This is a genomic window from Streptomyces sp. NPDC025651, from assembly GCF_055558735.1.
Map to the genome: position 1 here is coordinate 171,574 of NZ_JBVHLZ010000001.1, position 53,643 is coordinate 225,216.

The following is a 53,643-nucleotide window of genomic DNA, read 5'->3' on the forward strand; positions in this document are numbered from 1 at the left end:
GTCGACGGAACATCCACCGGCAGGCCAAGGTCCGCTGTGTTCATACGAAGGATGTTACCCCGCATCTCGTCACTCTGACGATTTCAAGGGCGCCTTGGGGAGGCCATTTGTGCGAGGCCCCCCTCGGGGTGGCAGCATGGGGCAGGTGAGTACGGCTCCCGCAGAGATCACACGCCCGGAATCGGACGAAGAGACGCTCGTCGTCCCCGAGCCGGACGTCCCTTGGATCACGCTCGTGCACAACGACCCGGTCAACCTGATGAGCTACGTGACGTACGTGTTCCAGACGTACTTCGGGTACTCGAAGGAGAAGGCCACGAAGCTGATGATGGACGTGCACCACAAGGGCCGTGCGGTCGTCTCCAGCGGTACCCGCGAGGAGATGGAGCGCGACGTGCAGGCCATGCACGGCTACGGCCTCTGGGCCACCCTTCAGCAGGACCGCAAGTAGCGGCCCGCAAGCAGCGCACGGACCGGAAGCAGCGACGCATCTGATGCCAGGACACTTCGAACCGATCCCCGGGGGCGGCGCCGCCGTCGCGCTCGACGAGGTCGAGATCTCGATCATCCGTTCCCTCGCCGTCCAGCTCCTGGAGCTGATCGGCCCGGGGCCGGGCGGCGAGGCCTCCGACGACCCCCTCGCGGAGCTCTTCGCCGAGGGCCCCAGCGAGCCGCCCGCCGACCCGGTGATGAAGCGCCTGCTCCCCGACGCGTACGGCGGTCCCGGCGCCGAGCGGGGCGACGAGGACGAACTGCGGGCGTATTCGGCGGAGTTCCGCCGGTTCACGGAGAACGACCTGCGGGCCAAGAAGCGCGACGACGCCCTGGTCGTGATCCGCTCGCTGGACTCGACGACGTCCTCGGGCGAGGGCGGAGCTGTCCTGAAACTGTCGGTCGAGGAGTCCCGGCACTGGCTCGGCGCCCTCAACGACCTCCGTCTCGCGATCGGCACGCGCCTCGAAGTCACCGACGAGGAGGACGCGGAGCTGCTCTACCGGCTGCCCGACTCCGACCCCCGCAAGCCGATGGTGATGGCCTACCTGTGGCTCGGCGGACTGCAGGAGACGCTGGTCGGGACGTTGCTCGGCTGAGCGGGGCCGAAAAACGGTGTAAGTGACAGCTTTCGTTCGGCCGGTGGGCCGTTCGCTCAGCGGAGCCTCAAATCCGGATAACGATCGCGTCACTTCATTGCCCGCTTTTGTTGAGTCAAGGGAATTTTGTCCGCTTCTTCCTGTGGTCTGCGCCACAAGTGGCTTGTTCCCTCACTGTTGTCGCCGTGATAAATCTTCACGACCGCTCGGTGACGCCACCCATGTCGCCGAGGGCGCTCGGGCCGGCAGACCGCCGGTAGCACTCCATTCCATATCCGGGGGGATCAGGACCTGATCCGCAGCCACCAACGCAGATGTGCGGGCGCGGATCAGCATGGAGAAAGGCGTCACCATGACCTCAGTGCAGGTCGAAGAGCAGCACGACGGGCACGACGGCAATGGTGCCGTGCAGGCCGCCGCCGGCCCGTCCGGCGAGGGCGAGGGGTACCAGCGAGGACTCGGTGCCCGGCAGATCCAGATGATCGCGATCGGCGGTGCCATCGGCACCGGCCTGTTCCTCGGCGCGGGCAAGGCCATCCACAAGGCCGGACCGAGCCTCATCCTGGCGTACGCCATCGCGGGCCTCGTCATCTTCTTCATCATGCGGGCGCTCGGCGAGCTCCTCATGTACCGCCCCGTGTCCGGCTCCTTCTCGGAGTACGCGCGCGAGTTCATGGGCCCGTTCTTCGGATTCGTGACCGGCTGGACGTACTGGCTCTTCTGGGTCGTCACCGGCATCACCGAAGTCACCGCGGCCGCCCAGTACATGCAGTACTGGACACACGACTCGTTCCCGCAATGGGCCTATGCCCTGGTGTTCACGGTCATCCTGTTCGGCGCGAACCTCATCTCCGTGAAGCTCTTCGGCGAGCTGGAGTTCTGGTTCTCGATGGTCAAGGTCACCGCCATCATCGGCATGATCCTGATCTGCGTCGGCATCCTCACCATCGGCTTCTCCGACGCCGGTGACACCGCGACCGTCGCCCACCTGTGGAACCAGGGCGGGTTCTTCCCGAACGGCATCGGCTCCACGCTGATGACCCTGCAGATCGTGATGTTCGCCTTCCTCGCCGTCGAGCTCGTCGGCGTCACCGCGGGCGAGTCCAAGGACCCGAAGACCGTTCTGCCCAAGGCCATCAACACCGTGCCGTGGCGCATCGCCGTCTTCTACGTCGGCGCGCTGATCATGATCCTGTCGGTCGTCCCGTGGACCTCCTTCAAGCCCGGCGTCTCGCCGTTCGTGAAGGCCTTCGAGGAGATGGGCCTCGGCGTCGGCGCCGCCATCGTGAACTTCGTGGTGCTCACCGCCGCGCTCTCCTCCTGCAACTCCGGCATGTACTCCACCGGCCGCATGCTGCGCGACCTGGCGATGAACGGCCAGGGCCCCAAGTTCTTCACCAAGCTCACGAAGAACGGCCTGCCGCTGGTCGGCACCGCGGTCTCCGCCGGCTTCATGCTGTTCGGCGTCTGGATCAACTACCAGTGGCCGGGCGAGGCGTTCAACTACGTCGTCTCCTTCGCGACCATCTCCGGCATGTGGGCCTGGATCATGATCCTGTGCTGCCAGATCCGCTACCGCCGCAAGGCCGACCGCGGCGAGCTGCCGCAGTCCACCTTCCGTGCCCCGGGCGCCCCGTTCACCAGCTGGTTCGCGCTCGCCTTCATCGGCATGGTCATCGTGATGATGGGCGTCGACAAGGACGCGCGGATCTCGCTGTACGCCGCTCCGGTCTGGGCCGCGATCCTGACGGTCGCCTACCTGATCCTCAAGCGCCGCAACCCGGAGGCCGCGGCCTTCAACAGGCGCAAGGTCGGCGTCTCCGGCGCCGATTCCCTCACCAAGGACTGAGGCTCCCCAAGGTCCCGTCCAGCATTCGGGCCCCCGCGTACCACACTTCGGTACGCGGGGGCCCCTCTGCTTATCCTGACTGCCATGCTGACCATCACCCAGGCCCTCCACGACCAGATCGTCGCGCACGCGCGCCAGGACCACCCCGACGAGGCCTGCGGCGTGGTCGCGGGCCCGGAGGGCACCGGCCGCCCCGAGCGGTTCATCCCGATGCTGAACGCCGCGCGCTCGCCCACGTTCTACGAGTTCGACTCGGGTGACCTGCTCAAGCTCTACCGCGAGATGGACGACCGCGACGAGGAGCCGGTGATCGTCTACCACTCGCACACCGCGACCGAGGCGTACCCCTCGCGCACCGACATCACGTACGCCAACGAGCCGGGCGCGCACTACGTCCTGGTCTCCACCGCGGACACCGACGGCGCGGGCCCCTTCCAGTTCCGCTCGTTCCGCATCGTGGACGGCGAGGTCACCGAGGAAGACGTGCAGGTCGTAGAGGCATACTGAGTCCCGACACACACCATTGAGGCGGCAGGAGCCAGGAAGCCGGTGCGAACCCGGCACGGTCCCGCCACTGTGACCCCGCCTTTCCCCGAGCTCTCGACTCCGCTCGAGCAGGGGAGACCCCACTCCGGGGCGGGGGAGTCAGGAACTGACCTGCCGCCTTGCTCCACGCAACGCAGGGGACGCGGAAATCCCCTGGAGGAGGCAGTCCAGCCATGTCCCGCCGCCACACCGGCATACGCGCGCTCGCCGCGGCCACCCTGCTCGTCCCGCTCGCCGCGTGCTCGTCATCGGGGGCCGGAGGCGACGACAAGCCCGCGGCCAGGACGGCCGGGTTCCCGTACACCGTCACCAACTGCGGCGTGAAGACGACGTACGACGCACCTCCCGAGCGCGCCGTCACCATGAACCAGCACGCCACCGAAGTGATGCTGGAACTCGGCCTCCAGGACCGGATGGCCGGGACCGCCTACCTCGACGACAAGGTCCTGCCGGAGTACGAGAAGGCGTACAAGTCCGTCCCGGTGATCGCCAAGGAGTACCCCTCCTACGAGAAGCTGCTCTCCGTCAACCCCGACTACGTGTACGGCGGTTACGCGAGCGCCTTCCTCGCGGGCGACGGCCGCAGCCGCTCCGCACTCGCCAAGTCCGGCATCGAGAGCCGCCTGAACGTCGAGGGCTGCGCCAAGGACCCCGTCTCCATGGAGGACGTCTACCGCGAGGTCCGCGAGGTCGGCTCCACCTTCGGGGTGCGGGCCCGCGCGGACAAGTGGGTCAAGAGCGCCGAGCGCGAACTGGCCGCCACCGCCGAGAAGTCCAAGGGCAGGAAGCCGCTCTCCGTCTTCGTCTACGACAGCGGCGACAAGTCCGCGTTCACGGCGGGCGGCCGCGGCATCGGCAACGACATCATCAAGCGGGCGGGCGGCCGCAACGTCTTCGCCGACGTGGACAAGTCCTTCAGCGACGCCTCCTGGGAGTCGGTGGTGGAGCGCAGGCCCGACGTCGTCCTGATCCTCGACTACGGCGCGACGTCGGTCGCCCAGAAGAAGAAGCGCCTCCTCGACGACCCGGCCCTCAAGGACGTCCCGGCCGTCAAGAACAAGCGCTTCGCGGTCCTGCCGCTCTCGGACACGGTCACAGGGGTACGAGCGCCGGAGGCGGTGAGGAAGCTGGCGGCGCAGCTGTGAGCCAGTCGATCGAGGCTGCCGGCCGAAAGAACCAGCCCGGCAATATCAAGCCCGTCCGGCGATCGAGGACGAGCCCGAAGGGCGATCGACCGAGCCCGAAGGGGCGCCGCCTCTTCACCCTGACCGTACTGGCCGCGGCCCTCGCCGCGGCGACGATCGCAGGCCTCGCCCTGGGCTCCGTCCACATCCCCCCGGGCCAGGTCATCGAGATCCTCACGGGGCGGGCGGAAGCCTCCCCGTTCAGAACCATCGTCCTGGACGTGAGGCTCCCGAGGATCATCCTCGGGGCGACAGTGGGGGCCGGACTGGCCGTCATCGGCACCGTCCTGCAGGCCCTCGTCCGCAACCCCCTGGCCGACCCGTTCCTGCTCGGCGTCTCCTCGGGCGCCTCCGTCGGCGCGGTCGTCGCGATCGTGCTCGGCGGCGTCTTCGGCCTCGGCGCGAGCCTCGCGACCACCGTCACGATCCCGGCCGCCGCCTTCGTGGGCGCGCTCATCTCGCTGGTCCTCGTCTACGCCCTGGCCAGAGGCGGCGGGGGATTCGCCACCGGCCGCCTGATCCTGTCCGGCGTCGCCGTCTCGTACATCCTGACCGCGCTGACCAGCCTCATCCTCGTCACCGCCGACAGCGCGGACCACCTCAAGGAGGTCATGTACTGGACGCTCGGCGGCCTCGGCAGCGCCCGCTGGGACATGCTCGCCCTGCCCTGCGCCGCCCTGGTCGTCGGCACGGCCCTCCTGGTGGCCCTGGCCCGCCCCCTCGACCTGCTCCTCGCGGGGGAGGAGGGCGCCACCGTCCTCGGCCTTGACACGGCCCGCTTCCGCGCCGGCGTCTTCGTCCTGGCCTCGCTCCTGACCGGCGTCCTGGTCGCCTACAGCGGGGCCATCGGCTTCGTCGGCCTGATGGTGCCGCACGCCGCCCGCATGCTGGTCGGCGCCGCGCACCGCGCGCTGCTCCCCGTGGTGGCGCTGATGGGCGCGGTGTTCCTGGTCGTCGCGGACATCGCGGCGCGCACGGTCGCAGCGCCCCAGGACATCCCGGTCGGCGTGCTCACCGCGCTGACCGGCGGCCCGTTCTTCCTGTGGCTGCTGCGGCGGCGCAACGAAGGAGTACCGGCATGAACAACCCTCCAGGCCCCGCCGGAGAGCTGCGTACGGAAGGCCTCTCGTACGAGATCGACGGCAGGCTCCTCGTGGACGGCGTCGACCTCACCGCCGCCCCCGGCGAGACCGTCGGCGTCGTCGGCCCCAACGGCAGCGGCAAGACGACGCTGCTGCGCTGCGTGTACGGAACGCTGCGCCCCACCGGCGGCCGCGCCCTCCTCGACGGCGACGACCTGCACACGATGACCGCGAAGGCCCGCGCCCGGCGCCTGGCCACCGTGCCGCAGGACGGACAGGCGGCGTTCGAGCTGACCGTCCGGCAGGTGGTCGCGATGGGCCGCTCCCCGCACAAGCGCTTCTGGGAGGCGGACACGACGGCCGACGAGGAGCTCGTCGAGGAGGCGCTCGCCCGGGTCGGCGTCCAGGACCTGGCCGACCGCTCCTTCCCCTCCCTCTCCGGCGGCGAGCGCCAGCGCGCCCTGGTCGCCCGCGCCCTGGTGCAGCAGCCGACCCTCGTCGTCCTCGACGAGCCGACCAACCACCTGGACATCCGCTACCAGCTCGAAATCCTTTCCCTGGTAAGGGACTTGGGCACGACGAACCTCCTGGCCCTGCACGACCTGAACCTGGCGGCGTACTACTGCGACGTCCTGCACGTCCTCGACGGCGGTCGCCTCGTCGCCTCCGGGGCGCCGAAGGAGGTCCTCACACCCGAGCTGCTCGCCACCGTCTACGGTGTGACGGCCGAGGTCAGCACCCATCCGGTCACCGGTGCCCCGACCGTCGTCTATCTGCCGCCGACCGCATCCTGAACGGATTCCGTCCGCCATCTGAGATCACATTCCAGGACCCGGACCGGGAATCGATACGATGACCGCATGGTTCCCCATGACGTGAGCGAAGAGACGCCGAGCGCACCGCCGGTGCTGCTTGTTGCGCGGCTGCACGTCGACCTGTGCCGCCTCGCCAGCGCGATCTGTTCCCGCTGAACCGTTCCGCCGCACGGCCGTGGGCCGCGGCGCCGTACCCGCGTACGACCACGCACCACCACCCGCACGACAGCGCCGCCGCGCGCCCACCACCTGCACTTCTCGACTCCCGACAGGAGCTCTCCGCATGGCCATCGAGGTCCGCATCCCGACCATCCTCCGCACCTACACCGACGGCGCCAAGGCCGTCGAGGGCAGCGGGGACACCCTCGCCGAGCTCTTCACCGACCTCGACTCGCGGCACGCGGGCATCGCCGAGCGCATCGTGGACGACGGCAAGCTGCGCCGTTTCGTGAACGTGTACCTGAACGACGAGGACGTCCGTTTCCTGGACGGCATCTCCACGAAGGTCACCGACGGCGACAGCGTCACGATCCTGCCGGCCGTGGCCGGCGGCATGGTCTAGGCCCGATCCCGGATGCCTCGCTACGACTCCCCGCTCGCCGCGGTCGGCAACACGCCGCTCGTCCGCCTGCCGCGCCTGTCCCCAGCGGACGACGTCCGCATCTGGGCCAAGCTGGAGGACCGCAACCCGACCGGCTCCGTCAAGGACCGGCCGGCCCTCCACATGGTCGAACAGGCCGAGAAGGACGGCCGGTTGACGCCGGGCTGCACGATCCTGGAGCCGACCTCCGGCAACACCGGCATCTCGCTCGCCATGGCGGCCAAGCTCAAGGGCTACCGCATCGTGTGCGTCATGCCGGAGAACACCTCCCAGGAGCGGCGCGACCTGCTCGCCATGTGGGGCGCCGAGATCATCTCCTCCCCGGCGGCGGGCGGTTCCAACACCGCCGTCCGCGTCGCCAAGGAGCTGGCGGCCGAGCACCCGGACTGGGTGATGCTCTACCAGTACGGCAACCCCGACAACGCGGGCGCCCACTACGCCACGACGGGCCCGGAGATCCTCGCCGACCTCCCCTCGGTCACCCACTTCGTGGCGGGCCTCGGCACCACGGGCACGCTCATGGGCGTGGGCCGCTACCTGCGCGAGCAGAAGCCGGACGTCAAGATCGTCGCCGCCGAGCCGCGCTACGACGACCTCGTCTACGGCCTGCGCAACCTCGACGAGGGCTTCGTCCCCGAGCTGTACGACGCCTCCGTCCTGACCACCCGCTTCTCCGTCGGCTCGGCGGACGCGGTGACGCGCACCCGTGAACTCCTCCAGCAGGAGGGCATCTTCGCGGGCGTCTCCACGGGGGCGGCGCTGCACGCGGCGATCGGCGTCGGCAGGAAGGCGGTGGCGGCGGGGGAGCAGGCCGACATCGTCTTCGTCGTGGCGGACGGCGGCTGGAAGTACCTGTCGACGGGCGTCTACACGGCGGAGACGACCGAGGCAGCGATCGAAACGCTGCAGGGTCAGCTCTGGGCGTAGGCATCAAACGCCGGAGGGGCCGGATCTTCCGGCCCCTCCGGCGTGTGTGTCTTCCGGCCCTCCGGCGTTGGTGTCTTCCAGCCCCTCCGGCGGTTCTGTTCTTCAGCCCCTCCGGCGTTTGAGGAGCGGGGTCCGGGGCGGAGCCCCAGTTTCGGGAAGGGGCGGGATCGGGGAAGGAAACCCGCTCTAACCCGCCAGATAACGGACCTGATCCCACAACACCGGATCCACCATCCCGGCCCGCCTCCGGAACTCCCACAGCGGAACGTCCCGCAGCTCATCCGTCTCCAGGAAACTGGGACGGCCCTGCGCATCCCCCACCGCCCCCGGCGGCAGCGGAATCACCCCGGCCCGCTCGTCGTGGTACTTGCTGGTGATCTTCGCGACCAGGGCGCTGTCCCCGCGCACGGCAAGCACCAGGCACGGCCGGTCCTTGCCCCCGGGCCCGTCCTCGTACGGCACCCGCGCCCACCAGATCTCCGCAGGCCGCGGCACCGGCAGCCGCCGCCGCGGCCCCCGCGGCGGCCGGGGTCTGCCCGGCGGCCGAGTGCTCCGCTTACGGGTCCCGCGGCCCCAGCCGTCCACCAGCGTGACGACGAGCGCGAGCACCACCACGGCGGCCAGCGCGAGCCACCACGACGTGTCCATACGGACGACGGTACCGGCGCACGCCCCGCGTCGCCCACCGCATCCCGGGCGCCCCACAGGCCCGCCCGTCACCCGCCACCGCCCTGCCTGACGAGCTTCGCTCGGACCCCCCTTGCCCCCCGAACCGGTGACACCGCAGGTGAGTTCCCCCACAACGGCCCGCGACGGAGGAGCGACCAGGCCTTTTGCGCCTTACGCTCGACGAACCGCACAGTCACTTCCCAGCTCTTCTGGGCTCTTCTGTCAGTCTCCTGCCAGCGCGGAGGTTCCAGCTTCATGAAGCTCACCGTCGTCGGCTGCTCGGGCTCGTTTCCGTCCGCGGACTCGGCCTGCTCGAGCTACCTCGTCGAGGCCGACGGCTTCCGGTTGCTGCTCGACATGGGCAACGGCGCCCTCGGCGAGCTGCAGCGCCACATCGGTCTGTACGACCTCGACGCGATCTTCCTCAGCCATCTGCACGCGGACCACTGCATCGACATGTGCGCGTACTTCGTGGCGCGCTACTACCGGCACGAGGGCGGCCGCTGCGCCCCCATCCCGGTCTACGGCCCCGAGGGCACCGAACAGCGTCTGACCACCGCGTACGCCGACACGCCCTCCGCCTCCTCGATGAGCGAGGTCTTCGACTTCCACACGGTCAAGCCGGCCTCGTTCGACATCGGTCCGTTCTCGGTGCGCACCGAGAAGGTGTGCCACCCCGTCGAGGCGTACGCCATCCGCGTCGAGCACGGCGGCAGGTCCCTCACGTACTCCGGGGACACGGGCCCCTGCGACGTCCTGGACGAACTGGCCGCGGGCACCGACCTGTTCCTGTGCGAGGCCGCCTTCACGCACGGCAAGGAGAACATCCCCGACCTGCACCTCAACGGCCGCGAGGCGGGCGAGTCCGCCCGGCGCGCGGGTGCAGGAAGGTTGCTGCTCACGCACATCCCGCCGTGGACGGACCCGCAGGTGAACCTCGCGGACGCGCGCGCGGCGTACGAGGGCCCGACCGCCCTCGCGGCGCCCGGCGCGACGTACGAGATCTGACGCTCCAGGCCCAGGCCCAGGTCCGGATTCAGGCCCGCCGGTACCCGCGGCCGCCCAGCGCCATCCTGTTCCAGGTGTGGCGGCGGCCGCGGATCGCGACCGAGTAGTCGTACATGACCTCCGGGTCGCACATCCCCGGCAGGAACGAGTCCCCGAAGTGGTGCGCGTCGATGCCCACTTCCTTCGCGGTCAGGGCCAGCTGGGGCACCACGTTCGCGTGGCTGCCCTCCTGGCTGGTGCCGATCGCGCCCATCACGATCGCCCCGGCGTCCTGCACGGCCGCCACCGCCTCGGCGGCCAGCTCCTTGGTGACGCCCGGCAGCGTGCCCGGCAGGGGCAGCACGACGCCGTCGGCGCCCGCGTCCACCAGCGAGGTCAGCCGGTCCACGGTGACCCGCTCCGGGTGCCCCGCGTGGTGCATCTTGCCGCTCCACAGCGCCACGTCGTCGCCGAGTCCGGCCCGCAGCTCCTCGGTGACCCGGGCGAGCCCGTCGTAGGACCCGCCGGTGCCCGGGTTCGCCGTCAGGCAGAGCATCGCCGCGCCCATGTCGATCAGCCGCTTGGCGTACTCGGGCTTGGCGCGGCGGATCTCGGGGACGTCGCCGGGCTCCAGGTTGATGCCGACGGGGCGGCCGATGTACGCGGCGAGGTCGGCGATGGAGTCGAAGGTGCCGAGTCCCGGCAGGTCCAGGCGCTGCCCGTCCCAGGCGCGCTCGATGAGGTTCAGTACGACGATGTCGGCGCCGAAGGCCGCGACGAGCTCGGCGTTGTGGACGCCGGGCATGCCCGGCATCGGGATCAGGGCGGCGCGGTCGGCGAAGACCTCGCCGACCATGGTGCGGCCCTCTGCGGCGGCGACGGAGGCGGTCAGCTCGCGGCCGCGCAGGGCGGCGAGGCGTTCACGGTCGAGGTCGAGGATGCGATCGGTGGTCATGCCCCCGACCGTAGTTCGCCGACACGACAAAGCCCCTCGCCGTTGGTACCAACGGCGAGGGGCTTACGTCCCCAGGTGCGGGCGGAGGCTACTTCGCCTCGGCCTTCTGGAGCTCGGCGAGCTCCTCGTCGGACTCGCGGCCCGGCGTCGGGAGGTTGAACTTGGTGATCGCGAAGCGGAAGACCACGTAATACAGGGCGGCGAAGCAGAGGCCGACCAGGGCCAGGCCGATCGGCTTGGTGGCCGCGCCGAAGTTCAGCGCGTAGTCGATGAATCCGGCCGAGAAGCCGAAGCCGTCCTTCATGCCGAGCGCCCAGGTCAGGGCCATGGAGACACCGGTGAGCACCGCGTGGATCGCGTACAGGACCGGCGCGATGAACATGAAGGTGAACTCGATGGGCTCGGTGATGCCCGTGACGAACGCGGTGAGCGCGAGCGAGAACATCATGCCGCCGACGACCTTGCGGCGCTCGGGACGGGCGCAGTGCGTGATCGCGAGGCAGGCCGCGGGGAGCGCGAACATCATGATCGGGAAGAAGCCGGTCATGAACTGTCCGGCGGTCGGGTCGCCCTCGAGGAAGCGCGGGATGTCGCCGTGCTTGCCGTTGTAGTCGCCCGCCTGCCACCACGGGAAGGAGTTCAGGAGGTGGTGCATGCCGATCGGGATCAGACCGCGGTTGGCGACACCGAAGATGCCCGCGCCGACGGCGCCCGAACCGACCAGCCACTCACCGAAGTTGTGCAGACCCGCGCCGAGCACCGGCCAGATCAGACCGAAGACGATACCGAGGACCAGACCCGCGAAGGACGACAGGATCGGGACGAGACGGCGGCCGCCGAAGAAGCCCGCCCAGTCGGGCAGCTTCGTCCGGTAGAACTTCTGGTACAGCAGGGCCACGACGATGCCCATGACCACGCCGCCGAGCACACCGGCGTTGACCGGGGCCGCGTTCTCGACGATCTTGCCGTCGACCACCGACTGGACCTTCGGCAGGTTGCTGTCGGTGAAGGTGGCGAGCACCTTCTGGAAGACCAGGTAACCCGCGACGGCCGCGAGGCCCGTGGAGCCGTCCGACTTCTTGGCGAAGCCGATCGCGATGCCGACGCAGAACAGCAGCGCGATATTGTCGATGATCGCGCCACCACCGGCCGACATATAACCGGCGATCTTGGTGACCCAGGTCGGGAAGGAATCCCGGCCGAGCATGTCGTCGGCGCCGAGGCGGACCAGGAGCGCGGCGGCGGGCATCACGGCGACCGGCAGCATCAGGCTGCGGCCGATGCGCTGCAGCACAGCCATCACGCCGGCGCCCTTTTTCTTGTCGGCCGCGGGGGCGGCACTGGCCGTGGACACAACTTCCTCCAGTGGGCAAGGCGCCGCCAGGGGACAAGGAAGTGGGGGACGGCGGCGTCTCCGGGGGGACGCGGCAGAAGGCCGCGTGGTCTACACCAATTAGTGGTGTAGACCTGTTGTAGCACGGTGAAGGTGACGTAAGGAACCCGCGATTCCTGTGGGCTCGGCCATATCCGGAAATGGCAGACCAAAGGCCCCCGGACGCGAGGTCCGAGGGCCTGTCGGAAGGCGCGGGAGGCGGTCCCGCGCCCACGGGTCACGCCTTGGTCTGTTCCCTGTCCAGGGCCTCTGCCTCCTCCTCCGGTTCGCGTCCGGGGGTCGGCAGATTGAACTTCGTGATGACGAAGCGGAACAGCGCGTAATACACCACGGCGAAGCACAGGCCGATCGGAATGATCAGCCATGGTTTGGTCGCCAGGCTCCAGTTGATGACGTAGTCGATCAGACCCGCGGAGAAGCTGAAGCCGTCCTTCACGCCCAGCGCCCACGTCACCGCCATCGACACACCGGTGAGCACCGCGTGGATCGCGTACAGCAGCGGCGCGATGAAGAGGAACGAGTACTCGATCGGCTCGGTGATGCCCGTGACGAACGACGTCAGGCCGACCGAGAGCATCATGCCGCCGACCACCTTGCGGCGCTCCGGGCGCGCGCAGTGCGTGATCGCGAGGGCCGCGGCGGGCAGCGCGAACATCATGATCGGGAAGAAGCCCGAGGTGAACTGGCCCGCCGTCGGGTCGCCCGCGAGGAACCGGTTGATGTCACCGTGCACGACCGTGCCGTCCGCCTTGGTGTAGTCGCCGAACTGGAACCACACGAAGGTGTTCAGGAACTGGTGCAGGCCCACCGTGAGCAGCGCGCGGTTGGCGACGCCGAAGATGCCCGAGCCCAGCCAGCCGAGGTCGACGAGCCACTTGGAGAAGCTGGTCAGCGCGTCACCGATGGGCGGCCAGATCCAGACGCAGAGCCCGGCGAAGATCAGGCCGACGAAGGCCATGATGATCGGCACGAGCCGGCGGCCGTTGAAGAAGCCGAGCCAGTCGACCAGCTTCACGCGGTGGTAGCGCTGCCAGAACCAGGCGGCGAGCAGGCCCATCACGATGCCGCCGAAGACCCCCGGATTCTGGTACGCGGCCTGCGCGACCGTGCCGTCCTCGGCCACGCACACCCCGCTCCACATGCCCGCGGCGCCGAACGTGGTGTCCGCGGGGCAGTCGTCGGGGAAGGCGCGCAGCACCGCGTAGTAGACGAGGAAGCCCGCGACCGCGGCGAGCGCCGTGGAGCCGTCCGACTTCTTCGCCATGCCGATCGCGACGCCGATGCAGAACAGCAGGGGCAGGCCGAGCGAGGAGTCGAGCAGGGAGCCGCCGGCCGCCGCGAAGACCTTGGCGACGTTCGTCCAGCCCAGGCCGTCGTCGCCGAAGACGTCCGGCTGGCCGAGCCGGTTGAGGATGCCCGCGGCCGGCAGGACGGCGATGGGCAGCTGGAGGCTGCGGCCCATCTTCTGGAGGCCTTGGAGCAGGCCGTTCCACCACTTCTTCTGTGGCACCGCGGTGGCGTCGGAACTCATCGGCGTCCTCCCGGAACAAGCCAGGTTTGGCGGTCGTTGAAAACTGGTGTAGACCAGTTGCGGAAACGGGTGGGGGTGCCGCCCGGTGAGGGATGGCACCTTGATCGTCATCATTGGGCACGACTGCCGTAACCGCCCGTGAAGATGGTCCAACCGTGCGTTACCGTGACAGAGCGGACCTACGGTGGGTCGAAGGCCGCGTCCTCTGGCTGCGTCCTCCGGGGGAAAACCCGGACCCCCAGCCGTAAGAAACACAGGGAGAAACACATGGCCAGCAAGGCTGAGAAGATCGTTGCCGGGCTCGGCGGCATCGACAACATCGAAGAGGTCGAGGGCTGCATCACCCGCCTCCGCACCGAGGTCAAGGACCCGGCTCTGGTCGACGACGCCGCCCTCAAGGCCGCCGGCGCCCACGGCGTCGTGAAGATGGGCACCGCCGTCCAGGTCGTCATCGGCACCGACGCCGACCCGATCGCCGCGGACATCGAAGACATGATGTGAGGTCCTGAACGCGAGTTCCCGAACTCGTCGGCGAGGGGCCCTTCCCCGACCATGTCCCGACCGTGGGGAAGGGCCCCTCAGTCATGTCCGGATAGGCTCGGCCTCATGTCCTCAACGCCCCGCATCGACGGCCGCACCCCCGAACAGCTCCGCCCGATCACCATCGAACGCGGCTGGAGCAAGCACGCCGAGGGCTCCGTCCTCATCTCCTTCGGCGACACCAAGGTCTTCTGCACCGCCTCCGTCACCGAAGGCGTCCCGCGCTGGCGCAAGGGCAGCGGCGAGGGCTGGGTCACCGCCGAGTACTCGATGCTGCCGCGCTCCACCAACACCCGCGGCGACCGCGAGGCCGTCCGCGGCAAGATCGGCGGCCGCACCCACGAGATCAGCCGCCTCATCGGCCGCTCGCTGCGCGCCGTCATCGACTACAAGGCGCTCGGCGAGAACACGATCGTCCTGGACTGCGACGTCCTGCAGGCCGACGGCGGCACCCGCACCGCCGCCATCACCGGCGCGTACGTCGCCCTGGCCGACGCCGTCGCCTGGGCCCAGGGCAAGAAGCTCGTCAAGCACGGCCGCAAGCCCCTCACCGACACGGTCAGCGCCGTCTCCGTCGGCATCGTCGGCGGCGTACCGCTCCTGGACCTCTGCTACGAGGAGGACGTGAAGGCCGACACCGACATGAACGTCGTGTGCACCGGCGACGGCCGCTTCGTCGAGGTCCAGGGCACCGCCGAGGCCGAGCCCTTCGACCGCAAGGAGCTGGGCGCCCTCCTCGACCTCGCCGTCGGCGGCTGCGAGGACCTCGCCGCCCTGCAGCGCGAGGCGCTCGAATCGACGCTCCGGAACGGCTGAACTGCCCGGTCCGCGCCGCCAGTTGAAGACGACCGGCCGAAAATGGCCGGTTGAAGGCGGCCGGTCAACCTGGTGACCCCCGAGGGCGTCGTTACGAACACGACGGGCGCGCGGGCCAGGCCGCGCGCTCACCCGTGTCCCGGGAGGGCTCTTCACCCATGGCCGCGCGTCGCCGTCGTCCCACCACCGCCACCGTCACCGTCCTGCTCGTCGTCGCGGGAGCGCTCGGCCTCGCCGCCTGCGACCCCTCGGACGCCGTGGACTGCGTCCGCGCGGCCGACGCGGTCTCCGACGGCGTCGACGCCATGCGCAAGGCCGCCCAGGAGGCGGCCCTCTACCCGGAGAAGGCCGACGAGTCCTTCGACCGCATCAAGTCCGACCTCGACGAGATCCGCGACAAGAACGACGACCAGGACGTCCGTGACGCCGTCGACGAGATGAAGAAGGCCGTGGACAACATCGAGGACGCGGTCGACGGCGGCGACAGGACCCCGGACCTCGGCCCCGTGGTGGCCGCGGGCGGCAAGGTCACCGACGCCTGCACCCCGTAGGGACGCGTTCGGGGGCACGCACCCGGACTCACCGATACTCACGGATACTGACCACGCAACCATCAGGCCCCTTAGGGGCGTTCTAACGAGTACGGGCGCGCGGGCCAAGCCGTGCGCCCGTCCGTACCCCTGGGGAGGGACCGAACCATGGCCGCGCGCCACCGCCGTATCGCCACCGCTGTCACCGCCGTCCTGATCGCCGTGCCGGCGGGCGTCGGCCTCGTCGGCTGCGACGCCGTCAGCAAGGCGCTCGACTGCGTGTCGACCGCCGACGCCATCGCCGACAGCGTCACCGACCTGCAGACGGCCGTCGAGAAGGCGGGCGAGGACCCGACGCAGGCCGACAAGGCCCTCGACGACATCGGCAAGAACCTCGACGAGATCGGCGACAAGACCGACGACGCCGATGTGAACAAGGCCGTCGACGACCTCGACAAGGCCGTGGACAACGTCCGCGACGCCATCGAGAAGGGCGACGCCACCCCGGACGTCAGCCCGGTCACCGACGCCGCGGGCGAACTGACGAAGGTCTGCACGCCGTGACGTCCTGAGGCGGTGAGGGGCGGGCCCCGGCCCCCGGGATACTGGGGGCATGACCCGCCTCATCCTCGCCACCCGCAACAACGGCAAGATCACGGAACTGAGGGCGATCCTCGCCGACGCGGGCCTCGCCCACGAGCTCGTCGGCGCGGACGCCTACCCCGAGATCCCCGACGTCAGGGAGACCGGCGTCACCTTCGCCGAGAACGCCCTCCTCAAGGCACACGCCCTCGCCGAGGCCACCGGACTGCCCGCCGTCGCCGACGACTCGGGCCTCTGCGTCGACGTACTCGGCGGGGCCCCCGGCATCTTCTCCGCCCGCTGGGCCGGCCGCCACGGCGACGACCAGGCCAACCTGGACCTCCTCCTCGCCCAACTCGGCGACATCGAGTCCGACACCCACCGCGCGGCCCACTTCGCCTGCGCCGCGGCCCTCGCACTCCCCGACGGCACGGAACGCGTCGTCGAGGGCCGCCTCCTCGGCACCCTCCGCCACGCCCCCTCGGGCACGAACGGCTTCGGCTACGACCCGATCCTCCAGCCGCAGGGCGAGACGCGGACGTGCGCGGAACTGACCCCGGACGAGAAGAACGCCATCAGCCATCGCGGCAAGGCGTTCCGGGCGCTGGTGCCGGTGGTGCGGGAGCTGCTGGGCTGAGCGTCCGTGCGTACGACGAAGGGCGCCCCGAGGGGCGCCCTTCGTCGTCTCTGTGCGGCCGGAGGGACTCGAACCCTCACGGGAGTTACCCCACTGGGACCTAAACCCAGCGTGACTGCCAGTTCCACCACGGCCGCGCGCAGGCCCCATCGTAATGGCCCTGGCGCGGCACGCGGTTGGCGCGTCGGCAGCTCACCGGGGGGACGGCTCAGAAGCGTGGAGCCGGAGTCTGTGCTTCCACCAGCTCCGCCGCCTCCTCCTTCGTCTCCACCGAGGGCGGCGAGCCCGCCAGCGGCTTCTGGGCCGTTTCCTTCATGCAGGCCACCGCGATCACGCCGACGACCGCCGCCGCCATCGAGTAGTAGGCCGGGATCATGTCCGTCCCCGTGAGGCTGATCAGGGAGGTGATCACCAGCGGGGCCGTGCCGCCGAAGAGGGAGGCGGAGAGGTTGTAGCCGACCGACAGGGAGCCGTAGCGGACCGAGGTGGGGAAGAGGGCCGGGAGCGTCGCCGACATCGTGCCGAGCAGGCAGACCAGGGAGAGGCCGAGGAGCAGCATGCCCGCGGAGACCGCGAGCAGGCTGCCCTGCTTGATCAGGAGGAAGGAGGGGATGGAGAGGACCAGGAAGCTCACCATGCCCGTCATCAGGAGGGGCTTGCGGCCGAAGCGGTCCGAGAGCCTGCCCACCTGATTGATGATCAGCATCAGGACGATCATGGTGCCGATCAGGATCAGCAGGCCGTGCGAGTCGTCGTAGCCGAGCTCGTCCGAGAGGTACGTCGGCATGTACGACAGGAGCATGTAGTCCGTGATGTTGTACGCGCCGACCAGCGCGATGCACAGGATCAGCGTGGGCCAGTACTGGCGGAAGATCTTCGCCAGGTCGCCCTTCGCCGTCGTCTCCACGGTGGAGGCGCCCTCGGTCGCCGAGTGGAAGGTCGCGTCCTCCATCTTCTGGAAGGCCGGGGTCTCGTCGAGCTTCAGCCGCAGATAGAGGCCGACCAGGCCGAGCGGGCCCGCGACGAGGAACGGGATGCGCCAGCCCCAGGACTCCATGGCGTCGGAGCCGAGCGCGGTGTTCAGGACGAGGACGAGTCCCGCCGCGCCCGTGTAACCGGCCAGCGTGCCGAGCTCCAGGAAGCTGCCGAAGTAGCCGCGCCGCTTGTCGGGGGCGTACTCGGCGATGAAGGTGGACGCGCCGCCGTACTCGCCGCCCGTCGAGAAGCCCTGGACCAGGCGGAAGAGGATCAGCAGGACGGGCGCCCAGAAGCCGATCGAGGCGTACGACGGGATCAGGCCGATGGCCAGCGTGCCGATCGCCATCATGATCATCGTCAGCGCGAGGACCTTCTTGCGGCCGATCTTGTCGCCCATCGGACCGAAGACCATGCCGCCGATGGGCCGCACCAGGAAGGACACCGCGAAGGTCGCGAAGGAGGAGATCAGCTGCGCCGTGTCGTTCCCGGACGGGAAGAACACATGGCCGATCGTGACCGCCAGATAGCTGTAGATGCCGAAGTCGAACCATTCCATGGCGTTGCCGAGCGAGGCCGCCTTGACCGCCCGCTTGACCGCGGCCTCGTCCGTGACCGTGATGTCGGTCCGGCGCAAGGGCGGGTTCCTGCGGCGTTTCACGGCCCGGAACAGGGCGCGGTGGCGCTTGACCGCCTCGGTATCGGCCTCGATCTCTTCGTGGGCCGCCATGGAGTAGTTCCTTTCGTTCTTCGGACATGCCCCCTTGAGATCACTTGCTCCAACATCGCCCACGCAAACGAAAGCCCCCCGTGAGGGGGGCTTTGTCACAGCTCAGCGGTACCGCGGTCGGTTCAGACGCCGAGGTCCCGGATGATCTTGGCCACGTGGCCGGTCGCCTTCACGTTGTAGAAGGCGTGCTCGACCTTGCCCTGCTCGTCGACCACCACGGTCGAGCGGATCACACCGGTCACCGTCTTGCCGTAGAGCTTCTTCTCGCCGAAGGCGCCGTACGCCTCCAGGGTCTCCTTGGAGGGGTCGCCGACCAGCGTGACCTTGAGGTTCTCCTTCTCGCGGAACTTCGCGAGCTTCTCCGGCTTGTCCGGGGAGACTCCGATGACGTCGTACCCGGCGGCGGCGAGGACGTCGAGGTTGTCCGTGAAGTCGCAGGCCTGCTTGGTGCAGCCGGGCGTGAGGGCGGCCGGGTAGAAGTAGACGATGACCTTGCGGCCCTTGTGGTCGGCCAGCGAGACGTCCTTGCCGTCGGCGTCGGGCAGGGTGAAGGCGGGTGCGGTGTCGCCGGGCTGCAGTCGCTCGCTCATCTTCGGTCTCCTCGCAGGGTGCTTCGCTGGTGCTTCGCGGTGGGTGTACCGCGAACGGGGTGGTGACGGAGTCGAGCGTAATAGGGGTGCCGTGGGGTGCGGTGACCGTGAAGCTGACAGACTGTGGGGCACACGTTCACAGATCCTCGGATCGACCGATACGACCACGGAGGCAGCGCGGTGTCGGATGCGGATGCCAGGACCCCTGCGCAGATCGAGGCGGACATCAAGCGCCGGCGCGACCAGCTGGCCGAGACCCTCGACGAGATCGGGGTGCGGGTCCACCCGAAGACGATCGTCGGCGACGCGAAGGCGAAGGTCGTCGCGAGCGTCGACAACTCCCTCGGCCGGGCGTACGTCGGGGCGAACCGCTTCGTGTCGGACGTCAGGGGACAGCTGGTCTCGGAGGACGGTTCGCCCCGTATCGAGCGGATCGTCCCGGTCGCCCTGGTGGCCGTGGGCCTCGTCGGGCTGCTCGTGGTGAGCTCGCGGCGCAGGGACCGCTGACGTCGCGTGCCACAAGAGCCGACCCGGGAGCCCACAGGCCCCGTCGGGACAGGTAGGTTCGGGGCGTGAGCGAGAAGACCCACCACGACGACAAGCTGCCGATCCGCATGCTCCACGACCGCGTGCTCGTGCGGCAGGACACCAGCGAGGGCGAGCGGCGCTCCGGCGGCGGCATCCTGATCCCCGCGACCGCGGCCGTGGGCCGGCGGCTCGCCTGGGCCGAGGTGGTCGCCGTCGGGCAGAACGTCCGCACGGTCGAGCCCGGCGACCGGGTCCTGTACGACCCCGAGGACCGCGCCGAGGTCGAGGTCCGGGGCGTGGCGTACGTCCTGATGCGGGAGCGCGATCTGCACGCCGTGGCCGCCGACCGGTTCGAGGGCTCCGAGGACTCGACGGGCCTGTATCTGTAGACAGCCGTAGGTGCGCAAGGGGCTGGTGACCATCGTCACCAGCCCCTTTCGCTTGCCCTTTGCTACCTTTGAGGGACCCCGACGAGACGCGCCGTACCGGGCTTTCGCAAAGACGACGCACCCCGTTGATTCCGCGTTTCACGTTGTCGGAGGTGCCGTCATGGCCTGGGTTCTGTTGATCGTCGCCGGTCTGCTCGAGGTGGGCTGGTCGATCGGGATGAAGTACACCGACGGGTTCACCCGGCTGTGGCCCAGCGTGTTCACGGGCGCGGGCATCGTCGCGAGCATGATGCTGCTCTCGCATGCGGCCAAGACGTTGCCCATCGGCACGGCTTACGGGGTGTGGGTCGGCATCGGTGCCGCCGGTGCGGCGGTGTTGGGCATGGTCGTTCTTGGTGAGCCCGTTACCGCTGCGAGGATCTTCTTCGTGTGTTTGTTGCTGGTCGCCGTGGTGGGGCTCAAGGCGACCTCGGGGCACTGAGGCTGCTGGGGAACTGCGGGTCCGTCGTGGCCGGTCGCGCAGTTCCCCGCGCCCCTTCGGGGCGCGCCCCCTAGCCGTCCGTCAGGCCGCCCAGTGCCCCTCCGTCGTCCCCGCCGCCTCCGACGTCCGCGCCGCCGCCCGTCTGGCCGCCTTGCGCGGCGCCTCCGGTGGCGGGGCCCCCGTTCGCCGCCCCGCCGTCCGTCGTGCCGCCGTCCGTGGTGCCGCCGGTGTCCTGACCGCCCGTCTGGCCCCCGTTCTGCCCGCCGTTCTGGCCGCCCGTCTGGCCTCCGTCGTCCTGGCCCCCGGTCGTCGCCCCGCCGTCGTCCTGGCCGCCCGTCGCCGCGCCGCCGGTGTCCTGGCCGCCCGTGGTGGCGCCGCCGTCCGTCGTGCCGCCGGTCTCCGGCTCCTGGGTGCCGCCCGTGGTCGGGTCGGGCACGACCGGGACGTCCGCGCCCTGCTCCAGCTCCAGCTCGAAGTCCTTGACCGGCTTGCCCTCCAGGGCGGCCTTGGTGAACTGCGCCCAGACCCGCGCCGGGTAGGCGCCGCCGTTGATGCGGGTCTCGCCGAGCGCGCCGTACAGCGGGGTGTGCGCGCCGGTGTCCGGGTCCTGGCCCATCACGGCGACGACGGTGGCGAGCTCGGGCGTGTAGCCCGCGAACCAGGCCGCCGTGTCGTTCTCGGCGGTGCCGGTCTTGCCCGCGGCCGGGCGTCCCGCGCCCTGCGCCGCCGTGCCGGTGCCGCCCTGGACGACGCTCTGCAGGATCGAGGTGGTGGTGTCGGCGGCCTCGCGGGACACGGCCTGCTTGGTGTCCTTGCCCGGCAGCTCGACCTCCTCGCCGTTCTTGGTGATCTTCTCGACGATCGTGTACGTGCCGTGCTTGCCGTGGTTGGCGAGCGTCGCGTAGGCCTCGGTCATGTCCAGGACGCTCGCGGTGGACGGGCCGAGCGCGATCGAGGGGGACGCGGTGAGGTCGGGTGTGGTCGAGGGGACGCCGAGGGCGATCGCGGTGTCCTTGACCTTGTCGGAGCCGACGTCGACGGCCATCTGCGCGTACACCGAGTTCACGGACTTGTCGGTGGCCTCGCGGACGGTGATGTCGCCGTAGGAGACCTGGTCCTCGTTCTCGGGGGCGTACGTGCCGCCGCTCCAGCCCTGCACGGGGCGCTTGTTGGTGCCGTCGTAGACGGTGTTCGGGGTGATCGTGCGGCCGTCCTGGGTGACCGAGCCGTTCTCCACCGCGGAGGTGAACACGAACGGCTTGAAGGTCGACCCGACTTGGTAGTCGCGCCGCGTCGCGTTGTTGACGTACTGCTTGGTGTAGTCGATGCCGCCGTACATCGCGACGACCTTGCCGGTGGCCGGGTCGATGGAGGCGCCGCCCGCGCGGACGTTGCGGTCCACCTTGCGGGCGTCCTTGTCGACCTTGGACATCACCTGCTCGTCGACGGCCTTCTTGAAGGCGTCCTGACGGTCCTTCTGGAGGGTCGTGGTGATGCGGTAGCCGCCCTTGGCCAGCGTCTCCTCGTCGATGATCTTGTTGGTGGTGAGGTAGTCCTCGACGGCCTTGACGACATAGCCGCGCTGCCCGGACAGGCCCGCCGCGCCCTTGGCCTCGTCGGGCATCGGGAACTTCGTCTTCGCCCGCTCGGACTTGCTGAGCCAGCCCTCCTTGACCATGCCGTCCAGGACGTAGTTCCAGCGGCCCGCCGCGCGCGGCTTGTTCTCGGGGTGGGTGGCGACGTCGTACGCGTTGGGGGAGTTGAGCAGGGTCGCGAGGTAGGCGCCCTGGGCGGTGGTGAGGTCCTCGACGTCCTCGCCGTAGTACGCCTGGGCGGCGGCCTGGACGCCGTACGCGTTGCGGCCGAAGTAGCTGGTGTTCAGATAGCCCGCGAGGATGTCGTCCTTGCTCACCTCGCGGTCCAGCTTGATCGAGATGAAGAACTCCTTCACCTTTCGGGTGACCGTCTGCTCCTGGCCCAGGTAGTAGTTCTTCACGTACTGCTGGGTGATCGTGGAGCCGGACTGCTTGCCCTTGCCGGTGACGGTGTTCCAGGCCGCGCGGATCATCGCCTTCGGGTCGACCGCGGACTCGCTGTAGAAGTCGCGGTCCTCGGCGGCGAGCACGGCGTGCTGGACGGTCAGCGGGACCTGCTTGAGCGGGACGTTCTCGCGGTTGACCTTGCCGTCACGGGCGATCTCGGTCCCGTCGGCGTACAGGTAGACGTTGCTCTGCTTGGTCGCCGCGGCGTTCGCCGGCGGGATGTCGACCAGCATGTAGCCCGCCATGAACGCGCCCGCGCCGAGCAGGATCAGCAGGATGAAACCGCCGAGGACCATGCGCCAGGTCGGGAAGATCCGCCGCCAGCCCTTGCGCTTGGGCCGCTTGGGCTTCTTCGCCTTCTTGCCGTCCGCGGCCGCCTCCGCCGTGCCCTCCGCCGTGCCGTCGGCCGGGTCCTTCGGGGTGCCGGCGGGCGTGTCCTGCGGCTCCCTCGGCGCCCAGCCCTGGTGCCCGGCAGGACCCTGCTGCTGCGGCTCGTCGCTCATGTCTTGCGGAACTCCCGGTTAGCGTCGTACGTCCAGTACGCCTCGTAAACCCATTGCAACCCCCATTGCACACCGCAGTCACACGCGTTCGTGACCAGGCACGCGCCCTCGCGCCGAAAATGCCTGGCACGAGCGACCCCGATCGCACTAGGCTCCAGCGCTTTGGCCCGATTCGGGACGAAGCTCACTGTGAAAGGGATGCTCGTGCGTGCAGGACGGTTCCGTTTGTACGCGGCCGTCGCCGAGGGAGGCTTCCGCAGATACGCCACGTACCGGGTGGCGACCGCGGCCGGGGTGTTCACCAACACCGTCTTCGGCCTGATTCTCGCGTACACCTACATCGCCCTCTGGGACGAGCGCCCCGGCCTCGGCGGGTACGACCAGTCGCAGGCGCTCACCTATGTGTGGCTGGGGCAGGGGCTGCTCACCGTCATGGCGCTGATGGGCGGCGGCGTCGAGAACGAGCTGATCGAGCGGATCCGCACCGGCGACATCGCCATCGACCTGTACCGCCCCGCCGACCTGCAGGCCTGGTGGCTGGCGACCGACCTGGGACGGGCCGCGTTCCAGCTGCTGGGCCGCGGCGTGGTGCCGATGGCCTTCGGCGCCCTCGTCTTCGACCTCGCGCTGCCCGGGGACGTGCTGCGCTGGGCGGCGTTCCTGCTCGCCGTGCTGCTCGGCGTCCTGGTCAGCTACGCCATCCGCTTCCTGGTCGCGCTCTCCGCGTTCTGGCTGATGGACGGCGCGGGCACCAGCCAGATCGCGATGCTCGCGGGCACCTTCTTCTCCGGGATGCTGCTCCCGCTGAACGTCTTCCCCGGCGCCCTCGGCGAGTTCGCCCGCGCGCTGCCGTGGTCCGCGACGCTCCAGGTGCCCGTCGACGTGTTCCTCGGCAAGCACACGGGCGTCGACCTGCTGCGCACGTACGCCTTCCAGGTCGGCTGGGCGGCGGCGCTCCTGACGGCCGGGCGGCTGCTCCAGACGGTCGCCACGCGACGGGTGGTGGTCCAGGGTGGCTGACCCGACCCCGGTCCGGAACGGGCTGACCCAGGTCAGGGACGGGCTGCGCGCCTACCGGCTGATCTCCGCCATGTGGATCCGCTCCCTCATGGCCTACCGCGTCTCTTTCGCGATGACCGCGCTCGGCAACTTCGCGGTGACCGCCTTCGACTTCGTGGCGATCCTGCTGATGTTCTCCCAGGTGGACCGGCTCGGCGGCTACTCGCTGTCCGAGATCGCGTTCCTGTACGGCGTCTCGTGCACCGCGTTCGGCTTCGCGGACCTCGCCATCGGGTCCATGGACCGCCTGGGCAGGCGCGTGCGCGACGGCACGCTGGACACGCTCCTGGTGCGGCCCGCCCCGGTCATCGCGCAGGTCGCGGGGGACCGCTTCGGGCTGCACAGGATCGGGCGCGTCACCCAGGGCGCGCTCGTCCTGGTGTACGCGCTCGTGGTCCTCGACGTCGACTGGACCCCGGTGAAGGTCCTGATGGTGCCGCTGATGCTGGTCTGCGGCGCGGCCGTCTTCGCCTCGGTGTTCGTGGCGGGCGGGGCCTTCCAGTTCGTGGCGCAGGACGCGGCCGAGGTGCAGAACGCCTTCACGTACGGCGGCACGACCCTGCTGCAGTACCCGCCGACCGTCTTCGCCAAGGAGCTGGTGCGCGGCGTCACCTTCGTCCTGCCGCTCGCCTTCGTCAACTGGGTGCCCGCACTGTACGTGTTGGGGCGGCCCTACCCGCTGGACCTGCCGACCTGGGTGGCCTTCCTGCCGCCGCTGGTGGCCGTCTGCATGCTCGCCCTCGCCGGTCTCGCCTGGCGCGCGGGGCTTCGTTCGTACCGCAGCACAGGGAGCTGAACTGCCGTGGAAACAGACCTCATCGAGCTCGACGGCGTGGAGAAGGTCTTCGACGTACGCAAGAAGACCGGCTTCCTGCGGCGGGAGCGGCACGAGGTGCGGGCCGTCGACGGGATCTCCTTCACCGTGCCGCGCGGCGAGATGGTCGGCTACATCGGGCCCAACGGCGCGGGCAAGTCGACGACGATCAAGATGCTGACGGGGATCCTGACGCCGAGCGGCGGGCGGCTGCGGGTCGCGGGCATCGATCCTTCGCGGGAGCGGACGAGACTGGCCCGGCGCATCGGCGTCGTCTTCGGCCAGCGCACGACGCTCTGGTGGGACCTGCCGCTGATCGACTCGTACCGCCTGATGCACCGCATGTACCGGATCCCGGACAAGCGCTTCGCGGAGAACCTCGACCGGTGCGTCGAACTCCTCGAACTGGGCGAGCTGTTGGACGTTCCGGTGCGCCAGCTCTCGCTCGGCCAGCGGATGCGCGGCGACATCGCGGCGGCGCTCCTGCACGACCCGGAGGTGCTGTACCTGGACGAGCCGACGATCGGCCTCGACGTCATCAGCAAGGCGAAGGTCCGTGGCTTCCTGCGGGACCTGAACGCCGATTCGGGCACGACGGTCCTGCTGACCACGCACGACCTGACCGACATCGAGCAGCTCTGCAAGCGCGTGATGGTCATCGACCACGGGCGGTTGATGTACGACGGCGCACTCGCCGGGCTGCACGAGGTGGGCGAGAGCGAGCGCACCCTGGTGGTGGACCTGGAACGCGAACTTCCGCCCATCGAGGTCGAGTCGGCGCGCGTGGTGAGGGTGGCGGGCCCGCGGCAGTGGCTCGCCTTCCCGGCGGCGGAGTCGGCCGCTCCGCTCGTCGCGCGGATCGCGGAGCGGTATCCGATGGTCGATCTCTCGGTCAGGGAGCCGGACATCGAAGCGGTCATCGCCAAGATGTACGCGGACAAGTCGACCTCGTAGGCTGCACCTCATGAGCGAAGAACTCCCCGAACTGCGGGCCTCCGACGCCGACCGCGAAAAGGTCGCCGAACAGCTCCGGGACGCGCTGGCCGAGGGCCGCCTGGACATGACGGAGTTCGAGGAGCGCCTCGACGCGACGTACAAGGCGCGTACGTACGGCGAGTTGGAGCCGATCACCCGCGACCTGCCGTCGCACGGCGCCCGCATCGACATGGTGAAGCACCCGGTGAGCGACGACCCCGCCGCCATCGACTGGAACAGGCGGATGGTGGACACCCCGCCCACCTCGACCGGCGGCTTCGCCATCTGGAGCGGCTTCGGCCGCAAGGGCGGCTGGACGATCGGGCGGGTGTTCACCGCCTTCGCGATGTGGGGCGGCGGCGACATCGACCTGCGCGAGGCGAACTTCGCGTCGACCGACGTCGAGATCCGCTGCTACACGATCATGGGCGGCATCCATGTCACCGTGCCGCCGGAGATGAACGTCGTGGTCAAGGGCTTCGGCATCATGGGCGGCTTCGACGACCAGGCGACCGGCGAGGGCACGCCGGGCTCGCCGCGCGTGGTGGTCAAGGGCTTCGCCCTGATGGGCGGGGTCGGTGTCGAGCGCAAGATCCGCAGAATGGAGAAGTTGCGCCTGAAGGAGGAGCGGCGCCAGGCGAAGCTGGAACGGCGTCAGCAGCGGGACTGAATTTGTGGGTTGGCTGCGGGGCGTCCGTGGCTGAGCGCGCAGTTCCCCGCGCCCCTTTCAGGGGCGCCGCCGGGTCGTGCCCCTTCAGGGGCGCGGGGAGCTGCGCGACAAGCCCCCACCGACCCGCAGACGAACGAAGGCCCTACAGCTCGGCCGCGGCCGAACCCTTCAGGTGCGCGAGGTCGAACGCCTCCGCCATGCGGCGGTAACCCGCGTCGGAGGGGTGCAGATGATCCCCCGAGTCATAGAGCGACCGCAGCTTGCGCGGGTCGTACGGGTCCCGCAGCGCCTTGTCGAAGTCGACGTACTCGTCGAAGACGCCGCCGGAGCGGATCTGCTCGTTCACCGACTGGCGGACCGCCTCCAGGGCGGGCTCGTACCCGCGGTGGCCGCCGAACGGCATCAGCGTCGCGCCGACCACGCGCAGACCGCGCGTGTGCGCCTGGCGGGTCAGCTCGCGCAGGCCCTCGACGATGCGGTCGGGGTCGTTCTGGTGCGGGTTGCGCAGGATGTCGTTGACGCCGAGGGCGATGACGACGGCCTTGACGCCGGTGCGGTCCAGGACGTCGCGGTCGAAGCGGGAGAGCCCGGACGGGTTGGCGGCGGGGCTGCCGCGCCCGTCGGAGAGGATGCGGTTGCCGCTGATGCCCTGGTTCACGACGCCGTAGCGGGGCGCGCCCGACTCGTCGCGCAGCCGGTCGGCCAGGACGTCCGTCCAGCGGCGGTTGGCGCCCATCGTGGACGAGATGCCGTCGGTGATGGAGTCGCCGAAGACGACCACGGTGCCGTTGGTCTCGTTGCTGAGCACGTCCACCGCGGAGAGGTAGCGCCAGAACGGGCTCTGCTCGGTGTACGCGTCGCCGCTCTGGTCCTCCGTGCGGTCGCCCTCGGCGACGTAGCTGATCTGGCGCGCGTGCGGGTGGTAGGTGACCGGTCCCGACGGCGTCGGCGAGTACGTGGTGACCAGCAGGTCCGCGTCGTGCGGGACGCGCAGGCGGGCCGCGTCGCTCATCACCTGGGAGCCCGGCGGGATCACCACCGAGGTGTTGCCGTTGAAGGTGAGGCGGCGCAGGGAGCCGGGCGCGGCGGCCGGGTCGTTCGTCGCGGTGGCCAGCGCGATCGAGGCGTGCGTGATGCTGAGCGGCGTCGTCCCGTACAGGTTGGAGAGGGTGATGCGGGCGCTGGTGCCGCCGACGCTGGTGTGCACGACGTTGCGGATGGAGCGACCCGCGAATCCCTTCCGCGCCGTGCCCGGTTCGGAGCCGGCGGGCGAGGCGGACCAGGAGCCGACCCAGGTGCCCGAGGAGGCCGGCGCGGCGGAGTTGCGGGGACCCCGGGGACCCGCGTTGACCGTGTCCCTGGAGCCGTCGTCGGCGCCTGAGACACCGAGGTATATGGCGGCGGAAATCACCACTATTACGGCGAGGACCGCGGCGAGAAGGGCATAACCGTGACGCTTGGTCATGCGGGCTCTTTCTCCTCGGGCAGGGGGAGCTCCGAGGCTCCGGTGTGATCACCCCATGATGCGTCATGGGCCGTGAGGCGGCCGACACTGCCCCCCTCCGTCCTTTCAGACGCCGGGAACTTGTCGTCCGTTCCAGGAGTCGGTCAGGAAGGGGCGCATGACACACGGGCATGGGGACAATCAGGACACAGGGCGCGGGGAACCGCGCGGACGAGGACGAGGCGAACGGGCCGGGTGGAGTGAGTGGAACGCACAAACGCGGAGGAAGCGACTGAACCGGACAAGGGGGACCGTGGGCAGCATGCCCACGAAGTTCGCTCTTCAAGCGGCGCCCCGTTCGGAGCACCGGGTTCCACCAATGGCGCAGGGGGCGGCGGCCCGGCGGCGCGCGTGACCCCCGGCGGCTTCACCTACAGCGCAGCCGACGAGGAGAAGCGGCGCGGGGTGCGCCGCATGAAGATCACGGCGACGGGACTGCTCGTCTTCGTCGCGCTCGTCTACGTCCTGGCGAAGTGGGCGCAGCACTCCGGCGCCGGCGCCTGGGCGGGGTACGTCGCCGCGGCCGCCGAGGCGGGCATGGTCGGCGCGCTCGCCGACTGGTTCGCCGTCACGGCGCTCTTCCGCCACCCGCTGGGCATCCCCATCCCGCACACGGCGATCATCCCGAACAAGAAGGACCAACTGGGCGCCTCCCTCGGCGACTTCGTGGGGGAGAACTTCCTCTCCGCCGATGTCGTACGAGGCAGGCTGCACGCCGTGGGCATCGGCGGGCGCCTCGGCGCCTGGCTCGCCGAGCCCGCGCACGCCGACCGCGTCACCGCCGAACTCGCCACGGCCCTGCGCGGCGCCCTCACCGTCCTGCGCGACTCGGACGTGCAGGCGGTCGTCGGCGAGGCCATCACGCGCCGCGCCGACGCCCAGGAGATCGCCCCCGGCATCGGCAAGATGCTGGAGAAGGTCGTCGCGGACGGCGGCCACAAGCGGGTCGTGGACCTGGTCTGCGTACGCGCCCACGACTGGCTCGTCGAGCACGCCGACTCGGTGATGGACGCGGTGCAGGGCGGCGCGCCCGGCTGGACCCCGCGGTTCGTCGACAAGCGGGTCGGCGAGCGGGTCTACAAGGAGTTGCTCCGCTTCGTCACCGAGATGCGGGACATGCCCGGGCACCCCGCGCGCGGCGCCGTCGACCGCTTCCTCGCCGACTTCGCCGCCGACCTGCAGTCCGACTCGGACACGCGGGAGCGCGTGGAGCGCCTCAAGCGCGAGGTCCTCGGGCGCGGCGAGGTGCAGGACCTGATCGCCTCCGCCTGGTCGGCGGTCCGTCAGATGATCGTGGCCGCCGCCGAGGACGAGCGCAGCGAGCTGCGCCTTCGCGTGCGGGCCTCGCTGCTCTCGCTCGGCGCGCGGATGGCGACGGACGGACGGCTCCAGCAGAAGGTCGACGGCTGGGTCGAGGGCGCCGCGGTCTACGTGGTCACGACGTACCGCGACGAGATCACCTCGCTCATCACGGACACGGTCGCCGGGTGGGACGCCGAGCACACCTCGAAGAAGATCGAGGCCCACATCGGCCGCGACCTGCAGTTCATCCGGATCAACGGCACGGTGGTGGGCTCCCTGGCGGGGCTCGCGATCTATACGGTGTCGAAGCTGCTGGGGGCGTAGTCCCGGCGGTTCGGGGGACCCGGGGCGGGAGCCCCGGGAGGTCCCATGCCGCACGCCCCGGCCGCCCCCGGCGGCGACAGCGCCGTCACCACGGCCGTGCCCGCCCGCCTCGACCGGCTGCCCTGGTCCCGGTGGCACTGGACGATCGTGGTCGGCCTCGGCACGGTGTGGATCCTGGACGGCCTCGAAGTCACCGTCGTGGGGAACATCGCCGGGCGCCTCTCGGAGGAGGGCAGCGGCCTCGCCATCTCGTCGGCGCAGGTCACGGGCGCCGCGGCGGCGCTGTACGTGGCGGGGGCGTGCTCCGGGGCGCTGTTCTTCGGGCGGCTCACCGACCTCTTCGGCCGCAAGAAGCTGTTCATGGTGACGCTCGCCGTCTATCTGGCGGCGACCGCGCTGACCGCCCTCTCCTTCGAGTCCTGGTGGTTCTTCGTCTTCCGCTTCCTGACGGGCTTCGGCATCGGCGGGGAGTACGCGGCCATCAACTCGGCCATCGACGAACTCATCCCGTCCACGTACCGCGGCCGCGTCGACCTGATCATCAACGGCAGCTTCTGGCTGGGCGCGATCGGCGGCTCGCTGCTCTCGGTCGTCGCGCTGGACACCGACCTCTTCGCGGCCGACGTGGGGTGGCGGCTCACCTTCGGCCTCGGCGTCGTCCTCGGCCTGGTCATCCTCCTCGTACGCCGCAACGTCCCGGAGAGTCCGCGGTGGCTGTTCATCCACGGCAAGGGCGAGGAGGCGGAGCGGCTGGTCGACGAGGCCGAGGACGAGGTGCGGGCCGAGCGCGAGCGGTCCGGCAAGAACCGTGAACTGCCGCCCCCGCACGGGGAGATCACCATCCATCAGCGCAAGTCGATCGGCTTCGTCACCATCGCCCGCACCGTCTTCACGGTCTACCCGCGGCGGGCCGTGCTCGGCCTGTCCCTCTTCATCGGCCAGGCGTTCCTCTACAACGCGATCACCTTCGGCTTCGGCGCCATCCTGACCACGTTCTTCGACGTCCCGTCCGGCAGCACGGGCTACTACTTCGCCGTCATCGCCGCGGGCAACTTCCTCGGCCCGCTCTTCCTCGGCAAGCTCTTCGACACGGTCGGCCGCCGGATCATGATCTCCTCGACGTATCTGCTCTCCGGCCTTCTGCTCTTCGGCACGGCCTGGCTGTTCGGCCGCGGCTCGCTGACCGCGACGACGCTGACGGCCTGCTGGTGCGTGGTCCTGTTCTTCGCGTCGGCGGGGGCGAGCAGCGCGTATCTGACGGTGTCGGAGATCTTCCCGATGGAGACCAGGGCCATGGCCATCGCCTTCTTCTACGCGGTGGGCACGGCGGCAGGCGGCATCAGCGGCCCGCTGATCTTCGCCGACCTGACCGAGTCGGGCGTCGTCGGCGACACGGTGCTCGCCTTCCGGATCGGCGCGGGTCTGATGTGCGCGGCGGGGCTCGTCGCGGCGGCGCTGGCGGTGCGGGCGGAGCGGAGGTCGTTGGAGGACATCGCCATGCCGTTGTCGGCGGCGACGGTCAAGTGAGGGTGAGCTCCTGGGCCCGGGCGGGTGACCGCAGCGTCAGCGCGAGGAGTGCGGCCATGGCGCACAGCGCCCCCGCCGTCACCCACACCATGTCGTACGACCCGAAGGCGTCCCGCGCCGCGCCGCCCAGGAAGGCGAGGGCCCCGGCGCCCACCTGATGGGCGGCGTTGATCCAGCCGAAGACGATCGCCGCGTCGGGGCCGTGGTGCTCGCGGCAGAGCGCCAGGGTCGGCGGCACCGTGGCCACGTCGAGCAGCCCGAAGACGACGACGAAGACGACGAGCGGCGGCCGCACGGTCGCCGTGAACAGCAGCGGAAGCACGAGCAGGCTCAGCCCCCGCACCGCGTAGTACACGGCGAGCAGCCGCCGCGGGTCGCGCCGGTCGGTCAGCCACCCCGAGGTGACGGTCCCCGCCACGTTGAAGACGCCGATCAGCGCGAGCAGCGAGGCGGCGACGGTCACCGGCATCCCGTGGTCGTGCGCGGCGGGCGCGAAGTGCGTCCACATGACGCCGTTGGTCGAGGCCCCGCAGACGGCGAAGGTCCCGGCGAGCAGCCAGAAGGGGCCGGTGCGCACGGAGCGGCCGAGGACGCGCAGGGCGCGTGGTGCAGCCCCCTTGCGGGGCGCGGGGCGGGGTGTGAACTGGTCCGCACCGTAAGCGCGTTGACCCACATCCGCGGGGTGGTCGCGCAGCGCGAGCCACACCGCGGGGGCGGCGGCAGCGGCCGCGGCGGCGAGGGCCAGGGCGGCGACCCGCCACTCGTACCGCTCGATGACGGCGGAGAGCACCGGCAGGAACACGAACTGCCCGACCACGCTCGCGGCGGTCAGCAGCCCCGTCACGAGCCCGCGCCGCGCCACGAACCACCGCTCCGTGACGGTGGCGGCGAAGGCCATGGCGGTGGCCCCGGTCCCGAGCCCGACGAAGACCCCCCAGTACAGGACGAACTGCCAGGGCTCGGTCATGGCGGTGGCGGCGAGCCCGGCCCCGCAGCCGACGAGCCCGAGCGCGCCGACGGCGACCCGGCGCATCCCGAAGCGGTCCATCAGCGCCGCGGCGAACGGCGCCGTCGCCCCGTACACCACCATGCTCACCAGCGTCCCGAGCCCGACGGCGGACCGGGACCACCCCAGGTCGCGGTGGAGCGGCCCGACGAGGAGCCCGGAGAGGGTGCTGAAGGCGCCGGCGGTGACGATGGCGAGGGCGGCGGCACAGACGACGGTCCAGGGGCGGAGGGCGCTGTTGTTCTTCATGGGTACGAGGCTGGGTCAGGGAGGGGCTTCGGGATCAGTGGCCAGATGGCCAGGGTGTGCAAGGATCTGGCCATGACGGCGACTGCGAGGGCGACGGCGAGGCGGAAGGTGGCGGTCCTCGTGCGGGACGGCGTGCTGCCGATGGAACTGGGCCTGGTGCACCAGCTGTTCGGCGGCGCGAGGTCGCCCTCCGGGGAGCGGCTGTACGAGGTGCGGACGTGCGCGGTGACGGGCCCGGGCATGATCCGCACGGACGCGGACTTCCCGGTGGGGGCGCCGCACGGCCCCGAGGCGCTGGAGTGGGCGGACACGGTGATCGTCCCGGCGTCGCACGAGGAGGACGAGGCGTTGGGCCCCGGCGGCCTGCCGGCGCCGCTGGCCGGGGCGATGGAGGCGGCGCGGGCGACGCGGCGGCTGGCGTCCATCTGCACGGGGGCGTTCGTGCTGGCGGCGGCGGGCCTGCTGGACGGCCGCAGGGCGACGACGCACTGGCTGTCGGCGGACGCCTTCGCGCGCAGGTTCCCCGCGGTGACGGTGGACCCGGACGTGCTCTACGTCGACGAGGGACGGGTGCTGACCTCGGCGGGGGAGGCGGCCGGGGTGGACCTGCGTCTGCACATGATCCGCGGGGACCACGGCGCGGGCGTGGCGGCGGACGTGGCACGCCGCACGGTGGTGCCGCCGCACCGGGAGGGCGGCCAGGCGCAGTACATCCAACGGCCGCTGGCGGAGCCGGGGTTGACGTCGACGGGGGCGGCGAGGGCGTGGGCGCTTCGGCACCTTCATGAGCCGCTGACGCTGACGGAGATGGCGTCCCGTGCCTCGATGAGTGTCCGCACCTTCAGCCGCCGCTTCCGGGAGGAGACGGGCCTGACGCCGATGCAGTGGCTCACGCAGCGCAGGGTGGACCGCGCGCGCGAACTCCTGGAATCCACGGACCACACGGTGGACCGGGTGGCGACGGAGGCGGGCTTCGGGACGGGGGCGTCGCTGAGGCAGCACTTCGTGGCGGGGGTGGGGGTGTCGCCGGGGGCGTATCGGGTGACGTTCAGGGGAGTACGTGGGGAGGCGGCGGGAGAGGAGGGGTGAGGAGGGCCGACGAAGCCAGGGGGCGGGGGGCTGACGAGGTCTGACGAGGCCTGACAAGGTCTAGGGGGGCGTACGAAGTGAGAAACGGGGCGTGCGGGGCGTACTTAGGTACGCATACTCTGTCGGGCCCGCGGCCCGGGAAGGCACGGTCGTACGCATGCCTATGAATACGCTGCTGACTCCTCTCCCGAAGAGCCGGCCGCTGCCGAGGTACGCGACCCGTCTGCTGGGCGCGGCGCTGGCGGCGACCGCGTACGTGGTGTGCCTGCCCTGGGACCTGCGCAACCGCCCAGGGACGCCGGGCGCGATCAACGAGACGTCACCGGTGACGGTGCTGGGCCTGACGACGTTCGTGCTGGCCCTGGTGCTGCTGTCGGCCTACTTCGGCCTCAGGGACCGCCCGGTGTGGACGCTCCTGGTGACGGCGGCCCCGCCGTCGACGCTGATGTTCCTCTCCTTCGACACCCACCCCGCACCGGACGCGGACGCGTGGCAGCTGGCGTGGGCGTTCTTCGCGCTGCTGATGGGTGCGGGGGTGCTGGTGGTGGGGGCGTTGGCGGCGAGGTTCGGGGAGCGTGGGGATACTGGGGCGGCCCAGGACTGTTGACGCAGGGAATATGGGGAGCAGCCGATGACCATCCGCAGGATCGTGCCGAACGTACAGCTGGATTCGGAGACCGACGCGGACCTCGCCCGGCACCGCGAGTTCTACGAACTACTGGGCTTCCGCGAGGTCATGAGCCAGGGCTGGATCACGACTCTCGCGTCCCCCGCCAACCCCACGGCGCAGATCAGCTTCTTCACGCACGACGCGACGGCTCCGGTGGTCCCGGACCTCAGTGTGGAGGTGACGGACGTGGAGGCGGTGTACGAGCAGGCGTGCGCCGCGGGCGCGGAGATCGTGCTGCCCCTGCGGGACGAGGAGTGGGGCGTACGCCGCTTCTTCGTACGGGACCCGCGGGGCAGGGTGGTGAACGTACTGAGCCACGTGGGCTCGCCCGGAGAGTGACGCCTTACGGCTGCCGCCGGTCGACGAGCACGTACGAGGCGGCGGCGACGGCCCCCGCGACCCCGAGGACGGCGGGCCAGGCGCCGACCTTCTTGGCGAGGGGATGCGAGCCGGCGAACCCGGCGACGTAGGCGGCCCCGAGCGCGGCGGCGGTCCTGCCACCGGCGGCCTGCCGCCACTGCTGCCCGGCGGCGGCCCCGGCGGCGGCGAGCACGACTCCGCCGAGGGGCCGCTTCTTGGTGAAGCGGGCGGTGGCGTAGCCGCCGATGAGCCCACTCGCGGCCACTGCGGCCGCCGGAATCCTCGCCATGATTGGTCCGCCTCTCGGTGGTACGTCCTTGATGTCCTTGGGGTGAGGCTAACGCGGGGTGTTGGGCCGCCTGGCACTGGGACCAGAGCTTGGGCTCGACGGGGAAGGGCAGAGCGTCGGGTTCGCTCACAACTCCAGGGGCTTCGCCCTATCTGGCGGACCGCTTCAACTAGCGAGGGCTGGACACTCAGCACATGGAAAGTTCGAGTTTCTGGGCGGGGTGGGAGTGCGTCTTGAGCTCCGGAATTCTGTGAACTCTCCCGCTTCGTCTCGGTAGATAATGCCAACGTCATGATCCGTGAGGAGCTCGCATATATCCTCGCTGGGTAATCCAGGTAGGAGAACCATGCGGCGTAGCGGCCTGTTGCCGGTGGACTCCATGTATCGACTGATCTCTAGGAGCTGCATGAAAGCATCCTTGGTTGCCTGGCGTGAGGAGCTTCCCGAAGGTTCGAAAATGGTGTTCTGGGTTTGGTCGAAAAGATCGGCAACCAGGGTGTCTTCTAATCCTCTTGCTCGTACTTCGACACGGACCACGGTGTGTTGCTCACCGTCAAGTACGGCTGCGTAGGATGCGGTCAAGTCTTCTCGTGTTTGCGCGGCAACAGTGGCCGCAGACGCGCTCCGCTCGTCAACTGACCTCCGTCGCCTAAGCGCCCTCAGGCGGCTTTTTGGCTTAGCTTGGACGAAAGTTACCCTAGTTTCCTGGGCTGGCGGAATTACGTCCGCTTCTGATCGGTAGAATTCGCCGATTGGCCGTAAGCGGAAAACGATGACATCGCGCTCTTTCTGATCCTCGTCGAGGGCCCTCCGCACGACATAAGGTCTACCTTCGTCAACTCCAAAAGCCCCGATATAGCGGTGTGTTCTGATTCCTGTGCCGGGTACTTTTCCTGCGGCGATGAATAGGTGGAGTATGCGTCCGTCAACCGCATGCTGGGCAATCGCTGAGTTGCCTGACCCGCGGGTACCTTCGAAGGATTGATCGCCCTGTGTGCCCGCACCCGTGTACTCAAAGATGGGGCCGAATCGGTCTTCTTCGCGCAGCCACCCGTCCCGGTACCCGTACTTCTCGCCAGCGCTGATGTCGGAGTAGAGAACTACGGTCCCTTTCTCCCTTGACGGGCATATCCCACCTTGGGGGCTTCCGCCTAGTTCCTCACGGATCTCCGCACGTATGCGAACATCGCCAGGCTTGAACGAGGGGGAAGAGGTTGTCATGCCAGAGAGGCTAGTCGGCCTGGGCCAACGGTGAAGCAAGAGGGGGCAATTGCACGGTCAGGGAGGCTCTTTGAGGTGCACGCGTGCGTCGAGGGATGATGGGCTCATGGACCAAGGGCTCGCTGGGGTTATTGCTGGGGTTTCCGGAACGGTGGGAGCTGTTGTAGGCGCCTTCATCGGCGCGATGGCTGGGCTCCGAGGCGCCCGCATCGGCGGAGAGAAGACCGTCGAGGCCGCTCAACTACAGGTTGAAGGGCAAGCTGTTACCGGTCAGCTCCAGTGGGTGCGTGGTCAGCGCCAGCAGGTCTACGCGAAGCTACTCGACGCGCACTCGTTGGTGGAGGACTCGCTGCGGCGTGCAGCTGCCGGGATACGTGGAGGCGGAGTTCTTTCGACGGAATCCCGCACCGAGCTCGGTACTCGCATATTGGCTATGCAGCCCTGCCTCAACCAACTGGCCCTGTGGGGACCGGAGGAGGTGGTGGATCTGGCTCAGCTGCTCAGGGCGAAGACGGCTGAGGCTGCACAGGCTCTCATCGATGCGCAGCGTGGAGTGCCTCAGACCGCTGGGCAGCTGGACTCGCGGTGGGGGCATTGGGAGCGGGAAATCCAAAGTGTGGCTGATCTTCGCGCCCGATTCCTGGAGCGTGCCGGGGAGGTCGTCCGCGGCTCGGATCAGGGAGACACCTAAGAGTCGCTTTACGGTCGCTAGCTGAGCGGCTCGCTGTTGGGAGACTCATCGCGCACAGCGCGTATGAAGCTCCCCCACGCGCGCGTCCCAACGGTGATCCAGGCCTCCGTCGGCGACTTGGAGTCTCTCACGGCGATGTCGGCAGGGAACCAGGCAACCTCAATGCACTCCCCGCCCATGCCGTTGCTGTAACTACTCTTCCGCCACTGGAAGGCTGGGGGCAAGGTCATCGGGAGTGCTCCTCCAGGACTCTCTTGATCAGCAAGGTCGAGCGCTGCGGGCTGAGGGCCAACGCTCTGAGGTGGTCGAAGGCCTTCGAGTAGAGGTTCACGTCCTTGGGGTCTTCGAGATAGACAGAGTCCGTCAGTCCTTCCCGATACACCATGTCTGGATCCTCCTGCTCCGGGAAGCCGAGGATGGTGAATGATCCAGTCGTCGGGTAGGCGCCCGCGTCAAGCGGCAAGACCTGGACCGTTACGTTCCCCAACTTCGCCAGTTCCAGCATACGTTCGAGCTGGCCGGCCATGACCTGCCGATTTCCGACGATGTGCATGAGCGTGCTCTGGTGTACGACTGTCCACAGATCAGGAGGGCAGTCGCCCACCAGCAGATCCTGGCGTCGCATCCGCACGTCGACCATCCGCTGAATCTCATCGGCCGTGTGGTCGACCCAAGAGCGACTCAACTCCGTTGCATAGCCCGGTGTTTGGAGTAGGCCGGGAATGAACTCCCCGTGATAGCTGCGCAGGCTGGACGCGGCCTGCTCTAGGCCGACGTACACCGAAAACCAGGAGGGGACGGCGTTTCCGTGGGCGTGCCACCACCCCTTCGTCTTGGATTCCTTCGCCAAGGACTTGAGTAGGTTGCGTAGCTCGTCCGATGTTCCGTAGAAGCGGCAGAGGGCCTCTACGTCGGATGGTTGGACGCGCCCTTGTCCCGTCTCCATGCGGTTGACCTTGGAGCTGCTCCAGTCCAGCTCCTTGCCGACTCGGCTGCAGGTGAAGCCGTGCTCCTCGCGGAGCTTCTTGAGTTCGATCGCTAGTCGGCGACGGCGCGCAGTAGGGGAGCCTGCCATGTCAACTCCTGTCTCTGTAGCGGAAGTTCCATCCCATCGGAAGCGGCGGCAACTTCCAATCACCCCATCAGGGGAATCTCTTCGTGCATGTTGCACGGCGGGATGGTCACTGCAACGCTCTTACTGGGAGTGATCGCTAGTTACGCAGCGCACGGATGGGTGCGGGAGGTAGGCGATGATGATCCACACAAGTGACTGTGTCGGGCGGAAGCCATGGGATCTGCCCTTCGAGGCAGAGCCAAGCGAAGTGGCGGGCCTGCGAAGAGCGTTGAAGATCCATCTCGCTGTGTGGGGTCTGCCGGAACTGGTGGATTCTGCTCAGACTTGCGTCACAGAACTGACCGCAAATGTCATCAAGCACGTGGGTATTGGTACACCCGCTACCCTCGCGGTCTCCATGCGAGGCGCGTACCTGCGCATCGAAATGCGCGACCCTGACCCGCGAGCATTGCCCACCCTCCTTGCTGCCACAGGCGATGCGGAATCCGGGCGCGGCATACAGCTCATCGACGTAGTCACCGAGCGCCGTTGGGGTGTCATCCTCCGAGAGGATTTCAAGGTGGTGTGGTGCGAGCTGGCAACGGGTCTCGCTGCCCCTCAACGGTCATAGAGCTGAGCGCTTGGGTGTGGCCACGGTTGAGGCCGCGGCGCTTGGGCTGATCGCCTACCTTCTTTCGAAACTGAGAAGTAGAGAGCAGTCCCTAGGCCTTTGTGATCGACGAGTACGTCCATACATCGGCTGGCACCTCGTGCTCAAGACGCCAAGTGATCGCCATTGGCTTGCTGCCCTCGTGGGAGACGTAGTGCGCGGGACCCAGGAGCATCCACGGCTCGGCGCCACCGATGTCTGTGTTCTTGTAGCGGCGCACGAAGAGCAAGACGTGGCTGCCAAGTTGGGAGTGCTCGCGGTAGCGGCGACCGGTGGCGGAGTTCTCATCCGTGGCGTTCTGCGACTCCCAGTGGAACAGTGTCGGACTCATCGCGTAGTCCTTGTACCGGATGGTGGGGGTGAAGTCCTTGTCGTCCTTTTCGAGAGTGATGAGGAGGGCGTCGGTGTTGAACTCCTTGGCTTCCACCACCCCTTGCGCGAACGACCCGGGCATCTGGCCACCCAAGCGGGCTACGCCGAGGGCTGCGAGGATCTCCGAGCGGTTGTAGGAGCTGTGGATGTTCAAGGGGAGGCCGCTGTGCGGTCCTTCCAATCGGATCGGATAGTGATCTGTGTGGGCCAGGCAGTGATCGAGGACCTGGCGGAGCTCGTCACGGACGGCCTTCTGCTCCTTCAGTGATGCCAGGCCCTCCTGGTAGGACGAGTAACCGCCGGCCTTGTCCCAGAAGTTGAAGAACAGCATGCGGGCGAAGCCCTGCTCGAGCGGACTCAAGGTGTCGTAGGCAGGGGCGTCCTCCGCTAGAAGTCGCTGGTAAGCCTCGATGCGATCGCGATCGTCTACGTGCAGGAAAGACGGGATGCGCTTCAGCAGACCCAGCTCTCCGTTGGGAGCCGCTTCCGTAAGCATTTTTGCTCGACGGAGAAGGCTGGTCCACGAGTTGCCGTTGCCTCCACGGTAGATTTCCTTGATCTCTCGCCCGCTCTCCTCCAGGTAAGCGGAGAGGCGAGGCTCAGCGTATTCCCTAACCTCGCGAGCTAGGGCAGCAGAGTTGACGTTGAGCTGCTCCTTGATGTTCTTGATGATGGCTTGCTTTGCCTTGGCTTCCAAGGTGATCTGGCAGGATGAGGGAAGTGATGGAAAATCGTGTTCCAGGTTGTCCAGTAGACGCTTCCTTGTGAGGTTAGTCAGCGCTCTGAACTGATTCTCGAAGTGGAATTCTTTGCGGTGCTGCCCAATGAAGTCGAGGACCGTCAGAAACTCCTTCTGCTCCGTGCGGCGCAGCCCCCGCCCGAGTTGCTGCAAAAAGAGGGTGGCGCTTGCGGTAGGTCGGAGGAGGAGCAGCGTGTCTACATCTGGGATGTCGAGTCCCTCATTGAATAGGTCGACAGAGAAGATCACTTGGATCTTCCCGGACTTGAGATCTGCGAGGGATTGCTTGCGATCTTCGCGCTGGCTCTCACCCGAGAGCGCGATGGCCTTGAATCCACACTCTTGAAAGTAGTGAGCCATAAAGCGAGCATGTGCGACGGAGACGCAGAATCCGAGTGCACGCATGGACTCTGGAGAGGCGATCTTCTCCTTGACTGCCTCTATGATGAGTTTTGCCCGTTCCTCATTCCCAGTGAAAGCGTCGCTAAGGGAAGCTGTGTCGTATGTGCCACGCTTCCACTCCACGGCGCTCAGATCGGTGTCGTCGCTGATTCCGAAATAGCGGAAGGGGCTGAGGAGGTCGTTTTCTAGCGCCTCCCATAGGCGCATCTCGGCTGCGATGTGACCGTCAAAGAACTCATCCTGAATGTTCTTTCCGTCCATGCGCTCGGGGGTCGCAGTCAGGCCGAGAAGCTCTGTCGGCGCGAAGTGGTCGATGATCTTCAGGTAGGTGGGGGATGTACCGTGATGGAACTCATCGATGACGATGACGTCGAAGTGCTCTGGGGAGAGTCTCTCCAGTACGCGGGAGTTAAGTGACTGGACGCTCGCGAAGACATGCGTCCAGTCTTGGGGGATCTCGCCGCTATGGAAAGACTCGCCGAACTTCGCGTCATTCAGTACACGCTGGTACGTCTGCAGCGACTGATCCAGAATCTCCTTGCGGTGCGCGACGAAGAGGAGCCGCAGGCTGCGCCCGGCTTCGAGGCACAGTCGTTGGTAGTCAAGGGCGGCCATCACGGTCTTGCCTGTTCCCGTCGCAGCAACCAGGAGATTGCGGTGACGGTCACGAACTGAGCGCTCGACTGCTAGGCGCTCCAGCATGTCCTTCTGGTGAGGGAAGGCGGTTATGCCACGTTCAGCAGCTACGCGATGGACCCACTCAAGGGCTCCAGCCAGAGTTCCCACTGACTCCAGGATGCTGTTTGCCATGCGCACCCGGTCGGCCTCGGGTAGCTGTTGCAGCGTGCCGCGTATGGCCTCGGCAACGCGCCATGCGATGGCGTGGGGTGTCGGTTCGAATCCGGTCCAGTCATCGATGGTAGGCAAACCGTCCCCGTCAAGTTCCTTCAACTGGTCCTCGAGCCGCAGAGCTATCAGCTGCTCGTACAGCCCAGACACAGCCTCGCTGGAGCCCACCGCTTCAGTCACGCCTAGTTCCTCCCCGTGAAGTCACCGCACGCGAGATTGACTTGCGGTGATCGTGTCAGGCCAGCCTATGGACTCTGATCGCGGCGGGAGGCTCTTTAGTGATGTCCTTGCAGATCAATAGGTGCCGTGGCATTCGGTATACGCCCTGCCCGACCCACACCAACACCCCGCCCCCGCCTCCGGCGGCCACCCCACCGCCCGCCCTCGCGCCGCCAGCGTCGTCGCGTACTGGGGCAGCAGGGACGGGTCCTCCGGGGACGCGGATTCCGAGGCCGCGAAGGCCTCGTACGAAGGGACCGTGCCCGTCACGATGCCCAGGTTCGGGGTGCCGGAGGCGGAGAGTTCCCGGAGGGAGGACTCTATGGTCTGCAAGTGCGCCTCGTGGGAGGGGTATTCGGAGGAAAGCGACGGGTACGCCGCCAGGAGTTCCGTCAGTTCCGGCGCCGGCCAGTGCAGGATCGCCACCGGGAAGGGGCGGGACAGGGCCTCCCTGTACGAGCCCAACTCGGCCTGGAGGCGGGCGATTTCCGCGCGGAGTTCCGCCGGGTTCTCCGAGCCCAGGGACCAGACCCGCTTCGGGTCGTGGAGCTCGTCCAGGGGGACCGAGGCCGTGGAGGCGCGGTCCGCCAAGGCGTCCCACGCGTCGTGCTCCTTGCCCAGGAGGCGGCGTACCCGGTGGCGGCCGAAGAGGAGCGGGTGCGTCGAGTACGGGGGGTCCTGTGTCTCGGAGGGGGCCTGCGTGACGGCGGGGAGGAGGAGCGTCACCGCCTCCGTGAACGTGGCGTGCGCCTGTTCCAACTCGTCGTGGGACTCCAGGGACTCCGCCACGATCACCCACGGTGCCGGGTCGTGCGGGGCAGCCGTGCGGATTCCTTCGATGATCGCCCGCGCCTCCGCCTCGTGGCCGTACTCCCAGAGGTTCGAGGCCTTCAGGGCGCGGATCAGGAGGGGAGAGGCCGGAGGGTGCGGGGCGGAGGGCGACAGGAGGCTGTCGTACAGCGTCGTCGCGCGGTCGCGGGCGCCGGCCAGTTCGAGGTGGGCGGCGGCCTGGAGGAGCAGTTGTTCGGCGTCCTCCGGGTACAGGCCGGCCGTGCGTTCCAGGCGCGCGGCTTCGGCGATGTGGTCGGCGTCGACGTGGTCGGCAGCAGCAGGCTTGTCGGGGCGCATACGGGACACCGTACTGCCGCGTGGGCCTCCTGTAGGAGGGGCGGTTCGACTGCCGACCTGGTACGGCCATGGATTGTTGTCCTTGCTGCGCCTATCCTCCCCGCGGCCGAAGGAGGCGTTGTGCAAGTGCGGGTTCCCGTCGTTCAGCAAGGCCGTGCCTCTCGGCGGCCTCTCTCCGTGCGCCTCCTGTGGAGCGGCGCCGAAGCCGCCGTCACCCTCGGGCTCGTCCTCCTCCTGCTCGTCGCCCACCAGCTGTGGTGGACCAACCGCCAGGCCCGCGCCGCCGCCGAGCGGAAGGTGCAGTCCCTTGAGGAGGAGTGGGGGCGACAGGACAGGAGAGGGGCCAATGACTCCTCCTCCGCTTCCCTTGCCGGTGGCGATCGGGCACGTACTGAGGGCACCAATGGGGAGAGTGGGGAGAAGCGGCGGTCACCCGGTGCCTCCGCTGCCCCAGGCCGCGCCAATTCCCCTGCCCCCAGGCCTCGTTGGGACCATGCCTACGCCATCCTCGACATTCCCCGCATCGGCATCCGCGTCCCCGTCGCCGAGGGGATCGGCAAGAAGGGCGTCCTCGACCAGGGGTACGTCGGCCACTACCCCCGCACCGCCCAGCCCGGCCAGGCCGGCAACTTCGCTCTCGCCGGGCATCGCAACACCCACGGCGAGCCCTTCCGGTACATCAACCGGCTCCGGGGCGGCGACGAGTTGACGGTGGAGACCAGGGACGCCGTCTACACGTACGTCGTCGACAAGACGCTCGCGCGGACCTCAGCCCGCGACAGTGGTGTCCTGAACAGCGTGCCCCGGAGCGAGGTGCGCACGGGGTACGGGTACCGCGATCCCGGGTACTACATCACGCTCACCACCTGCACCCCCGAGTACACCTCCAAGTACCGCCTCGTCGTGTGGGGCACGCTGCGGTCCATGCAGCCCCGATAGGGCCCTGCGCGGCCGATAGGCTCAGCGTCCGTGATCGCTCGACGACGACCCCACCTCCTCTGGCTCCTCGTGCCCTTCGTGCTGTATCTCGGGGCCCTGCCACTCGCCAACCGCGTACGGCCCGTCGTCCTCGGGCTGCCCTGCCTCTTCTTCTGGCTGCTCTGCGCGACGCTCCTCACGCCGCTCTGCGTGTGGCTGGCCCATAGGGGCGACCGGAAGCGGGCAGGGGGTCGGGCATGAGTGACGGAGCCGTCGCCACCGCCGTCTTCGGTGTCTTCATGGTCGGGACCGTCGCCCTCGGGCTCGCCGCCGTCCGCGGGCGCGGGCGGCAGGGCGGGATCGCCGAGTGGTCCGTGGGCGGGCGCAGCCTGGGGGCCGTCTTCATCTGGGTGCTGATGGCGGGGGAGGGGTACACCAGCTTCAGCTATCTCGGGGCCGCCGGGTGGGGGTACAACTACGGGGCGCCCGTGCTGTACGTCGTCGCCTACATGTCCTGCGGATACGCCGTGGGGTACGTCGTCGGGCCCATGCTCTGGGCCTACGCCAGGCGGCACGGCCTGGTCAGCATCTCGGACATGGTCGCCCACCGGTACGACCGGCCCTGGCTCGGCGCCGGGGTCGCGCTGCTCGTCACGGTCTTCCTGCTGCCGTACATCCAGCTGCAGATCACGGGGATGGGTGTGGTCGTCTCGACCATTTCCTACGGGGCCATCAGCCTCAACTGGGCCTATTTCATCGGCTTCGCGGTCACGACCGGGTTCGTGGTCGTCAGCGGGCTGCGCGGGAGCGCCTGGGTCTCCGTCCTGAAGGACCTGCTCGTCATCGGGACCCTCGGGTTCCTCGCCGTCTACGTGCCGCTGCACTACTTCGACGGGTACGGGGCCTTCCTCGACCGCATCGTGAGCGAGAAGAGCGACTGGCTGACGCTGCCGGGCAGTGGCGGAAGCGCGTACGGGGAGGCCTGGTTCGCGACGACCTCGCTGCTCAACGCGCTGACCGTCGTCATCTTCCCGACCACCGTCGCCGGGTATCTCGGCGCCCGCAGCGCGGACGGGCTGCGGCGCAACGCCATCTGGCTGCCCGCCTACAACGTGTTGCTCTTCGTCCCGATGCTCCTGGGGATGGCCGCGCTGTTCGTCGTGCCGGGGCTCGTCGGGGCCGAGTCCAATCTCGCGCTCTTCAAGCTGGTCGTGGACTCGCTGCCCGCGTGGGCCGTCGGGATCATCGGCGTCGCCGCCGCGCTCTCCTCCATCGTGCCCATGGCCGTGTTCATGCTGGTCATCGGGACCATGTGGGGCAGCAGCGTGCTGTCTCTGCTGCCCCGGTGGCGCACCCCGCAGCGGCAGAAGCTGGCCTCGCAGGGCGTGGTCGTCGTCGCGGGGGCGCTCGCCCTCGCCCTGACCTATGGGGCGCCCAACACCCTCGTACGGCTCTCTCTCATCTCGTACGAGGGGATGGCCCAGCTGGTGCCCATGCTCCTTCTCGGTCTGGTGTGGCGGAAGTTGACGATGGCGGGGGCGGTGAGCGGGCTCGTCGTGGGGGTCGGGGTCGTGTGCGGGCTCGTCTTCACCGAGCACGATCCGGTCTTCGGGGTGAACGCGGGGATCGTCGCGCTCGCCGTCAATCTGGCCGTCGCCCTCGCCGTGACGTACGCGGGTCCGGCCGACCGCGGGGACGACCGGCCGGACGAGGAGGTGCTGGCGGGCGATCCGATCTACTCCGGCGAGGGCGACGGTGAGGGCGCCGGCGAGGTCACTTCCGCCGAGGCTCCCTCAGCAGCGTCACGCTGACCGCCGCCACCAGCCCCAGCCCCGCCGAGACCGCCATCGCCACGTTCGCGCCGTGCGCGAGGTCCCCCGTGGACGTCGACACCGCGATCATCAGCGCGACGCCCGCCGCCGAACCGATGTAGCGCGCCGTGTTGTTGGCCCCCGAGCCCATCGCGGCGCGCCCGGGCGGCACGGACTCGACCGCGAGCAGCGGCAGCGCGGCGTTCAGCAGGCCGCTGCCCACGCCGGAGAGGACCAGTCCGGGCAGCAGCCTCGGCCAGGAGCCGGAGCCCGCCGCGCCCAGCATGGTCAGGACGGCGACGGCGTGCAGCACGAAGCCGACGGCCAGCTGGTGGCGGGCGGAGACCCGGCCCGCGAGCCGCCTGGCCTGCAGCGCCGCGAGGAACGACGTGCCCGACCAGATGACGAACAGCCAGGCCGCGTCCATCGTCGAGACGCCCAGCGTGTGCTGGAGCAGGGTCGGCAGGTAGCTGAAGAGGGCGATCACGGAGAACCCCGTGAACAGGGCGCCCGACGTCGAGGCGAGGAACAGCGGGCGGCGCAGCAGGCCGAGGTCGAGCATCGGGGTCCTGACGCGGCGCTCCACCGCGACGAACGCGGCGAGCAGGGCCGCCGTCGCGACCAGGAGTACGCCCACCGGCGCGCGCAGCCAGCCGTCCCTGCCGAGGGTGAGCGCGGCGACCAGGGAGGTCAGGGCGAGCCCGAGCGTCGACGCGCCCGCGAGGTCCGGGCGGCCGGGCCGTGCCGCGCGGGACTCGGTCAGGGCGCGCGGGACGAAGGCGGCGACCGCGAGTGAGGCGAGGCCGAGCACCGCGTACGCCCAGCGCCAGCCGTCCTGGCCCGCGCTCGCGATGCCGCCCGCGACGGGCGGGCCCGCGGCGATGCCGCCGCTGACGAACGCTCCCCAGATGCCGGTCGCCCTGATCCGGCCGGGCCCCGCGGGGAACGCGTGGACGAGCAGCCCGAGGCTGCTCGCGAGGATCGCCGCGCTCGCCATGCCCTGGGCAACGCGGGCCAGCGTGAACAGCCAGGTGGAGTCGGCGAGCGCGGCGAGTGCGGTGGTGATGCCGAGCGCGACCGTGCCGGTCAGGAAGATCCGGCGCCGGCCGTAGTCGTCGGCGAGGCTGCCCGCGACCAGGAGCACGGCGGCGAGCCCGAGCGGCGTGCCGTTCAGGAGCCAGGCCTGGGCGGAGAGCGGGGTGTGCAGGGAGGCGGCCGTGTCGGGGAGCGTGATCATCGGCGCCGTGTACGTCATCAGGGCCACGGCGGTGGCGGCGCTGGTGACGGCGAGGGTGGCGGAGGCGCGGGGCGCGGCTTCGGCCGGCGGTGTGGTGGCCGGTGCCGTGGTCGTGGTCGTGGACGTGGACGTGGACATGGGTCAGCCCTTCGAGGTTCTCGAGGCCGAGCCCTTTGGGTTCAGTCAATGAACTCGGCGAGTGGGGTGACCGTAGCACCTTGAGTTCGTTCACTGAACCTCATAAGGGAAAAGTGGTTAGAGTGGGGCCATGGCTCTGGGCAAGGACTACGCCGCGCAGGAATGCTCGATCGCCCGCGCGCTGGAGGTGGTGGGCGAGCGCTGGACGCTGCTCGTCGTCCGCGACGCGCTCTACGGAGTGCGGCGGTACAACGACTTCCTCGTCCACCTCGGCATCCCGCGCGCCGTCCTCGCCGGGCGCCTCCAGGCGCTCGTCGCCGCCGGGGTCCTCGACAAGCGGCCGTGCCCGGACGCCCCCAGGCGGCACGAGTACGTGGTGACGGAGCGCGGCAAGGCCCTGTGGCCCACGCTGCGCGCGCTCGGTCTGTGGGGGCGCGAGCACATCCCGGACACCGCGCCGCTGCGGTACTTCCGCCATGCCGAGTGCGGCACCGAGCTGGGGCTGGTGGGGGAGTGCCCGGCCTGCGGCGGTCTCGTCCCCGTCGAGGACGTCGAGATGGTGCCGGGCCCCGGCCTCGATCCGGAACCCTCGGATCCGGTCAGCCGGGCGCTGCTGCGGCCCCGCAGGCTGCTTCAGCCGGTCGAGACGGATCCTGTATAACGTCAGTACGGCCAATCGCACTTAAAGTCGTACGAGTACGAGTACGAGTACGAGTACGAGCACGAGCGCAAGGAGAGGAGGGCAGCCATGAACGACGTGATCCGCAGCTGGAAGGCGGCGGCGCGCCCGGCCCTGCTCCTTCTGTTCCTGCTCGTCGAGGTCGTCCTCGTCGACACCGGCAGCCTCACCGCCGCCGTCGCGCTCGCCGCGACCGCCGCCGCGGGCTCCGCGCTCGCCGTCTGCTCCGTGATCGCCGCGCGCTGCGCGCCGCCCGTGCCCCGCACCAAGGTGCGCACGGCCATCCGCGACCGTGAGCTGCGCACCGCCTTCCTGCCGCAACGCGACCCCGACGCCAGGGGCCGCAGGCGCCCCCGAGCACCCGGCCGTCCCCTCCTGACGGCCGCGTAGGGGCGCAGCACACCACTTCATCGTCCGCCCTCTCGCGGGTCGTCACGCCGACGCGACGTCATCCGTCGCCGCTTCTTCCGGCACGACGAACCCCTCGGAGGGCTTCTCCATGTCCGATCTCTTCTCGTCCTTCATGTCCCTGTTCGCGGGCCTGGTCGAGCACATCGCCGACCTGCTCGACCCGCTCTTCCACGCCTCGGCGACCGCCGCGGCGATCGTGCTGTTCACCGCCTGCGTACGCCTCCTCGTCCACCCGCTCTCGCGCGCGTCGGCCCGCGGCCAGAAGGCGCGCGCCAAGCTCGCGCCGCAGATCGCGGAGCTGCGCAAGAAGCACGGCAAGAACCCCGAGAAGCTCCAGAAGGCGGTGATGGAGCTGCACAGGAAGGAGCAGGTGTCGCCGGTCTCCGGGTGTCTGCCGAGCCTCTTCCAGCTGCCGGCGTTCTTCCTGCTGTACCACCTCTTCTCCAACTCCAGCATCGGCGGCGAGGCGAACACGCTGCTCGACCACACGCTCTTCGCGGCGCCGCTCGGCGGACGCTGGACGGACGCGCTCGCGGACGGCGGGGTTCTCGGGGCGCAGGGCCTGGTCTACCTCGGCCTGTTCGCGGTCGTCGCGGCGGTGGCGACCTTCAACTACCGGCGCACCAAGCGGCAGATGGCCGCGACCCCGCTGCCGCAGGCCGGTGACCAGCCGATGCCGGGCATGGGCGCGATGACCAAGGTGATGCCGCTGATGTCGTTCATGACTCTGTTCACGGTGGCCGTGGTGCCGCTGGCCGCCGCGCTGTACGTGGTGACGAGCACGACGTGGAGCGCGGTGGAGCGGGCCGTGCTGTACCGGGACATGCCGAACGGTGCGGGGGCGCTGGCCACCGCCGCCTGACGGCCGCGGCTACCGCCCGGTAACGGTCCAGTACGTGAACCGGGTATTGCATACCGCACAGGGACCTTGGACGATCGACCAAACCTCCGATGGCCGCACCCCATCGCCGGGCCACGCTCGATCACACTCGATCGCGCTCGACCAAGGGAGTTCAGACCATGAAGCTGCTGCGAGTCGGTACGGCAGGGGCGGAGCGCCCCGCGCTGCTCGACGCCGACGGGACCCTCAGGGACCTGTCGGGGGTTGTCGCCGACATCGACGGCACCGTGCTCGCCGACGCGGCCGCGCTGGCGCGGATCAGGGCCGCCGCCGAGGCCGGTGAGCTGCCCGCGCTGGACGCCGACGGTCTGCGCGTCGGGCCGCCGGTGGCGCGGATAGGCAAGGTCGTCTGCATCGGCCTCAACTACCACGACCACGCCCGGGAGACCGGCGCCGAGCCGCCGGCCGAGCCCGTCGTCTTCTTCAAGGCGGCGGACACGGTGGTCGGCCCCGACGACACCGTCCTGGTGCCGCGCGGCTCGGTCAAGACTGACTGGGAGGTCGAGCTCGCCGTGGTCATCGGACGTACGGCGCGCTACCTGGAGTCGCACGACGAGGCGCTGGCGCACGTCGCGGGGTACGCGGTCGCGCACGACGTCTCCGAGCGGGAGTTCCAGATCGAGCGGGGCGGCACCTGGGACAAGGGCAAGAACTGCGAGACGTTCAACCCGCTGGGCCCCTGGCTGGTCACCGCGGACGAGGTCCCGGACCCGCAGGCGCTCTCCCTCAAGCTCTGGGTCAACGGCGAGCCGAAGCAGGACGGCACGACGGCCGACCAGATCTTCCCGGTGGCCGAAGTGGTGCGGTACGTCAGCCAGTTCATGACGCTCTACCCCGGCGACGTGATCAACACGGGTACGCCGGCGGGCGTGGCGATGGGCCGTCCGGAGCCGAAGCCGTATCTGCGGGCGGGGGACGTGGTGGAGCTGGAGATCGAGGGGCTCGGGCGGCAGAGGCAGGAGCTGAAGGACGCGTAACCGCGGTTTCCCCCACGGATGTCGGTGCGGGCGCTCCTGGTTCGCCGGGGGCACTCGCGCGGCATGATGACGCCGTGGGACTGACTGCGGCGGAGGCCGCGCTCACCGGCACGGCGTTGGGGTCGCTCGCCACCTTCTCCAGCGCCTGGCTCATCCAGCGGGCCACCGCCCGGCGCGAGCACGAGAGCCGGGTGTGGGACCTGCGCAGGGCGGTGTACGACGAGGCGGTGGTCGTCGTACACAGGATCGGGCACCTGCGCGACGAGGTCCTGCGCACCGGAGCCTTTCCCGAACGGCCCGTCGGCGGCGCCGATCCCGAGCTCGACATGATCGCGCTCGTGGCCCGCATGGGCATCTACGGGACCGAGCCGCTCGTCGAGGCCTGCGAGGCCTCCCGCAAGGCGATGGTCGCCTGGACCGCGGCGTGGGGCGCCTGGCACACGCAGCAGGAGACGAACCCCCGGCGCAGCGCGACCGATCCGCTGTGGGTGGAGTTCCTGCGGCGGGTGGCGGAGGCGGGCGAGGCCGATGCCGGGGTGCTCCAGGCGCTGCGTCTTGAGGTGCGCCTCGAACGGCCGTCTGTGTGGGCGAAGTTGAAGGGGCGGTCGCGTGCGAGGTGAGGCGCGGTCCTGTGCCGCAGGGTCTCCTCCTCGTTACCATGGCGGGGTCGTGGTGCCGGCTCGGACGGGGGCTGATCCGTGGCGCGTGACGACTACTTCATCGAGGTCTTCCGGGACGACCACGGGGCGGGCGCGGACGACCACAGGCTGGGTTCAGGGGTGCGGATCAGCCGCGAGTTCGCCCTCACCGCGGCACACTGCCTCGCGGAGCGTGAACTGGACGGCGCGGCCTTGGTGCGGATCCGTCTCGTGGACGGCATGCGGCCCATGGGCGAAGTGGTGGAGTACGACCGCCTGTCCGACCTCGCGCTGCTCCGGCTGAGCTTCCAGAAGGACGACGACGTCGGGCTCCCGGACGTGTGCTTCGACGACGCCCGCCAGGACGAGCCGTGGCGGATACTCCTGCAACTGCCGCCTGCCTACGCCCTGTTGAAGGGCAGCGTCGCCGAGGTCTCCTGTTCCTACGGGAGTACGCGCAAAGGTGCCGAGGTCAGTGCGCTGCGCCTCACCTGCCCCGGAGGCCCCGACGACTGCGGTCCGTACGCGGGGAGTCCCGTGGCGCGCGACGACGATGTCTGGTGGCGGCGCACGATCCTGGGTCTCATCGTCGAGCGGCGGCCCAGAAGCGGTGCGGCCACGGACACGCTCTACGCCGGCACGGTACGGGAAGCCGTCCGGCGGTTCGACCGATTCCGCTTCCGGGTCGAGGAGTTGGCCACGGAACCCGACGGGGGTCCGGCGGCGGACAGGGCCGTCAGGCCGCACGCGGTGGAGGCCACCGAGGCCGAGGACGAGTTCCGGATCGAGGCCGCGGTCGACGAGGCGCTGGACAGGGCGGGCTTCTCCTCGGTGGTGAGAGTGCTCTGGACGCGCCGCTGATCACTGGTCCGGCAACCGGCCCCATGACGTCCCGGGAGGGGGTACGACCAGCATGAGCCAGCCGCATTCCAAGGATCACGACCACTCCGGTGGGCCGAGCCCTCTCGACGCAGCGATCGCGTACGCGGAGGAGATCCTTCTGTCGCCCGGCGGTCTGCGGGGGTACGACGAGAAACACTTGGTGGCGTGGGTGGGGCGCGTCGGCAGACCGGAGCATGTCGGCGATGTGCCACAGGACTTCGCCGAGCGGCTCGTCCATCTGGCCAAGCTCCTCGGCGCGCTCGGGAGGAAGGCGCTGTCCCTGCCCGTGGCCGATATGGCGCTGCGGCACATGGAGATCGTGGAGGTGGACCATGAGGTCTACACCGCCGCGGACTGGAACGAGTTGGGCTCGCTTCTTGCCGAGCACGACGATCTGGAGCGTGCCCGGATCGTCCTGTGCCGGGCGCTGACGCTGAGCCGGGCCAACCAAGGCGCTCCGGTCCCCGAACGGGGCAGGATACTGGCGAACTTGAGCGCCGTGAGCCTGCGCATGGGTGACCTCTCGGATGCCGATGTGTGGGCGGCGAAGGCGCGTGCCGAGCTGGACGCGAGCACGCCGGACGACGACATCGAGGCGCGCCTGACCGCGGACTGGGTGAGCATGGAGGTGGCTCGTGCCAGCGGGGATCCGGCCCGACTCGCGCGCATGCTGCCGGCGTTCGAGGCGTCCGCCGTGCGCTCCATGCGGCTCAAGGGCGCCGACCACCCCCAGGCCGTCGCCGCGCGACGCGCCCTCGCCACGGCGAAGTTCGAGGCGGCCATGGCCGTCCACGACGTGGAGCGCGGCGATCGCGAACTGAGTGAGCTGGAGGTCGTCAAGCTGACCGCCGCCGCGCTCTTCGGTGCGGACAACCGCGAGACCCTCGTGGCCCAAGCGGCCCTGGCCGTGGCGGAGTTCGAGGCGGCCGGTGGCGGGTCGGGCGGTCCGAGGCGCGTCCACGGCGCCGTGAGGCTGCTGGAGGCCGCCGAGGAGAGAGCGGTGGTGGCGCTGGGAGCCGACCATGCCCAGACGCGGGCGATGCGGGAGGCGCTGGCGGTGCTGAGGAAGGCCGCGACCTCATGGGAGGAGCCGTCCTACCGCATCGATCACGCGTACACGCCCGAGCAGAACGATCAGCGCAACCAGGCGAAGCAGGAAGCGATCGAGGAGGCGCGCGGGACGGTCCGGCTCATCGCGCACGGAGGCGTCTCCTATTTCCTGGCGGAAGCGAACCGCTTCTACGCGCCGATCGTCCACGCGCTGCACAGGGGTGTCAGGTTCCACGCCATCATCAGCAATCCGTGGAACGGCCTTGCCGTCTTCATGCGGCCCGAGGAGACGGGCCGGGAAGAAGAATTCCGGGACATCGTGGAGATGGTGGAGGCGAGCTCGTACTACCGCGAGACCTTCGTACCGGTGGTCAACGCGTATCTGGAGCTCAAGGAGTACTACGGCGAGCGAGTGGAGTTGCGGATCTCCACCATCGACATCTCCGGGTCGGTGCTTCTGACGTCGGAGAAGTGCTTCATCGAGCCGTACCTCACCCCGAATCCGGAGGCTCGCACGCGCCGCGGGCTCCAGCTGGTCGAGCTCGAATGCCTCAAGGACAGCAGTCAATACGCCAAAGCGCGCGCGGATTTCGGTACGCAGTGGGAGCTGTCGAGCTCCTGGAAGCAGTTCGAGGCCCGGGAGGAGCTGTACAAACAGGCACTCCGCAAAATGTGGCCGCACTGGCCGACCATCGCATGACGGCCGGTGCGGGCCTACGGGAGGTGCAGCACCCCGCTGCCGAAAGCCCGCAGCAGGCCGGCCGACCCGATGAACAGCGGCCGGGGCAGCCCGTCCAGGGGCCAGAACTCCCAGCGCACGCAGCGGTCGGGCTCGCACACCTGGGGCGTCCCCACGTACGCCGGAATCTCCACGCCTATCTGCATGTGGTGATGCGCGGCGGGGTCGGGATCGGTCACGCAGACCACGCGGGCCTCCAGCGCCCGGATCCCGGTCTCCTCCGCCAGCTCACGGCAGGCCGCGCCCGTCAGGGACTCGCCCACCTCCAAGTGGCCGCCGGGCAGCCCCCAGGAGCCCGCTCCGAAGCAGCCGGTCCGAAGCCCCAGCAGGACATGGCCGTCGCGTGCGACGAGGGCCTGGACGCCGACCCGTACGTGAAACTGCGCGGCCATGTCTGCCCCCGGTCCCTAGGCCCCGACGAACCTCTCCAACGCCTCCACCACCAACGCATGGTCCTCCACCTGCGGCAGCCCCGACACCGTCACCGTGCCGATGACTCCCGCGCCCTCGACCGTGATCGGGAACGATCCGCCGTGGGCCGCGTACACGTCCGGGTCCAGGCGGGAGGAGGCCTCGAACGTCGTGCCCTTGGCGCGGAAGCGGGAGCCGACCAGGTAGGAGGAGCAGCCGTAGCGCTCCACGACGCGGCGTTTGCGGTCGATCCAGGCGTCGTTGTCCGGGGTCGAGCCGGGCAGCGCCGCGTGGAACAGCTGCTGGCCGCCGCGGCGGATGTCGATCGCCACCGGGGCCAGGCGCTCGCGGGCCAGGGTCACGAGGAGCGTGCCCAGCGTCCATGCGTCGTCGTGAGTAAAGCGAGGAAGCGTCAGGCGGCGTTCCTGGGCCTCCAGTTCGGGGATCGACGGGGTCTGCGGAGGAGCCTCGCTCACAGCGTCACCGTCACGCCGTCGCGTGCCGAGCGCCGCGCCGCCTCCAGGACGTCAAGGGCGGCCGCCGCCTCGTGCGCGGTCACCGGGTTCTCGCCCGTGCCGCGCAGGGCCTCGGCCACCGCCGCGTAGTACGCGGGGTAGTCGCCCGGCAGCGTCGGCAGGGGGCGGCCGCCGCCGGTCAGGGGGGATTCGCCGGAGCCGACCGTGCCCCACAGCGAC

The 53,643-nt window shown here is 69.4% G+C and carries 58 protein-coding genes, 2 tRNA genes, 1 pseudogene and 2 riboswitches (2 of these 63 cut by a window edge); of the genes and pseudogenes, 40 read left to right on the forward strand and 21 right to left on the reverse strand.

The window, feature by feature from the left end; all coding sequences use genetic code 11:
• A protein-coding gene (locus ACZ4D5_RS00680; RefSeq protein ID WP_467770140.1) for a nicotinate phosphoribosyltransferase crosses the window boundary here: on the reverse strand, window positions 1-44 show its beginning. 1,285 nt of this gene lie to the left of the window's left edge; only the first 44 of its 1,329 coding nucleotides appear in the window; it begins with the start codon at window positions 42-44; the stop codon falls past the left edge of the window.
• Window positions 45-136: 92 nt separating this feature from the next.
• On the opposite strand from ACZ4D5_RS00680, the gene clpS reads away from it, so the two are divergent.
• The 10 genes from clpS to ACZ4D5_RS00730 all read left to right on the forward strand — a co-directional run bounded on the left by clpS (window position 137) and on the right by ACZ4D5_RS00730 (window position 8,095).
• Window positions 137-451, forward strand: a complete 315-nt coding sequence (gene clpS / locus ACZ4D5_RS00685) for an ATP-dependent Clp protease adapter ClpS (protein WP_467770141.1) — start codon at window positions 137-139, stop codon at window positions 449-451.
• Between the two features lie 43 nt (window positions 452-494).
• Entirely contained in the window at window positions 495-1,091 is a 597-nt protein-coding gene (locus ACZ4D5_RS00690) for a DUF2017 domain-containing protein (RefSeq protein WP_467770142.1), read from the forward strand.
• Window positions 1,092-1,443: 352 nt separating this feature from the next.
• Window positions 1,444-2,940, forward strand: a complete 1,497-nt coding sequence (locus tag ACZ4D5_RS00695) for an amino acid permease (protein ID WP_467770143.1) — start codon at window positions 1,444-1,446, stop codon at window positions 2,938-2,940.
• Between the two features lie 84 nt (window positions 2,941-3,024).
• The gene (locus ACZ4D5_RS00700; RefSeq protein ID WP_467770144.1) at window positions 3,025-3,447 is read left to right on the forward strand and encodes a M67 family metallopeptidase; all 423 of its coding nucleotides are present in this window, start codon (window positions 3,025-3,027) and stop codon (window positions 3,445-3,447) included.
• Between the two features lie 9 nt (window positions 3,448-3,456).
• Window positions 3,457-3,615: riboswitch (cobalamin riboswitch) on the forward strand.
• A 44-nt stretch (window positions 3,616-3,659) separates the two neighbouring features.
• A complete protein-coding gene (locus ACZ4D5_RS00705) occupies window positions 3,660-4,631 on the forward strand; it encodes an ABC transporter substrate-binding protein (protein ID WP_467770145.1) in 972 nt (323 codons plus the stop codon).
• Between the two features lie 119 nt (window positions 4,632-4,750).
• Complete coding sequence (locus tag ACZ4D5_RS00710) at window positions 4,751-5,752, forward strand: FecCD family ABC transporter permease (protein ID WP_467771458.1); 1,002 nt, start codon at window positions 4,751-4,753, stop codon at window positions 5,750-5,752.
• A complete protein-coding gene (locus ACZ4D5_RS00715; protein WP_467770146.1) occupies window positions 5,749-6,546 on the forward strand; it encodes an ABC transporter ATP-binding protein in 798 nt (265 codons plus the stop codon). The genes ACZ4D5_RS00710 and ACZ4D5_RS00715 overlap by 4 nt, the downstream gene beginning before the upstream one ends.
• A gap of 66 nt (window positions 6,547-6,612) precedes the next feature.
• A complete protein-coding gene (locus ACZ4D5_RS00720) occupies window positions 6,613-6,723 on the forward strand; it encodes a putative leader peptide (protein WP_362987213.1) in 111 nt (36 codons plus the stop codon).
• 127 nt (window positions 6,724-6,850) lie between these two features.
• Window positions 6,851-7,129, forward strand: coding sequence for a MoaD/ThiS family protein (locus ACZ4D5_RS00725; RefSeq protein ID WP_362339863.1), 279 nt, complete (start codon window positions 6,851-6,853; stop codon window positions 7,127-7,129).
• Window positions 7,130-7,141: 12 nt separating this feature from the next.
• Window positions 7,142-8,095: a PLP-dependent cysteine synthase family protein gene (locus ACZ4D5_RS00730; RefSeq protein WP_467770147.1), complete on the forward strand. Its 954-nt coding sequence runs from the start codon at window positions 7,142-7,144 to the stop codon at window positions 8,093-8,095.
• Between the two features lie 186 nt (window positions 8,096-8,281).
• On the opposite strand, the gene ACZ4D5_RS00735 is transcribed toward ACZ4D5_RS00730, so the two are convergent.
• Complete coding sequence (locus ACZ4D5_RS00735) at window positions 8,282-8,743, reverse strand: type II toxin-antitoxin system PemK/MazF family toxin (RefSeq protein WP_467770148.1); 462 nt, start codon at window positions 8,741-8,743, stop codon at window positions 8,282-8,284.
• Window positions 8,744-9,019: 276 nt separating this feature from the next.
• Between ACZ4D5_RS00735 and ACZ4D5_RS00740 the strand changes: the two genes are divergently transcribed.
• Window positions 9,020-9,772, forward strand: a complete 753-nt coding sequence (locus ACZ4D5_RS00740; RefSeq protein ID WP_467770149.1) for an MBL fold metallo-hydrolase — start codon at window positions 9,020-9,022, stop codon at window positions 9,770-9,772.
• Window positions 9,773-9,800: 28 nt separating this feature from the next.
• Here ACZ4D5_RS00740 and ACZ4D5_RS00745 read toward each other — a convergent pair whose 3' ends face one another.
• The 3 genes from ACZ4D5_RS00745 to ACZ4D5_RS00755 form a co-directional block, all read right to left on the reverse strand.
• A complete protein-coding gene (locus ACZ4D5_RS00745) occupies window positions 9,801-10,706 on the reverse strand; it encodes a DUF7916 family protein (RefSeq protein WP_467770150.1) in 906 nt (301 codons plus the stop codon).
• Window positions 10,707-10,794: 88 nt separating this feature from the next.
• Window positions 10,795-12,060, reverse strand: a complete 1,266-nt coding sequence (locus ACZ4D5_RS00750; RefSeq protein WP_467770151.1) for a PTS transporter subunit EIIC — start codon at window positions 12,058-12,060, stop codon at window positions 10,795-10,797.
• Window positions 12,061-12,316: 256 nt separating this feature from the next.
• The gene (locus ACZ4D5_RS00755; protein ID WP_467770152.1) at window positions 12,317-13,630 is read right to left on the reverse strand and encodes a PTS transporter subunit EIIC; all 1,314 of its coding nucleotides are present in this window, start codon (window positions 13,628-13,630) and stop codon (window positions 12,317-12,319) included.
• Between the two features lie 144 nt (window positions 13,631-13,774).
• On the opposite strand from ACZ4D5_RS00755, the gene ACZ4D5_RS00760 reads away from it, so the two are divergent.
• From ACZ4D5_RS00760 to rdgB, 5 genes are all read left to right on the forward strand, one after another.
• Entirely contained in the window at window positions 13,775-14,131 is a 357-nt protein-coding gene (locus ACZ4D5_RS00760; RefSeq protein ID WP_467771459.1) for a PTS sugar transporter subunit IIB, read from the forward strand.
• Window positions 14,132-14,236: 105 nt separating this feature from the next.
• Entirely contained in the window at window positions 14,237-14,986 is a 750-nt protein-coding gene (gene rph, locus ACZ4D5_RS00765) for a ribonuclease PH (protein ID WP_467770153.1), read from the forward strand.
• Between the two features lie 158 nt (window positions 14,987-15,144).
• Window positions 15,145-15,537 carry a hypothetical protein gene (locus ACZ4D5_RS00770; RefSeq protein WP_467770154.1) on the forward strand — a complete coding sequence of 131 codons (393 nt, stop codon included), beginning with the start codon at window positions 15,145-15,147 and terminating at the stop codon, window positions 15,535-15,537.
• A gap of 147 nt (window positions 15,538-15,684) precedes the next feature.
• Window positions 15,685-16,080: a hypothetical protein gene (locus ACZ4D5_RS00775; RefSeq protein ID WP_467770155.1), complete on the forward strand. Its 396-nt coding sequence runs from the start codon at window positions 15,685-15,687 to the stop codon at window positions 16,078-16,080.
• 49 nt (window positions 16,081-16,129) lie between these two features.
• A complete protein-coding gene (gene rdgB / locus ACZ4D5_RS00780) occupies window positions 16,130-16,735 on the forward strand; it encodes an RdgB/HAM1 family non-canonical purine NTP pyrophosphatase (protein ID WP_467770156.1) in 606 nt (201 codons plus the stop codon).
• A gap of 53 nt (window positions 16,736-16,788) precedes the next feature.
• On the opposite strand, the gene ACZ4D5_RS00785 is transcribed toward rdgB, so the two are convergent.
• The 3 genes from ACZ4D5_RS00785 to bcp form a co-directional block, all read right to left on the reverse strand.
• Window positions 16,789-16,872: transfer RNA gene (locus ACZ4D5_RS00785), tRNA-Leu, on the reverse strand.
• Between the two features lie 71 nt (window positions 16,873-16,943).
• On the reverse strand, window positions 16,944-18,440 hold the full coding sequence (proP, locus tag ACZ4D5_RS00790) for a glycine betaine/L-proline transporter ProP (protein ID WP_467770157.1): 1,497 nt from the start codon (window positions 18,438-18,440) through the stop codon (window positions 16,944-16,946).
• Between the two features lie 122 nt (window positions 18,441-18,562).
• Window positions 18,563-19,030, reverse strand: coding sequence for a thioredoxin-dependent thiol peroxidase (gene bcp, locus ACZ4D5_RS00795; RefSeq protein ID WP_467770158.1), 468 nt, complete (start codon window positions 19,028-19,030; stop codon window positions 18,563-18,565).
• A 180-nt stretch (window positions 19,031-19,210) separates the two neighbouring features.
• Between bcp and ACZ4D5_RS00800 the strand changes: the two genes are divergently transcribed.
• From ACZ4D5_RS00800 to ACZ4D5_RS00810, 3 genes are all read left to right on the forward strand, one after another.
• A complete protein-coding gene (locus ACZ4D5_RS00800; protein WP_467770159.1) occupies window positions 19,211-19,537 on the forward strand; it encodes a DUF3618 domain-containing protein in 327 nt (108 codons plus the stop codon).
• A gap of 65 nt (window positions 19,538-19,602) precedes the next feature.
• On the forward strand, window positions 19,603-19,947 hold the full coding sequence (locus ACZ4D5_RS00805) for a GroES family chaperonin (protein ID WP_030793504.1): 345 nt from the start codon (window positions 19,603-19,605) through the stop codon (window positions 19,945-19,947).
• Window positions 19,948-19,997: 50 nt separating this feature from the next.
• Window positions 19,998-20,069: riboswitch (guanidine-III (ykkC-III) riboswitch) on the forward strand.
• Between the two features lie 38 nt (window positions 20,070-20,107).
• A complete protein-coding gene (locus ACZ4D5_RS00810; RefSeq protein WP_467770160.1) occupies window positions 20,108-20,428 on the forward strand; it encodes a DMT family transporter in 321 nt (106 codons plus the stop codon).
• Between the two features lie 70 nt (window positions 20,429-20,498).
• On the opposite strand, the gene ACZ4D5_RS00815 is transcribed toward ACZ4D5_RS00810, so the two are convergent.
• Window positions 20,499-22,973, reverse strand: coding sequence for a transglycosylase domain-containing protein (locus tag ACZ4D5_RS00815; protein WP_467770161.1), 2,475 nt, complete (start codon window positions 22,971-22,973; stop codon window positions 20,499-20,501).
• Between the two features lie 198 nt (window positions 22,974-23,171).
• Here ACZ4D5_RS00815 and ACZ4D5_RS00820 point away from each other — a divergent pair, with 198 nt between their 5' ends.
• From ACZ4D5_RS00820 to ACZ4D5_RS00835, 4 genes are read left to right on the forward strand one after another with little or no spacing between them, the layout of a single operon-like run.
• Window positions 23,172-23,993 (forward strand): ABC transporter permease, encoded by an 822-nt coding sequence (locus tag ACZ4D5_RS00820; RefSeq protein WP_467770162.1) that lies wholly within the window; start codon window positions 23,172-23,174, stop codon window positions 23,991-23,993.
• Window positions 23,986-24,828 (forward strand): ABC transporter permease, encoded by an 843-nt coding sequence (locus tag ACZ4D5_RS00825; protein ID WP_467770163.1) that lies wholly within the window; start codon window positions 23,986-23,988, stop codon window positions 24,826-24,828. Before ACZ4D5_RS00820 ends, ACZ4D5_RS00825 begins: the two co-directional genes overlap by 8 nt.
• A 6-nt stretch (window positions 24,829-24,834) precedes the next feature.
• Window positions 24,835-25,800, forward strand: coding sequence for an ABC transporter ATP-binding protein (locus tag ACZ4D5_RS00830; RefSeq protein ID WP_467770164.1), 966 nt, complete (start codon window positions 24,835-24,837; stop codon window positions 25,798-25,800).
• Window positions 25,801-25,810: 10 nt separating this feature from the next.
• On the forward strand, window positions 25,811-26,491 hold the full coding sequence (locus ACZ4D5_RS00835) for a DUF1707 SHOCT-like domain-containing protein (protein WP_467770165.1): 681 nt from the start codon (window positions 25,811-25,813) through the stop codon (window positions 26,489-26,491).
• Between the two features lie 142 nt (window positions 26,492-26,633).
• Here ACZ4D5_RS00835 and ACZ4D5_RS00840 read toward each other — a convergent pair whose 3' ends face one another.
• The gene (locus tag ACZ4D5_RS00840) at window positions 26,634-27,956 is read right to left on the reverse strand and encodes an SGNH/GDSL hydrolase family protein (RefSeq protein WP_467770166.1); all 1,323 of its coding nucleotides are present in this window, start codon (window positions 27,954-27,956) and stop codon (window positions 26,634-26,636) included.
• A 243-nt stretch (window positions 27,957-28,199) separates the two neighbouring features.
• Between ACZ4D5_RS00840 and ACZ4D5_RS00845 the strand changes: the two genes are divergently transcribed.
• Window positions 28,200-29,621, forward strand: a complete 1,422-nt coding sequence (locus tag ACZ4D5_RS00845; protein WP_467770167.1) for a DUF445 domain-containing protein — start codon at window positions 28,200-28,202, stop codon at window positions 29,619-29,621.
• A 45-nt stretch (window positions 29,622-29,666) separates the two neighbouring features.
• The gene (locus tag ACZ4D5_RS00850) at window positions 29,667-31,148 is read left to right on the forward strand and encodes an MFS transporter (RefSeq protein WP_467770168.1); all 1,482 of its coding nucleotides are present in this window, start codon (window positions 29,667-29,669) and stop codon (window positions 31,146-31,148) included.
• Here ACZ4D5_RS00850 and ACZ4D5_RS00855 read toward each other — a convergent pair.
• The gene (locus ACZ4D5_RS00855) at window positions 31,141-32,403 is read right to left on the reverse strand and encodes an MFS transporter (RefSeq protein ID WP_467770169.1); all 1,263 of its coding nucleotides are present in this window, start codon (window positions 32,401-32,403) and stop codon (window positions 31,141-31,143) included. The genes ACZ4D5_RS00850 and ACZ4D5_RS00855 overlap by 8 nt on opposite strands.
• Window positions 32,404-32,475: 72 nt before the next feature.
• Here ACZ4D5_RS00855 and ACZ4D5_RS00860 point away from each other — a divergent pair, with 72 nt between their 5' ends.
• The 3 genes from ACZ4D5_RS00860 to ACZ4D5_RS00870 all read left to right on the forward strand — a co-directional run bounded on the left by ACZ4D5_RS00860 (window position 32,476) and on the right by ACZ4D5_RS00870 (window position 34,501).
• Complete coding sequence (locus ACZ4D5_RS00860; RefSeq protein WP_467770170.1) at window positions 32,476-33,492, forward strand: GlxA family transcriptional regulator; 1,017 nt, start codon at window positions 32,476-32,478, stop codon at window positions 33,490-33,492.
• 157 nt (window positions 33,493-33,649) lie between these two features.
• Window positions 33,650-34,099: a hypothetical protein gene (locus ACZ4D5_RS00865; protein ID WP_467770171.1), complete on the forward strand. Its 450-nt coding sequence runs from the start codon at window positions 33,650-33,652 to the stop codon at window positions 34,097-34,099.
• A gap of 24 nt (window positions 34,100-34,123) precedes the next feature.
• Window positions 34,124-34,501 (forward strand): VOC family protein, encoded by a 378-nt coding sequence (locus ACZ4D5_RS00870; protein ID WP_467770172.1) that lies wholly within the window; start codon window positions 34,124-34,126, stop codon window positions 34,499-34,501.
• A gap of 4 nt (window positions 34,502-34,505) precedes the next feature.
• On the opposite strand, the gene ACZ4D5_RS00875 is transcribed toward ACZ4D5_RS00870, so the two are convergent.
• The 4 genes from ACZ4D5_RS00875 to ACZ4D5_RS00890 form a co-directional block, all read right to left on the reverse strand.
• A complete protein-coding gene (locus tag ACZ4D5_RS00875) occupies window positions 34,506-34,811 on the reverse strand; it encodes a hypothetical protein (protein WP_467770173.1) in 306 nt (101 codons plus the stop codon).
• A gap of 165 nt (window positions 34,812-34,976) precedes the next feature.
• Complete coding sequence (locus ACZ4D5_RS00880; RefSeq protein WP_467770174.1) at window positions 34,977-36,032, reverse strand: SRA domain-containing endonuclease; 1,056 nt, start codon at window positions 36,030-36,032, stop codon at window positions 34,977-34,979.
• A 708-nt stretch (window positions 36,033-36,740) separates the two neighbouring features.
• Entirely contained in the window at window positions 36,741-36,953 is a 213-nt protein-coding gene (locus ACZ4D5_RS00885; protein ID WP_467770175.1) for a DUF397 domain-containing protein, read from the reverse strand.
• Window positions 36,950-37,798 (reverse strand): helix-turn-helix domain-containing protein, encoded by an 849-nt coding sequence (locus ACZ4D5_RS00890; RefSeq protein WP_467770176.1) that lies wholly within the window; start codon window positions 37,796-37,798, stop codon window positions 36,950-36,952. The genes ACZ4D5_RS00885 and ACZ4D5_RS00890 overlap by 4 nt, the downstream gene beginning before the upstream one ends.
• 175 nt (window positions 37,799-37,973) lie before the next feature.
• Here ACZ4D5_RS00890 and ACZ4D5_RS00895 point away from each other — a divergent pair, with 175 nt between their 5' ends.
• Window positions 37,974-38,408 (forward strand): ATP-binding protein, encoded by a 435-nt coding sequence (locus ACZ4D5_RS00895; protein WP_467770177.1) that lies wholly within the window; start codon window positions 37,974-37,976, stop codon window positions 38,406-38,408.
• A 91-nt stretch (window positions 38,409-38,499) separates the two neighbouring features.
• Here ACZ4D5_RS00895 and ACZ4D5_RS00900 read toward each other — a convergent pair.
• A pseudogene (locus tag ACZ4D5_RS00900) lies at window positions 38,500-40,791 on the reverse strand (DUF3427 domain-containing protein); the annotation flags it as partial.
• Here ACZ4D5_RS00900 and ACZ4D5_RS00905 point away from each other — a divergent pair.
• Window positions 40,789-40,869 (forward strand) — tRNA-Arg (locus ACZ4D5_RS00905). The pseudogene ACZ4D5_RS00900 and the gene ACZ4D5_RS00905 sit on opposite strands and share 3 nt — an antisense overlap.
• 234 nt (window positions 40,870-41,103) lie before the next feature.
• Here ACZ4D5_RS00905 and ACZ4D5_RS00910 read toward each other — a convergent pair.
• On the reverse strand, window positions 41,104-42,156 hold the full coding sequence (locus ACZ4D5_RS00910; protein WP_467770178.1) for an SEC-C domain-containing protein: 1,053 nt from the start codon (window positions 42,154-42,156) through the stop codon (window positions 41,104-41,106).
• A gap of 177 nt (window positions 42,157-42,333) precedes the next feature.
• Between ACZ4D5_RS00910 and ACZ4D5_RS00915 the strand changes: the two genes are divergently transcribed.
• The 3 genes from ACZ4D5_RS00915 to ACZ4D5_RS00925 are packed head-to-tail and all read left to right on the forward strand — an operon-like array spanning window position 42,334 to window position 44,885.
• On the forward strand, window positions 42,334-43,095 hold the full coding sequence (locus ACZ4D5_RS00915; RefSeq protein ID WP_467770179.1) for a class E sortase: 762 nt from the start codon (window positions 42,334-42,336) through the stop codon (window positions 43,093-43,095).
• Window positions 43,096-43,125: 30 nt separating this feature from the next.
• A complete protein-coding gene (locus tag ACZ4D5_RS00920) occupies window positions 43,126-43,335 on the forward strand; it encodes a DUF3311 domain-containing protein (RefSeq protein ID WP_467770180.1) in 210 nt (69 codons plus the stop codon).
• A complete protein-coding gene (locus tag ACZ4D5_RS00925) occupies window positions 43,332-44,885 on the forward strand; it encodes a sodium:solute symporter family protein (RefSeq protein WP_467770181.1) in 1,554 nt (517 codons plus the stop codon). The genes ACZ4D5_RS00920 and ACZ4D5_RS00925 overlap by 4 nt, the downstream gene beginning before the upstream one ends.
• Here ACZ4D5_RS00925 and ACZ4D5_RS00930 read toward each other — a convergent pair.
• Window positions 44,848-46,260, reverse strand: a complete 1,413-nt coding sequence (locus ACZ4D5_RS00930; protein WP_467770182.1) for an MFS transporter — start codon at window positions 46,258-46,260, stop codon at window positions 44,848-44,850. The two genes, ACZ4D5_RS00925 and ACZ4D5_RS00930, sit on opposite strands and share 38 nt — an antisense overlap.
• A gap of 130 nt (window positions 46,261-46,390) precedes the next feature.
• Between ACZ4D5_RS00930 and ACZ4D5_RS00935 the strand changes: the two genes are divergently transcribed.
• From ACZ4D5_RS00935 to ACZ4D5_RS00965, 7 genes are all read left to right on the forward strand, one after another.
• Window positions 46,391-46,921 carry a winged helix-turn-helix transcriptional regulator gene (locus tag ACZ4D5_RS00935; protein ID WP_467770183.1) on the forward strand — a complete coding sequence of 177 codons (531 nt, stop codon included), beginning with the start codon at window positions 46,391-46,393 and terminating at the stop codon, window positions 46,919-46,921.
• A gap of 87 nt (window positions 46,922-47,008) precedes the next feature.
• On the forward strand, window positions 47,009-47,329 hold the full coding sequence (locus tag ACZ4D5_RS00940) for a DUF6412 domain-containing protein (protein ID WP_467770184.1): 321 nt from the start codon (window positions 47,009-47,011) through the stop codon (window positions 47,327-47,329).
• 109 nt (window positions 47,330-47,438) lie between these two features.
• Window positions 47,439-48,212: a YidC/Oxa1 family membrane protein insertase gene (locus tag ACZ4D5_RS00945; RefSeq protein ID WP_467770185.1), complete on the forward strand. Its 774-nt coding sequence runs from the start codon at window positions 47,439-47,441 to the stop codon at window positions 48,210-48,212.
• A gap of 158 nt (window positions 48,213-48,370) precedes the next feature.
• Window positions 48,371-49,228 carry a fumarylacetoacetate hydrolase family protein gene (locus tag ACZ4D5_RS00950; RefSeq protein ID WP_467770186.1) on the forward strand — a complete coding sequence of 286 codons (858 nt, stop codon included), beginning with the start codon at window positions 48,371-48,373 and terminating at the stop codon, window positions 49,226-49,228.
• 74 nt (window positions 49,229-49,302) lie between these two features.
• Window positions 49,303-49,848, forward strand: coding sequence for a hypothetical protein (locus ACZ4D5_RS00955; RefSeq protein ID WP_467770187.1), 546 nt, complete (start codon window positions 49,303-49,305; stop codon window positions 49,846-49,848).
• Window positions 49,849-49,926: 78 nt separating this feature from the next.
• Window positions 49,927-50,727, forward strand: coding sequence for a trypsin-like peptidase domain-containing protein (locus ACZ4D5_RS00960; RefSeq protein WP_467770188.1), 801 nt, complete (start codon window positions 49,927-49,929; stop codon window positions 50,725-50,727).
• Between the two features lie 52 nt (window positions 50,728-50,779).
• Window positions 50,780-52,498, forward strand: a complete 1,719-nt coding sequence (locus ACZ4D5_RS00965) for a hypothetical protein (RefSeq protein ID WP_467770189.1) — start codon at window positions 50,780-50,782, stop codon at window positions 52,496-52,498.
• Between the two features lie 14 nt (window positions 52,499-52,512).
• Here ACZ4D5_RS00965 and ACZ4D5_RS00970 read toward each other — a convergent pair whose 3' ends face one another.
• The 3 genes in view from ACZ4D5_RS00970 to ACZ4D5_RS00980 are tightly spaced (at most 15 nt apart) and all read right to left on the reverse strand, a layout consistent with a single transcriptional unit that may run on beyond the window.
• On the reverse strand, window positions 52,513-52,929 hold the full coding sequence (locus ACZ4D5_RS00970; RefSeq protein WP_467770190.1) for a nucleotide triphosphate diphosphatase NUDT15: 417 nt from the start codon (window positions 52,927-52,929) through the stop codon (window positions 52,513-52,515).
• 15 nt (window positions 52,930-52,944) lie between these two features.
• Window positions 52,945-53,424, reverse strand: a complete 480-nt coding sequence (locus tag ACZ4D5_RS00975; protein WP_467770191.1) for a heme-degrading domain-containing protein — start codon at window positions 53,422-53,424, stop codon at window positions 52,945-52,947.
• Window positions 53,421-53,643 carry the end of a Gfo/Idh/MocA family oxidoreductase gene (locus tag ACZ4D5_RS00980; RefSeq protein ID WP_467770192.1) on the reverse strand. It continues 890 nt past the right edge of the window, so the window shows 223 of its 1,113 coding nt (coding positions 891-1,113); its start codon lies off the right edge, out of view — the gene reads right to left on this strand; it ends in the stop codon at window positions 53,421-53,423. The genes ACZ4D5_RS00975 and ACZ4D5_RS00980 overlap by 4 nt, the downstream gene beginning before the upstream one ends.

Bases quoted from the DNA above. Each gene is read 5' to 3' on its own strand.
- clpS (WP_467770141.1), top strand. From the start codon at position 137: ATGGGGCAGGTGAGTACGGCTCCCGCAGAGATCACACGCCCGGAATCG.
- ACZ4D5_RS00690 (WP_467770142.1), top strand. From the start codon at position 495: ATGCCAGGACACTTCGAACCGATCCCCGGGGGCGGCGCCGCCGTCGCG.
- ACZ4D5_RS00695 (WP_467770143.1), top strand. From the start codon at position 1,444: ATGACCTCAGTGCAGGTCGAAGAGCAGCACGACGGGCACGACGGCAAT.
- ACZ4D5_RS00700 (WP_467770144.1), top strand. From the start codon at position 3,025: ATGCTGACCATCACCCAGGCCCTCCACGACCAGATCGTCGCGCACGCG.
- ACZ4D5_RS00705 (WP_467770145.1), top strand. From the start codon at position 3,660: ATGTCCCGCCGCCACACCGGCATACGCGCGCTCGCCGCGGCCACCCTG.
- ACZ4D5_RS00715 (WP_467770146.1), top strand. From the start codon at position 5,749: ATGAACAACCCTCCAGGCCCCGCCGGAGAGCTGCGTACGGAAGGCCTC.
- ACZ4D5_RS00720 (WP_362987213.1), top strand. From the start codon at position 6,613: ATGGTTCCCCATGACGTGAGCGAAGAGACGCCGAGCGCACCGCCGGTG.
- ACZ4D5_RS00725 (WP_362339863.1), top strand. From the start codon at position 6,851: ATGGCCATCGAGGTCCGCATCCCGACCATCCTCCGCACCTACACCGAC.
- ACZ4D5_RS00730 (WP_467770147.1), top strand. From the start codon at position 7,142: ATGCCTCGCTACGACTCCCCGCTCGCCGCGGTCGGCAACACGCCGCTC.
- ACZ4D5_RS00735 (WP_467770148.1), bottom strand. From the start codon at position 8,743: ATGGACACGTCGTGGTGGCTCGCGCTGGCCGCCGTGGTGGTGCTCGCG.
- ACZ4D5_RS00740 (WP_467770149.1), top strand. From the start codon at position 9,020: ATGAAGCTCACCGTCGTCGGCTGCTCGGGCTCGTTTCCGTCCGCGGAC.
- ACZ4D5_RS00745 (WP_467770150.1), bottom strand. From the start codon at position 10,706: ATGACCACCGATCGCATCCTCGACCTCGACCGTGAACGCCTCGCCGCC.
- ACZ4D5_RS00755 (WP_467770152.1), bottom strand. From the start codon at position 13,630: ATGAGTTCCGACGCCACCGCGGTGCCACAGAAGAAGTGGTGGAACGGC.
- ACZ4D5_RS00760 (WP_467771459.1), top strand. From the start codon at position 13,775: ATGGTCCAACCGTGCGTTACCGTGACAGAGCGGACCTACGGTGGGTCG.
- rph (WP_467770153.1), top strand. From the start codon at position 14,237: ATGTCCTCAACGCCCCGCATCGACGGCCGCACCCCCGAACAGCTCCGC.
- ACZ4D5_RS00770 (WP_467770154.1), top strand. From the start codon at position 15,145: ATGGCCGCGCGTCGCCGTCGTCCCACCACCGCCACCGTCACCGTCCTG.
- ACZ4D5_RS00775 (WP_467770155.1), top strand. From the start codon at position 15,685: ATGGCCGCGCGCCACCGCCGTATCGCCACCGCTGTCACCGCCGTCCTG.
- rdgB (WP_467770156.1), top strand. From the start codon at position 16,130: ATGACCCGCCTCATCCTCGCCACCCGCAACAACGGCAAGATCACGGAA.
- proP (WP_467770157.1), bottom strand. From the start codon at position 18,440: ATGGCGGCCCACGAAGAGATCGAGGCCGATACCGAGGCGGTCAAGCGC.
- bcp (WP_467770158.1), bottom strand. From the start codon at position 19,030: ATGAGCGAGCGACTGCAGCCCGGCGACACCGCACCCGCCTTCACCCTG.
- ACZ4D5_RS00810 (WP_467770160.1), top strand. From the start codon at position 20,108: ATGGCCTGGGTTCTGTTGATCGTCGCCGGTCTGCTCGAGGTGGGCTGG.
- ACZ4D5_RS00815 (WP_467770161.1), bottom strand. From the start codon at position 22,973: ATGAGCGACGAGCCGCAGCAGCAGGGTCCTGCCGGGCACCAGGGCTGG.
- ACZ4D5_RS00820 (WP_467770162.1), top strand. From the start codon at position 23,172: ATGCTCGTGCGTGCAGGACGGTTCCGTTTGTACGCGGCCGTCGCCGAG.
- ACZ4D5_RS00835 (WP_467770165.1), top strand. From the start codon at position 25,811: ATGAGCGAAGAACTCCCCGAACTGCGGGCCTCCGACGCCGACCGCGAA.
- ACZ4D5_RS00840 (WP_467770166.1), bottom strand. From the start codon at position 27,956: ATGACCAAGCGTCACGGTTATGCCCTTCTCGCCGCGGTCCTCGCCGTA.
- ACZ4D5_RS00850 (WP_467770168.1), top strand. From the start codon at position 29,667: ATGCCGCACGCCCCGGCCGCCCCCGGCGGCGACAGCGCCGTCACCACG.
- ACZ4D5_RS00855 (WP_467770169.1), bottom strand. From the start codon at position 32,403: ATGAAGAACAACAGCGCCCTCCGCCCCTGGACCGTCGTCTGTGCCGCC.
- ACZ4D5_RS00860 (WP_467770170.1), top strand. From the start codon at position 32,476: ATGACGGCGACTGCGAGGGCGACGGCGAGGCGGAAGGTGGCGGTCCTC.
- ACZ4D5_RS00865 (WP_467770171.1), top strand. From the start codon at position 33,650: ATGCCTATGAATACGCTGCTGACTCCTCTCCCGAAGAGCCGGCCGCTG.
- ACZ4D5_RS00870 (WP_467770172.1), top strand. From the start codon at position 34,124: ATGACCATCCGCAGGATCGTGCCGAACGTACAGCTGGATTCGGAGACC.
- ACZ4D5_RS00875 (WP_467770173.1), bottom strand. From the start codon at position 34,811: ATGGCGAGGATTCCGGCGGCCGCAGTGGCCGCGAGTGGGCTCATCGGC.
- ACZ4D5_RS00880 (WP_467770174.1), bottom strand. From the start codon at position 36,032: ATGACAACCTCTTCCCCCTCGTTCAAGCCTGGCGATGTTCGCATACGT.
- ACZ4D5_RS00885 (WP_467770175.1), bottom strand. From the start codon at position 36,953: ATGACCTTGCCCCCAGCCTTCCAGTGGCGGAAGAGTAGTTACAGCAAC.
- ACZ4D5_RS00890 (WP_467770176.1), bottom strand. From the start codon at position 37,798: ATGGCAGGCTCCCCTACTGCGCGCCGTCGCCGACTAGCGATCGAACTC.
- ACZ4D5_RS00895 (WP_467770177.1), top strand. From the start codon at position 37,974: ATGATGATCCACACAAGTGACTGTGTCGGGCGGAAGCCATGGGATCTG.
- ACZ4D5_RS00910 (WP_467770178.1), bottom strand. From the start codon at position 42,156: ATGCGCCCCGACAAGCCTGCTGCTGCCGACCACGTCGACGCCGACCAC.
- ACZ4D5_RS00925 (WP_467770181.1), top strand. From the start codon at position 43,332: ATGAGTGACGGAGCCGTCGCCACCGCCGTCTTCGGTGTCTTCATGGTC.
- ACZ4D5_RS00930 (WP_467770182.1), bottom strand. From the start codon at position 46,260: ATGTCCACGTCCACGTCCACGACCACGACCACGGCACCGGCCACCACA.
- ACZ4D5_RS00935 (WP_467770183.1), top strand. From the start codon at position 46,391: ATGGCTCTGGGCAAGGACTACGCCGCGCAGGAATGCTCGATCGCCCGC.
- ACZ4D5_RS00940 (WP_467770184.1), top strand. From the start codon at position 47,009: ATGAACGACGTGATCCGCAGCTGGAAGGCGGCGGCGCGCCCGGCCCTG.
- ACZ4D5_RS00945 (WP_467770185.1), top strand. From the start codon at position 47,439: ATGTCCGATCTCTTCTCGTCCTTCATGTCCCTGTTCGCGGGCCTGGTC.
- ACZ4D5_RS00950 (WP_467770186.1), top strand. From the start codon at position 48,371: ATGAAGCTGCTGCGAGTCGGTACGGCAGGGGCGGAGCGCCCCGCGCTG.
- ACZ4D5_RS00965 (WP_467770189.1), top strand. From the start codon at position 50,780: ATGAGCCAGCCGCATTCCAAGGATCACGACCACTCCGGTGGGCCGAGC.
- ACZ4D5_RS00970 (WP_467770190.1), bottom strand. From the start codon at position 52,929: ATGGCCGCGCAGTTTCACGTACGGGTCGGCGTCCAGGCCCTCGTCGCA.